At 70.1% G+C, this 56,542-nt stretch carries 50 protein-coding genes and 1 tRNA gene (1 of these 51 running past the window's edge); 33 read left to right on the forward strand and 18 right to left on the reverse strand.

Annotated features, from left to right (window positions below; all coding sequences use genetic code 11):
• Positions 1-344, forward strand: partial view of a Rid family hydrolase gene (locus V5E28_RS23365; RefSeq protein ID WP_336209163.1) — the 3' portion only. Its footprint begins 31 nt before the window's first position; 344 of the gene's 375 nt are visible here — the last part of the coding sequence; its start codon lies beyond the left edge, outside the window; its stop codon occupies positions 342-344.
• Complete coding sequence (gene hisF / locus V5E28_RS23370; protein ID WP_336209164.1) at positions 341-1,102, forward strand: imidazole glycerol phosphate synthase subunit HisF; 762 nt, start codon at positions 341-343, stop codon at positions 1,100-1,102. The genes V5E28_RS23365 and hisF overlap by 4 nt, the downstream gene beginning before the upstream one ends.
• 1 nt (position 1,103) lies before the next feature.
• Here hisF and V5E28_RS23375 read toward each other — a convergent pair whose 3' ends face one another.
• Both V5E28_RS23375 and V5E28_RS23380 read right to left on the reverse strand, forming a co-directional pair.
• On the reverse strand, positions 1,104-2,465 hold the full coding sequence (locus V5E28_RS23375) for a glutamine synthetase family protein (RefSeq protein ID WP_336209165.1): 1,362 nt from the start codon (positions 2,463-2,465) through the stop codon (positions 1,104-1,106).
• A 61-nt stretch (positions 2,466-2,526) separates the two neighbouring features.
• Positions 2,527-2,688: a hypothetical protein gene (locus tag V5E28_RS23380; protein WP_336209166.1), complete on the reverse strand. Its 162-nt coding sequence runs from the start codon at positions 2,686-2,688 to the stop codon at positions 2,527-2,529.
• A 262-nt stretch (positions 2,689-2,950) separates the two neighbouring features.
• Here V5E28_RS23380 and V5E28_RS23385 point away from each other — a divergent pair, with 262 nt between their 5' ends.
• Positions 2,951-3,577, forward strand: coding sequence for a MerR family transcriptional regulator (locus V5E28_RS23385; protein WP_336209211.1), 627 nt, complete (start codon positions 2,951-2,953; stop codon positions 3,575-3,577).
• On the opposite strand, the gene V5E28_RS23390 is transcribed toward V5E28_RS23385, so the two are convergent.
• Complete coding sequence (locus tag V5E28_RS23390) at positions 3,574-4,215, reverse strand: TIGR03085 family metal-binding protein (RefSeq protein ID WP_336209167.1); 642 nt, start codon at positions 4,213-4,215, stop codon at positions 3,574-3,576. The genes V5E28_RS23385 and V5E28_RS23390 overlap by 4 nt on opposite strands.
• Positions 4,216-4,330: 115 nt before the next feature.
• Here V5E28_RS23390 and V5E28_RS23395 point away from each other — a divergent pair, with 115 nt between their 5' ends.
• Entirely contained in the window at positions 4,331-6,127 is a 1,797-nt protein-coding gene (locus tag V5E28_RS23395; RefSeq protein WP_336209212.1) for an ABC transporter ATP-binding protein, read from the forward strand.
• Positions 6,124-7,923, forward strand: coding sequence for an ABC transporter ATP-binding protein (locus V5E28_RS23400; RefSeq protein WP_336209168.1), 1,800 nt, complete (start codon positions 6,124-6,126; stop codon positions 7,921-7,923). The genes V5E28_RS23395 and V5E28_RS23400 overlap by 4 nt, the downstream gene beginning before the upstream one ends.
• Positions 7,924-7,971: 48 nt before the next feature.
• Here the strand turns inward: V5E28_RS23400 and V5E28_RS23405 are convergent, their stop codons facing one another.
• Entirely contained in the window at positions 7,972-8,346 is a 375-nt protein-coding gene (locus V5E28_RS23405) for an ATP-binding protein (RefSeq protein ID WP_336209169.1), read from the reverse strand.
• A gap of 4 nt (positions 8,347-8,350) precedes the next feature.
• Positions 8,351-9,187, reverse strand: coding sequence for an MEDS domain-containing protein (locus V5E28_RS23410; protein ID WP_336209170.1), 837 nt, complete (start codon positions 9,185-9,187; stop codon positions 8,351-8,353).
• A gap of 151 nt (positions 9,188-9,338) precedes the next feature.
• Between V5E28_RS23410 and V5E28_RS23415 the strand changes: the two genes are divergently transcribed.
• From V5E28_RS23415 to V5E28_RS23485, 15 genes are all read left to right on the forward strand, one after another.
• Positions 9,339-9,674 (forward strand): STAS domain-containing protein, encoded by a 336-nt coding sequence (locus V5E28_RS23415; RefSeq protein WP_336209171.1) that lies wholly within the window; start codon positions 9,339-9,341, stop codon positions 9,672-9,674.
• 48 nt (positions 9,675-9,722) lie between these two features.
• Positions 9,723-10,097 carry a phosphoribosyl-AMP cyclohydrolase gene (hisI, locus tag V5E28_RS23420; RefSeq protein ID WP_336209172.1) on the forward strand — a complete coding sequence of 125 codons (375 nt, stop codon included), beginning with the start codon at positions 9,723-9,725 and terminating at the stop codon, positions 10,095-10,097.
• Positions 10,098-10,718 (forward strand): Trp biosynthesis-associated membrane protein, encoded by a 621-nt coding sequence (locus V5E28_RS23425; protein ID WP_336209173.1) that lies wholly within the window; start codon positions 10,098-10,100, stop codon positions 10,716-10,718.
• A gap of 107 nt (positions 10,719-10,825) precedes the next feature.
• Positions 10,826-11,491 (forward strand): DUF4190 domain-containing protein, encoded by a 666-nt coding sequence (locus V5E28_RS23430; protein WP_336209174.1) that lies wholly within the window; start codon positions 10,826-10,828, stop codon positions 11,489-11,491.
• 152 nt (positions 11,492-11,643) lie between these two features.
• Positions 11,644-12,195, forward strand: a complete 552-nt coding sequence (locus tag V5E28_RS23435; protein ID WP_336209175.1) for a CD225/dispanin family protein — start codon at positions 11,644-11,646, stop codon at positions 12,193-12,195.
• Positions 12,196-12,200: 5 nt separating this feature from the next.
• Complete coding sequence (locus tag V5E28_RS23440; RefSeq protein WP_336209176.1) at positions 12,201-12,632, forward strand: DUF2752 domain-containing protein; 432 nt, start codon at positions 12,201-12,203, stop codon at positions 12,630-12,632.
• Between the two features lie 121 nt (positions 12,633-12,753).
• A complete protein-coding gene (gene trpC, locus V5E28_RS23445) occupies positions 12,754-13,593 on the forward strand; it encodes an indole-3-glycerol phosphate synthase TrpC (protein WP_336209177.1) in 840 nt (279 codons plus the stop codon).
• Positions 13,594-13,631: 38 nt separating this feature from the next.
• Entirely contained in the window at positions 13,632-14,837 is a 1,206-nt protein-coding gene (gene trpB, locus V5E28_RS23450) for a tryptophan synthase subunit beta (RefSeq protein ID WP_336209213.1), read from the forward strand.
• Between the two features lie 119 nt (positions 14,838-14,956).
• Positions 14,957-15,757, forward strand: a complete 801-nt coding sequence (trpA, locus tag V5E28_RS23455) for a tryptophan synthase subunit alpha (RefSeq protein ID WP_336209178.1) — start codon at positions 14,957-14,959, stop codon at positions 15,755-15,757.
• Positions 15,758-16,335: 578 nt separating this feature from the next.
• On the forward strand, positions 16,336-16,848 hold the full coding sequence (locus V5E28_RS23460; RefSeq protein WP_336209179.1) for a MauE/DoxX family redox-associated membrane protein: 513 nt from the start codon (positions 16,336-16,338) through the stop codon (positions 16,846-16,848).
• Entirely contained in the window at positions 16,814-17,566 is a 753-nt protein-coding gene (locus V5E28_RS23465; protein ID WP_336209180.1) for a DsbA family protein, read from the forward strand. The genes V5E28_RS23460 and V5E28_RS23465 overlap by 35 nt, the downstream gene beginning before the upstream one ends.
• 26 nt (positions 17,567-17,592) lie before the next feature.
• Positions 17,593-18,687 (forward strand): prolipoprotein diacylglyceryl transferase, encoded by a 1,095-nt coding sequence (gene lgt, locus V5E28_RS23470; RefSeq protein WP_336209181.1) that lies wholly within the window; start codon positions 17,593-17,595, stop codon positions 18,685-18,687.
• Positions 18,684-19,388 (forward strand): VIT1/CCC1 transporter family protein, encoded by a 705-nt coding sequence (locus V5E28_RS23475; RefSeq protein WP_336209182.1) that lies wholly within the window; start codon positions 18,684-18,686, stop codon positions 19,386-19,388. Before lgt ends, V5E28_RS23475 begins: the two co-directional genes overlap by 4 nt.
• Positions 19,389-19,425: 37 nt before the next feature.
• Positions 19,426-20,238 carry a hypothetical protein gene (locus V5E28_RS23480; RefSeq protein ID WP_336209183.1) on the forward strand — a complete coding sequence of 271 codons (813 nt, stop codon included), beginning with the start codon at positions 19,426-19,428 and terminating at the stop codon, positions 20,236-20,238.
• Positions 20,238-20,825 carry a hypothetical protein gene (locus tag V5E28_RS23485; RefSeq protein ID WP_336209184.1) on the forward strand — a complete coding sequence of 196 codons (588 nt, stop codon included), beginning with the start codon at positions 20,238-20,240 and terminating at the stop codon, positions 20,823-20,825. Before V5E28_RS23480 ends, V5E28_RS23485 begins: the two co-directional genes overlap by 1 nt.
• A gap of 401 nt (positions 20,826-21,226) precedes the next feature.
• Here V5E28_RS23485 and V5E28_RS23490 read toward each other — a convergent pair whose 3' ends face one another.
• The 3 genes from V5E28_RS23490 to V5E28_RS23500 form a co-directional block, all read right to left on the reverse strand.
• Positions 21,227-23,929, reverse strand: coding sequence for an outer membrane protein assembly factor BamB family protein (locus V5E28_RS23490; RefSeq protein ID WP_336209185.1), 2,703 nt, complete (start codon positions 23,927-23,929; stop codon positions 21,227-21,229).
• Positions 23,923-24,693 (reverse strand): hypothetical protein, encoded by a 771-nt coding sequence (locus tag V5E28_RS23495; protein ID WP_336209186.1) that lies wholly within the window; start codon positions 24,691-24,693, stop codon positions 23,923-23,925. Before V5E28_RS23495 ends, V5E28_RS23490 begins: the two co-directional genes overlap by 7 nt.
• Positions 24,694-25,345: 652 nt before the next feature.
• Positions 25,346-26,890, reverse strand: a complete 1,545-nt coding sequence (locus V5E28_RS23500) for a bis-aminopropyl spermidine synthase family protein (RefSeq protein ID WP_336209187.1) — start codon at positions 26,888-26,890, stop codon at positions 25,346-25,348.
• Between the two features lie 257 nt (positions 26,891-27,147).
• On the opposite strand from V5E28_RS23500, the gene gltB reads away from it, so the two are divergent.
• The 5 genes from gltB (at position 27,148) to pyk (ending at position 36,748) form a co-directional block, all read left to right on the forward strand.
• Complete coding sequence (gene gltB / locus V5E28_RS23505; protein ID WP_336209188.1) at positions 27,148-31,653, forward strand: glutamate synthase large subunit; 4,506 nt, start codon at positions 27,148-27,150, stop codon at positions 31,651-31,653.
• 14 nt (positions 31,654-31,667) lie between these two features.
• Complete coding sequence (locus V5E28_RS23510) at positions 31,668-33,146, forward strand: glutamate synthase subunit beta (RefSeq protein ID WP_336209189.1); 1,479 nt, start codon at positions 31,668-31,670, stop codon at positions 33,144-33,146.
• A 181-nt stretch (positions 33,147-33,327) separates the two neighbouring features.
• Positions 33,328-34,935 carry a S8 family serine peptidase gene (locus V5E28_RS23515; protein WP_336209190.1) on the forward strand — a complete coding sequence of 536 codons (1,608 nt, stop codon included), beginning with the start codon at positions 33,328-33,330 and terminating at the stop codon, positions 34,933-34,935.
• Complete coding sequence (locus tag V5E28_RS23520) at positions 34,932-35,282, forward strand: DUF2784 domain-containing protein (RefSeq protein WP_336209191.1); 351 nt, start codon at positions 34,932-34,934, stop codon at positions 35,280-35,282. The genes V5E28_RS23515 and V5E28_RS23520 overlap by 4 nt, the downstream gene beginning before the upstream one ends.
• 35 nt (positions 35,283-35,317) lie before the next feature.
• A complete protein-coding gene (pyk, locus tag V5E28_RS23525; RefSeq protein WP_336209192.1) occupies positions 35,318-36,748 on the forward strand; it encodes a pyruvate kinase in 1,431 nt (476 codons plus the stop codon).
• A gap of 66 nt (positions 36,749-36,814) precedes the next feature.
• Here the strand turns inward: pyk and dapD are convergent, their stop codons facing one another.
• Together dapD and V5E28_RS23535 are read right to left on the reverse strand one after the other, a co-directional pair.
• Positions 36,815-37,783, reverse strand: coding sequence for a 2,3,4,5-tetrahydropyridine-2,6-dicarboxylate N-succinyltransferase (dapD, locus tag V5E28_RS23530; RefSeq protein WP_336209193.1), 969 nt, complete (start codon positions 37,781-37,783; stop codon positions 36,815-36,817).
• Between the two features lie 50 nt (positions 37,784-37,833).
• Positions 37,834-38,283 carry a pyridoxamine 5'-phosphate oxidase family protein gene (locus V5E28_RS23535; RefSeq protein ID WP_336209194.1) on the reverse strand — a complete coding sequence of 150 codons (450 nt, stop codon included), beginning with the start codon at positions 38,281-38,283 and terminating at the stop codon, positions 37,834-37,836.
• Between the two features lie 229 nt (positions 38,284-38,512).
• Between V5E28_RS23535 and V5E28_RS23540 the strand changes: the two genes are divergently transcribed.
• The gene (locus V5E28_RS23540; RefSeq protein ID WP_336209195.1) at positions 38,513-39,448 is read left to right on the forward strand and encodes an acyltransferase domain-containing protein; all 936 of its coding nucleotides are present in this window, start codon (positions 38,513-38,515) and stop codon (positions 39,446-39,448) included.
• Positions 39,449-39,464: 16 nt separating this feature from the next.
• On the opposite strand, the gene V5E28_RS23545 is transcribed toward V5E28_RS23540, so the two are convergent.
• A tRNA-Leu gene (locus V5E28_RS23545) sits at positions 39,465-39,547 on the reverse strand.
• Positions 39,548-39,652: 105 nt separating this feature from the next.
• Here V5E28_RS23545 and V5E28_RS23550 point away from each other — a divergent pair.
• Both V5E28_RS23550 and V5E28_RS23555 read left to right on the forward strand, forming a co-directional pair.
• Entirely contained in the window at positions 39,653-40,237 is a 585-nt protein-coding gene (locus V5E28_RS23550) for an ANTAR domain-containing response regulator (protein ID WP_336209196.1), read from the forward strand.
• A 150-nt stretch (positions 40,238-40,387) separates the two neighbouring features.
• Complete coding sequence (locus V5E28_RS23555; RefSeq protein WP_336209197.1) at positions 40,388-41,677, forward strand: ABC transporter substrate-binding protein; 1,290 nt, start codon at positions 40,388-40,390, stop codon at positions 41,675-41,677.
• 52 nt (positions 41,678-41,729) lie between these two features.
• Here V5E28_RS23555 and V5E28_RS23560 read toward each other — a convergent pair whose 3' ends face one another.
• Complete coding sequence (locus tag V5E28_RS23560; protein WP_336209198.1) at positions 41,730-42,581, reverse strand: hypothetical protein; 852 nt, start codon at positions 42,579-42,581, stop codon at positions 41,730-41,732.
• Positions 42,582-42,770: 189 nt separating this feature from the next.
• On the opposite strand from V5E28_RS23560, the gene V5E28_RS23565 reads away from it, so the two are divergent.
• Positions 42,771-44,066, forward strand: a complete 1,296-nt coding sequence (locus V5E28_RS23565; RefSeq protein WP_336209199.1) for an ABC transporter substrate-binding protein — start codon at positions 42,771-42,773, stop codon at positions 44,064-44,066.
• Positions 44,067-44,135: 69 nt separating this feature from the next.
• On the opposite strand, the gene V5E28_RS23570 is transcribed toward V5E28_RS23565, so the two are convergent.
• The 6 genes from V5E28_RS23570 to V5E28_RS23595 form a co-directional block, all read right to left on the reverse strand.
• Positions 44,136-44,534 carry a hypothetical protein gene (locus tag V5E28_RS23570; RefSeq protein WP_336209200.1) on the reverse strand — a complete coding sequence of 133 codons (399 nt, stop codon included), beginning with the start codon at positions 44,532-44,534 and terminating at the stop codon, positions 44,136-44,138.
• Positions 44,535-44,600: 66 nt separating this feature from the next.
• Complete coding sequence (locus V5E28_RS23575; RefSeq protein ID WP_442945856.1) at positions 44,601-45,410, reverse strand: ABC transporter ATP-binding protein; 810 nt, start codon at positions 45,408-45,410, stop codon at positions 44,601-44,603.
• Positions 45,407-46,345, reverse strand: a complete 939-nt coding sequence (locus V5E28_RS23580; protein ID WP_336209201.1) for an ABC transporter ATP-binding protein — start codon at positions 46,343-46,345, stop codon at positions 45,407-45,409. Before V5E28_RS23580 ends, V5E28_RS23575 begins: the two co-directional genes overlap by 4 nt.
• Positions 46,335-47,321 carry a branched-chain amino acid ABC transporter permease gene (locus V5E28_RS23585; protein WP_336209202.1) on the reverse strand — a complete coding sequence of 329 codons (987 nt, stop codon included), beginning with the start codon at positions 47,319-47,321 and terminating at the stop codon, positions 46,335-46,337. Before V5E28_RS23585 ends, V5E28_RS23580 begins: the two co-directional genes overlap by 11 nt.
• Before the next feature lie 11 nt (positions 47,322-47,332).
• Positions 47,333-48,484, reverse strand: coding sequence for a branched-chain amino acid ABC transporter permease (locus V5E28_RS23590; protein WP_336209203.1), 1,152 nt, complete (start codon positions 48,482-48,484; stop codon positions 47,333-47,335).
• Positions 48,485-49,006: 522 nt separating this feature from the next.
• A complete protein-coding gene (locus tag V5E28_RS23595) occupies positions 49,007-49,351 on the reverse strand; it encodes a PaaI family thioesterase (protein ID WP_336209215.1) in 345 nt (114 codons plus the stop codon).
• Between the two features lie 131 nt (positions 49,352-49,482).
• Between V5E28_RS23595 and polA the strand changes: the two genes are divergently transcribed.
• The 4 genes from polA to V5E28_RS23615 all read left to right on the forward strand — a co-directional run.
• The gene (gene polA, locus V5E28_RS23600; protein WP_336209204.1) at positions 49,483-52,170 is read left to right on the forward strand and encodes a DNA polymerase I; all 2,688 of its coding nucleotides are present in this window, start codon (positions 49,483-49,485) and stop codon (positions 52,168-52,170) included.
• A 203-nt stretch (positions 52,171-52,373) separates the two neighbouring features.
• Positions 52,374-53,432 carry a polysaccharide deacetylase family protein gene (locus V5E28_RS23605; RefSeq protein WP_336209205.1) on the forward strand — a complete coding sequence of 353 codons (1,059 nt, stop codon included), beginning with the start codon at positions 52,374-52,376 and terminating at the stop codon, positions 53,430-53,432.
• 203 nt (positions 53,433-53,635) lie between these two features.
• Positions 53,636-55,117 carry a 30S ribosomal protein S1 gene (gene rpsA, locus V5E28_RS23610; protein WP_336209206.1) on the forward strand — a complete coding sequence of 494 codons (1,482 nt, stop codon included), beginning with the start codon at positions 53,636-53,638 and terminating at the stop codon, positions 55,115-55,117.
• A 293-nt stretch (positions 55,118-55,410) separates the two neighbouring features.
• Positions 55,411-56,542 (forward strand): epoxide hydrolase family protein (locus V5E28_RS23615; RefSeq protein ID WP_336209207.1); only part of this gene is annotated, 1,132 nt, incomplete at its 3' end.

The following is a 56,542-nucleotide window of genomic DNA, read 5'->3' on the forward strand; positions in this document are numbered from 1 at the left end:
AGAAGTACGGCTATGCCCGCGCGGTGGTCGTGGGCGAGCGGGTCATCGTCTCCGGCTGCACCGCGGCCGTCGACGGCGAGGTCAGGCACGTCGGCGACGCCTACCTGCAGAGCCTGACGGCGATGGACATCGCCCTGAAAGCCGTCACGATGGGCGGGCTGACCCGCGAGGACGTCGTCATGGTCCGCTACTACGTGGTCGAGCACCGGCACTTCGACCTGGCGGGCCAGGCCATCGCCGAGGTGTTCGGCGACGTGCGGCCCGCCTGCACGGGCGTGCGGGTGGCCGGGCTGGTGGATCCGAGAATGCTGATCGAGATCGAGATCGAGGCAGTGCGAGCATGACCGTAGCCGTCAGGGTGATCCCCTGCCTGGACGTCGACGCCGGACGCGTGGTCAAGGGCGTCAACTTCGCCAACCTGCGTGACGCGGGCGACCCGGTCGAGCTGGCCAGGCGCTACGACGAGGAGGGGGCCGACGAGCTCACCTTCCTCGACATCACCGCGTCGTCCGGCGAGCGCGAGACCATGCTCGACGTGGTGCGCAGGACGGCCGAGCAGGTGTTCATCCCGCTCACCGTGGGCGGCGGCGTCCGCTCGGTGGACGACGTGAACCGGCTGCTGCGGGCGGGCGCCGACAAGGTGTCGCTCAACACGGCCGCCATCGCCAGGCCCGAGCTGCTCACCGAGGCGTCGCGGCGCTTCGGGGCGCAGTGCGTGGTGCTGTCGGTGGACGCGCGCCGGGCGCCGGGCACGCCGAGCGGTTTCGAGGTGACCACGCACGGTGGCCGCCGCGGCACCGGCATCGACGCCGTCGAATGGGCCGCCAGGGGCGAGGAGCTGGGCGCGGGCGAGATCCTGCTCAACTCGATGGACGGCGACGGCACCCTCGACGGCTACGACCTGGAGATGCTGCACGCGGTCCGGGCCGCGGTGCGGGTGCCGGTGATCGCGAGCGGCGGGGCGGGACGCCTGGAAGACTTCCCGCCCGCCGTCGCGGCCGGTGCCGACGCCGTCCTGGCGGCGAGCGTCTTCCACTTCGGCACGCTGAAGATCTCCGAGGTCAAGCGGACCCTGGCGATGGCGGGCCACCCGGTCCGCTAGGTCAGAAGACCCTCATGTGGTGGAAGAGCTCGTAAGAGGCGTCCTTGGCGGCGAACGCGGCCGCCTCGGAACGCTTCACCGCCAGATAGGCGCTGCGCCGCAGCGGGCCCAGCGCCTCCATGAGCAGCTCGTCGGCCTCCAGCGCATCGAGGGCCTCCTCCAGTGAGGACGGCAGGCGCGGATAGCGGCCTGGGCGCGTGTCGGGGTCGACGTCCACCGCCTCGCCGGGGTCGAGCTCGCGCTTGATGCCGTCCAGGCCGGCGTGGATGACCGCGCCGAGCGACAGGTAGGGGTTGGCCGAGGAGTCCGACGGCTTCAGCTCCAGGTTGGGCTCACCGCTGTCGCCCAGTGGCGAGCAGACACGCACCGCCGCCTCCCGGTTGTCCAGCCCGTGGACGGCGTAGGCGCCGGCCCAGCTCCTGGGCGTCAGCCGGCGGAAGCTGTTGACGCTGCCGCAGGTGAGGGCGGTCAGCGCGGGCAGGTGGGCGAGCAGCCCGCCGACGAACCAATCGCGTACCTCGCTGTCGCCGCCGAAGAGGTTACGGGATTCGCGCCACAGGGACAGGTGCAGGTGGGCGCCGTTGCCTGCCTGGTCGGCCAGCGGCTTGGGGGCCAATGAGGCCCACATGGACATGCGCATGGCCACGCCCCGGACGGTCTCCCGGTAGAGGACGTGGTTGTCGGCGGCGCGCAGCGCGGGCGCGTGCCGCACCGACACCTCCTGCTGGCCGGGCCCGAGCTCCGGGTGGCAGTGCTCGACCCGCAGGCCCTGGGTCTCCAGGGCGCGCATGAGCTTGATCGTGTAGTCGTGGGCGGTGTCGAAGCCGGTGCCGGCGTAGCACAGGGAGTCGTCGAGCGGCAGCAGCCGGTCAGGGCCGCCGCTCGGGTCCGGCAGGCGCCGGCCGAGCGTGAACTCCGGCTCGAACGCCGCCAGCAGTGTGTAGCCCTCGGCCGCCAGCGCGGCGATCGCGTCCTTGAGGAAGGTGCGCGAGCAGGCGGCCCAGGCGGAACCGTCGGGTAGGCGCAGATCCGAGAGCATCGCCGCGGCGCCCGGCGCGTGGGGGAGCGGGACGTAGGTGGAGGGGTCGGGAACGATGCGCACCTCGCCCACCGGACCCATGTCCTCGACCTCCTGGAGCTGGTCGAGCATGTTCATCGCCATCATGGCCACTGTGTGGCCGATGCCGGTGCCGAGCCGTTCGGCGAGCCGCGACCGGGATGCCGCCTTGCCGCGGATGACGCCTCCGTGGTCGGCGTACAGAAATCGGATCAGCTCAACCCCTTCGAGCTCGGCTCGCTCGAGGATGCGCCTGACGTTGGGGTCAGGCTGGTTGAGCTTGGTCGCGCCTGGACGATCTCTCATCCTGCCTGCGTAACATGACTTGGCAGTGCGGGGAAGCATCTGACGCAGACAGAACCACCGGTCAGGTCAGAACATTGGTAAAGAAGACAGCCAGCTGATTGGCTCCCTGGACGATTCCGTCGAACACTCCGGACACCGCGGCGGCCGCTTCGGCCGGCCGGGTGAACAGGTAGAAGACCACGAACGCGACGATCACGTACGTGATCACCTTCTTGACCTGCATGGGGGGCCTCCTGCAGTCCATTCCCAGCCGTATATACCCGGATCTGGGCGATCACTGGCATCTTCTATGAAGATGTTCATGATCCTAACCGGGGGGCTTGTTTCCTAGGCCATGGTACGGCGTGGAAACGCGCCGGGAGTGCCTTCTGGGACGGAGATTCGGCGGTCGGCCGGGGGCCTCGCGACGAGCGGTGATCGGATAGTGGATAGTTCTGCTTACTGATACCTGCCGATGGCCACCAGAGGGAGTTCCGAACGTGCGCATGGCCGACCTGAGCGCCGACGCAGGGGTGCCGGTCCCGACGATCAAGTACTACCTGCGCGAGGGACTGCTGCCCCCAGGCCGGCCGCTGAGCCGCAACCAGGCCGAATACGGTCCGGAGCACGTCAGGCGACTGAGACTGGTGCGAGCGCTCGCCGACTACGGCGGGCTCGGCATCGCCACCATCCGCGAGCTGATCCGGCACATGGAGGACCCCGGCGTCGCCAGGGGCGAGCTGCTGGGCGCGGCCCAGCAGACGGTCACGGCGCACCACGACGCGCGCCCCGGCGAGCACGTGCTGCAGGCCGGGGACCTGGTCGCCGGCCTGCTGGCCAGGAAGGGATGGGATGACCTCGCGGGCCACCCGGCCGGCCGGATCATGGTCGGCGTGGTCGCCAGTCTCCTGGAGCTGGGACTGGACGACGTCATCGAGGCGCTGGACGACTACGCCGCCGCCGCCGAGGCGGCCGCGGAGGTGGACCTGCGCGTGCTGGGCGACGCGACGGACCGGGAACGGGCCGTCGAGATCGTGGTGGTCGGCACGCTGCTCGGCGACACGCTGATGGCGGCCATGCGCCGTCTGGCACAGGCCCACACGTCGGAGAAGACCTACGAGGCGACGGGCTAGACGCCGAGCCTGGCGTTCTTCAGGCGGGCGATCGCGTCGGGGTCGCCCGCGAACTCCACCTTTGCGTGCGTCTGACGGCCGAAGCAGAACAGCAGCAGCTCGCCCGCGCCGCCGATCACCTCGACCTTGGGGCCCTCCTTGGCGCCGCCGAGCACCACGGCCCGCGATCCGCCGGCGCCGGGATGGTGCAGCACCACGCCGACCGGCGCCCGGCGCAGCATCACCTTGGCCATGGAGGACACGCGCTTCCAGATGAGCCGCTCGAAGTCGGCGGGCAGCTCGCGCGGCTCCCAGGAGGGCTGAGCGCGCCGCACGTCCTCGTGGTGGACGAAGAACTCCAGCGTGTTGACGGCCGCGTCGAGGGCCGGCAGCAGGCCGTAGACGCCGCCGGGCTTGCGGACCAGCCCGACCAGCTCGGGGAAGGGGTGCTTGGCCTTCAGGCGCCGCTGCACCGAGGCGGTGTGGCCGGCCAGCGGACGCAGCGCGATGCCCGGCATCGCGTCCGGCCTGCGCTCGCGAAGCACCAGGTGGGCGGCCAGGTCGGCGGTGTCCCAGCCCTCGCACAGGGTCGGGGCGCCGGGACCGAGCCGGTCGAACAGGTCGCACAGTGCGGCGCGTTCGCCACGAGCGTGAGTCACGTCCCAAAGCCTACCTGTGGGAATAAGCCAATGATCAGACGTGATAGGCACTATGTGAAATGTCGGGCTCTGGAAGGAAGATCAGCGAGTGGCGAATAAGGTCACCTCGGCCGTCATGCGTCAGGGGCTCGGTGTCCTTGGAGTGGCCGTTCGCACGGAGAAGGCGGTGTTCGCGCTGGCCGTCCTGGCCAGCGCGGTCTACGGAGGCATGACCGTGGCCTCCGCGTGGGCGCTCGGCTGGGCGACCGAGAACGTCATCCTGCCGGCGTTCAGCAAGGGTGAGACCGCGGCGGGCGCGCTCTGGACCGGCGTGTTACTGATCGTCGGCGCCGCGCTGCTCAAGTCCATCGGCGTGGCGGGCCGGCGGATCCTGGCCGGAGTCCTGCAGTTCCGCATGCAGGCCCGCTCCCGCCGCGACGTCACCAAGCAGTACCTGCGGCTCCCGCTGGCCTGGCACCAGCGGCACCCGACCGGGCAGCTGCTGTCGAACGCCAGCGCCGACGCCGAGGCGGCCTGGGCGCCGCTCGCGCCGCTGCCGATGGCCGTGGGCGTGATCGTCATGCTCTTCACCGCGGCGATCGCCATGCTGCTCACCGACCCGATGCTCGCCCTGGTGGGCTTCCTCATCTTCCCGGCGATCGCCGTGCTCAACCTGGTCTACCAGCGCAGGCTCAGCCCTCTCGCCACCCGAGCGCAGCAGCTGCGCGCAGAGGTCAGCGAGATCGCCCACGAGAGCTTCGACGGCGCGCTCGTCGTCAAGACGCTCGGCCGCGAGGACCTGGAGACCGAGCGCTTCCGGCGGCGCGCGCACGAGCTGCGCGACGCCAACATCGCCGTCGGCCGGGTGCGCGGCCTGTTCGACCCGATGCTGGAGGCGCTGCCCACGCTCGGCGTGCTCGCCGTCCTGGCCGTCGGGGCGCTGCGCCTGTCCACCGGCGCCATCGACTCCGGCCAGCTCGTGCAGGTCGCCTACCTGTTCACGCTGCTGTCGTTCCCGATTCGAGCGCTCGGCTGGGTGCTGGCCGAGCTGCCGCGCAGCGTCGTCGGCTGGAGCCGGGTTCAGGCCGTGCTGGATGCCGAGGGCTCCATGGTCTACGGCGAGGAGGCTCCGTCCGGCGACGAGCCCGCCGCGCTGGCGGTCTCGGGCGTTTCCTACTCCTACGGCGAGACCGAGGTGCTGCACGACGTCACCTTCGACCTGCCGGCCGGCCGCACCGTCGCCCTCGTCGGCCCCACCGGCTCCGGCAAGTCCACCCTTGTCCAGCTCCTGGTCCGGCTCGTCGATCCCGACTCCGGCCGGGTGCTGCTCGACGGCGTGGACCTGCGCGAGCTCGGCTACGGCAAGCTCGCCGCGGCCGTGTCGCTGGTGCCGCAGCAGACGTTCCTGTTCGACGACACCGTGCGCGGCAACGTCGCCCTCGACCTGCCCATGCACGACGAGCAGGTGTGGGCCGCGCTCCGGGTGGCGCAGGCCGACGGCTTCGTGAGCCGGCTCGGCTCCGCGCTGGACACCCGCGTGGGGGAGCGCGGCACCTCGCTGTCGGGCGGCCAGCGCCAGCGCCTCGCGCTGGCCCGCGCGATCGCCCGCCGCCCCCGGCTGCTGATACTCGACGACGCCACCTCCAGCGTGGACCCGCAGGTCGAGGCCAAGATCCTGTACGGCCTTCGAGACCGGGCGGAGGCGTCGACCGTGGTGGTCGTCGCCTACCGGCTGGCCACGATCGCGCTCGCCGACGAGGTCGTCTTCCTGGACAGGGGGCGGGTGAGCGATCGCGGCACCCACAAGGAACTGCTGGAGCGCTGCCCCGGCTACCGCAACCTGGTGACGGCCTACGAACGTGAGGAGGCCGAGCGCGCCGCGCTCGCCGCCGAAGCCGCTCTCGGACTGGAAGAGGAAGAGGTCGGCGCATGAGCGTGGAGACCGCACCGGAGCAGCAGGGCATCGGCGCCGGCGCCGGCGGCTCGGCCTGGGCCACCGTCCGCCGGGGCCTGTCGCTGACGCCCGAGTTCCGCAAGGGCCTGATGGTCACGCTCGCGCTGGCGGTCGTCGCCACCATCGGCAAGATCATCGTGCCGATCGCGGTGCAGCAGACGATCGACACCGGGATCAGCAACGGCACCCCCGACCTGCCGTACGTCACCCGCGCGGTGGCGCTGTGCGCCGCGGCGGTGGTCCTGACCGCGCTCGCCGGCTACCTCATGAACGTGCGCCTGTACAAGGCCACCGAGTCCTCTCTGGCCACGCTCCGGGTGCGCGGCTTCCGGCACGTGCACGACCTGTCGGTGCTGACCCAGAACACCGAGCGCCGCGGCGCCCTCGTCTCCCGGGTCACCAACGACATCGACCAGATCAGCACGTTCATGCAGTGGGGCGGGCTGATGATCATCGTGTCGTTCGGCCAGCTCATCGTGGCCAGCGTGCTGATGCTCGTCTACTCCTGGCAGCTCACACTGCTCGTCTGGGTCTGCTTCATCCCGCTCATGATCACCCTGCCGCGCTTTCAGCGCTGGCTCTCGCGGGCCTTCACCACGGTCCGCGAACGCACCGGCGACATGCTCGCCGCCGTCAGCGAGTCGGTCGTGGGCGCCGCCGTCATCAGGGCGTACGCCACCGAGCGGCGCACCGCCGAGCGCATCGACAAGGCCGTGAACGCCAACAGGGCCGCCCAGATCAAGGCGCAGACCATCATCGGGTTCGTCTTCCCGCTGACCGAGATCGTGGCCGCCGTGGCCATCGCCGGGATCGTCCTGCTCGGCGTCAGGCTGGGGCTGTCCGGCGACATCACGGCCGGGCGGCTGATCGCGTTCCTGTTCCTCATCACGCTGTTCGTCGCGCCGCTGCAGACCGCCACCGAGGTGCTGAACGAGGCCCAGAACGCGGTCGCCGGATGGCGGCGCGTCCTCGGCGTGATCGACACCCCGGCCGACGTGGCCGACCCCGGCGACGAAGGCGTGGAGCTGCCTCGCGGCCCCATCTCGGTGGCGTTCGAAGAGGTGCACTTCTCCTACCCCGGCGGCCCGCCCGTGCTGAGCGAGGTGTCGGTGGAGATCCCGCCGCGCTCGCGCATCGCGGTCGTGGGCGAGACCGGGTCGGGCAAGACCACCTTCGCCAAGCTGCTCACCCGGCTCATGGACCCGGCCGGCGGGCGGGTCACCGTCGACGGCCACGACCTGCGCGCCATCCGCTTCTCCTCGTTGCGCGAGCGCATCGTGATGGTGCCCCAGGACGGCTTCCTGTTCGACGGCACGCTGGAGGCGAACATCCGATACGGCAAGCCGGCGGCCACCCGCGAGGAGATCCTGCTCGGGCTGACCGAGCTGGGCCTGGCCGACTGGCTCGAAGGCCTGCCCGCGGGCCTCGACACCCCGGTCGGCCAGCGCGGGGAGTCGCTTTCGGCGGGTGAGCGGCAGCTCGTCGCACTGGCCCGCGCCTACCTGGCCGACCCCGACCTGCTGCTGCTGGACGAGGCCACCTCGGCGGTCGACCCGGCGACGGAGGTTCGCCTGGCCCGCGCCCTGGAGGGCGTCACGCGGGGCCGAACCGCCGTCTCCATCGCCCACCGGCTGTCCACGGCCGAGAACGCCGACGAAGTGCTGGTGTTCGACGCGGGCCGCCTCGTCCAGCGGGGGCCGCACGCCGATCTGGTCGCCGAGCCGGGCGTGTACGCCGACATGCACGCCTCCTGGGTGTCGGCCGCCCACTCCTGACGGCTCACGCGTGGTGAGCGCGGACTCCGTACACCCCGGTGTGCGCGCTCACCTCGCGGCGGCGAAGCTCACGCGGGTGCCGCCGGGGCCCGACACGATCGTGAGATGGTCGCACAGCAGGCGGGTCAGCCACAGCCCCCTGCCGCCCGCCTCGAACCCGGACGGCGGCGGGGTGGCGCTGCTCCAGCCGCGCGGCAGGCCGGGGCCGTCGTCGGCGACCTCGCACCACAGCCGGCCCTGCTGCCACCACATCCGCAGCCGCCCGCCGCCTCCGCCGTGCAGGACGGCGTTGGTGGTGATCTCGTTGACCGCGACCACGAAGTCCTCCAGGCGCCGGCCGGTCAGCCCCTCGCTGGAGGCACGCTCGCTGACGGTCCTGCGCAGCACCGTGATGCGTCCCTGCGCGAAACTCGCGCAGAGCACCTGCCTACACATCGCCCACCGGGCGGACGGTGATGACGTCGTCCGCCTTGATCAGATGGAGCAGCCTGGCCACCGGCTCGCCGCACACCAGCACCGTCCGGCCGGACGGCCTGGCGGTGGCCAGCGCCACCAGGAGCTGGGCCGAGCCCGCGTCGATGAAGTCGAGCCCGGCGGCGTCGATCACCACCTCGCCTGCCTCGGCCCGCAGTGGCGACAGGACCGAGGCGAAGGCCTGCCGGTTGGTCAGGTCGACGTCGCCCCACAGGCGCAGGCCGGCGGGGCCGCGGGTGGAGATGTAGCGGAGCACCGCCTGCTCGGGCGAGATCGGGTGCACGCCGGCGGCCCTGTCGATGGCCTCCCTGGCGAACAGCGCCCGGTCGTACTGGCAGACCGCGGCCAGCCACCGCTGCCCGAACAGCGCGTTGGTGGCAGCCTCGAACGCGATCTGCCCCGGCGGGTCGTGCACTCCCCAGGAGGCGTCGACCATCGCGTAGAGCCCGTGGCGGCCCTGCGCCCGCGCCTGCTCGCCCGCCGCGGTCAGGCCGCTCAGCGCCCGGCCGGGATCCAGGCGGCCGTCGGTGATGTGGGTCCCGGCGCTGTCGCGGATCTCGACCTGGCCCGCCGACTCGGCGCCGGCGAACCCCGGCACCAGCGGCGCCAGCCATTCGCGGGTCCGCTCGGGGGAGTCGGTGTGCGTGATGATCAGCACCTTGGCGCGCCTGCGCAGGCCGTTCAGAGTGAACAGCCTGGTCGCCGCCATCCGCTCCCGCTCGCCGTCGATCGGCAGGCAGACATGATCGCCGAGGTCGGGGTCCAGGGCGGAGCCCGCGGCAGGTGGCACGATGGCGCCCTCCTTACCATCCGTTGCCGAGAAGCTACCCTTCGGAGCATTATCACGTTACGCGTTCTGTGTAAAACGCACGGTGACAGATCGGTGAAAGGTGTAGCTTCGTTCCTGGCCCGCCTTTTGGCAGGGGCGTGAGGAGCATGGCGTGGATGTGCTGCAGATGACGCGTCGGCGGCATGGCGAGCTGGTGGTGGTCAGCCTCGCCGGGGAGGTCGACGCGGACAATGTGTCCAAGGTGCGCGAATGCCTGGACGAGGCGGTGGAGACGCACGGACCGCGTCTCGTCGTCGACCTGAGCAGGCTCACCTTCATCGACACGACCGGGCTGGGCGTGCTGGTGCGGCAGTTGGCCAGCCTGCGCGACCGCGACGGCACCATGGCGCTCGTCGCGCCCGACGGGCAGGTGCTGCGGAGGCTGCGCAGGACCAACCTCGCGCCGCTGTTCCCGATCTACGACACGCTGTCCCAGGCGCTCGCCTAGCGGCACCGCCGCTGCCGGACCGCTCGGCCGGCCTGGTTGAATGACGGCATGTCCCTAGACCCCAGGATCGCCGCGCGGCTCAAGCGCAACGGCGACGGGCTGGTGCCCGCCATCGTCCAGCAGCATGACACCGGCGAGGTGCTCATGCTCGCCTGGATGGACGACGAGGCGCTGCATCGCACCCTCACCACGGGCCGGGCCACCTACTGGTCGCGAAGCCGCGGCGAATACTGGGTGAAGGGCGACACCTCAGGAAACGTGCAGCACGTCAAGGCCGTCGCGCTCGACTGCGACGGCGACACCGTGCTGCTCAAGGTGGACCAGGTGGGCGCCGCCTGTCACACGGGCGACCGCACCTGCTTCGACGCCGACCCGCTGGCGGCGGTCCAGGGCGGCGTCACGGCCGGGCGCGCGGAGCACTAGATGGACCCGGAGGGTGGCACGGCGGTTGGCGCGGCGGTTGGCACCGCACGGCGGCGCGAGCTGTGGACCTGGCTGGCCGTAACCGCGGCAGGCTGCCTGCTCGTGCTGCTCGCCGCGGGCCGCGCCTGGGCCGCGAACGTCCGCGAGGCGGGCGCGTCCACCGGCCTGGCCGAGGTGATCCCCCCGACGGGAGGCGACCTCAGCCCCGTGCTGACGCCGCTCGCGCTGGCCGGCCTGGCCGGGGTGGTGGCGGTGCTGGCGACCGGGGGCGCCGGTCGTCGCGTCATCGGGGCCCTGCTGGCGCTGTGCGGGCTGGCCGCGGCGCTCGGCACGTGGAGCGCGACCGGCCAGGCCGGTGTGCGGACCTGGCTGCGCGAGCACAACGTGCTCGGGACCGCCGTCCTGACCTGGGACTCCGTCGTGCTCTGGCCGGTGGTGGCCGGGCTCGGCGCGGCGCTCATGCTCGCGGGCGGCGTGGCCGTGGTCGTGCGGGGCGGCAGGTGGGCGGGCATGTCGGATCGGTATGAGCGGACCCCCGGCCAGGCGCGGCCGGAGGCGGCCGACGATCGGGCCCTGTGGGATGCGCTCGACCGAGGAGACGACCCCACCGAATCGCGCTAGGTTGGCGCGTATTACGAAATTCCCACGGTCTGCACTCGTGCCGGTTCTGCAAACGTTCGATCAATAAGCTTGCCGCTGCGAGTAACGAACAATGAGGAGCCAAGCGCATGAGCTACGGGGACCAGGGCGAGAACGGCGGCTACGGAGCCCAGCCGCCTGGCGGCGGATACGGCCAGCAGCCGTCGAGCGGCGGTGGGGGTTACGGTCAGCAACCGCAGAGCGGTGGCGGCTATGGCCAGCAGCCGCCCAGCGGTGGCGGCGGGTACGGCCAGCAGCAGCCCGGAGGCTACGGCCAGCAGCCGTCATCAGGCGGCGGTTACGGGGGTTACGGTCAGCAGCCGCCCAGCAGTGGCGGGTACGGTCAGCAGCCGCCGAGCGGCGGCCCCTACAGCTACGGGCAGCAGCCGCCGAGCGGCGGCTACGGGCAGCAGCCGTACGGGCAGCAGCCGTACGGTCAGCAACCGTACGGTCAGCAGCCCTACGCGCAGTACGGTCCCCCCAGGTCGACCAACGGGCTGGCCGTGACCTCCCTGGTGCTCGGCATCGTGGGGCTGCTGTTCTGCGGCCTGACGAGCATTCCCGGCGCGATCGTGGGCCACATGGCGCAGTCCCGCATCAAGCGCACCGGCGAGGAGGGGCAGGGCATGGCGATGGCCGGCCTGGTCACCTCGTACATCACCATCGTGCTGTGGCTCGTCCTCTGGATCATCTTCGGCGGCTTCTGGCTCACCCTCATCGGGCTCAGCGGGGCCGCCTACAGCACCAGCTACTGACAACGGGCCGCATGCGCTCAACTGGAGTAACGTGCCGTTACGCAGACATGCAGGCACGTTACAAGTAGTTCGCAAGGTGAACGTTATTGCATGTCGTCAATGGTTTGTCGCTAGGCTGCCGCCTCAAACATGACGACATAGGAGTCTTACGGATGAGTTACGGAAATCAGGGCGAAGGCGGCTACGGGGCCCAGCCGTCCGGCGGTGGCTACGGTCAGCAGCCGCCGAGCGGCGGTGGGGGTTACGGCCAGCAGCCGCCCAGCGGTGGCGGAGGTTACGGCCAGCAGCCGCCGTCCGGCGGCGGCTATGGCCAGCAGCCTCCCAGCGGTGGTGGCTACGGCCAGCCGCCCGGCGGGGGCGGCTACGGGCAGCAGCCTCCCGGCTACGGCCCGCCCTCCGGCGGCTACGGAGCCCAGCCTCCCGGCGGGTACGGCCAGCAGCCCCCGGACAACCACCTGGTCGCGGCCATCCTCACGACCATTTTCTGCTGCCTGCCCCTTGGTATCGTGTCGATCGTCAAGTCGTCGCAGGTCAACCAGAAGTGGCAGGCCGGCGACTACCAGGGCGCGGTGGAAGCCTCCGAAGAGGCCAAGACCTGGTGGAAGCGCGCTCTGATCATCGGCATCATCGCCGAGGTGCTCCTCGTGGTCGGCTACTTCGTTCTCGTCGCCGTTCTCTTCTCGACGGTTCCCACGACGTACTGATGACCATGCCCGACGCTAACCTCGAACGGCGCGGCACCGACCGGTTCAGGTCGATGCTCGCGCCGCTCGGCGTCGCCGCGGCGGCGGGCGCCGTCTTCGCGGTGGTCGGCGCGATCGACCCCAACCAGCCGGGCAACTACCCCACCTGCCCGTTCCTGTGGGCCACCGGCCTGTTCTGCCCCGGCTGCGGGACCCTGCGCACCATCCACGCGCTGGCCCACCTGGACCCGGTGGCCGCGATCGGCCTGAACCCGCTCGCGCTGGCCATGGTGCCGTTCCTGCTCTTCTGGTGGGGCCGCTGGCTGATCCGCGCCTGGCAGGGCAGGCCGCGGCGCACGACGCTGGCGCATCCCGCCTACCTGTGGGCCTTCCTCGCGCTGGTGATCGTCTACTGGGTGGTGCGCAACACGCCCTTCGGCGCTTTCCTGGCTCCCTAGCCGAGCCCCTGTGACCAGAAGCCCCCGTCGGGCCGATACCATCGCAAGACAAGGCTAGGAGCGGACGCGCCGCGAACTCCTCGCCTCCACCCCCACTGTCGACCGGAGGGACCCCAAGCGCGTGAGTGAGCGGACCGAAGGACCGAGTGTCCTCGACGACATCCTTGACGGGGTGCGCGCCGACCTCGCCACACGTCAGCAGGACGTGTCGCTTGACGACCTCAAGCAGCAGGCCGACCGGGCTCCCGCGCCCAGAGACGCGCTCGCCGCGCTCGGTGGTGACAGGGTCTCGGTGATCGCCGAGGTGAAGCGCTCCAGCCCGTCCAAGGGCGCGCTCGCCGCCATCGCCGATCCCGCGGCGCTCGCCGCCGACTACGAGGCGGGTGGCGCGCACGTCATCAGCGTCCTCACCGAGCGGCGCAAGTTCGGCGGCAGCCTGGAAGACCTGGCCGCCGTGCGCGCCCGCGTCGACATCCCGATCCTGCGCAAGGACTTCATCCTCACCTCCTACCAGCTCTGGGAGGCCCGGGCCCACGGCGCCGACCTCGCTCTGCTGATGGTCGTCTGCCTGGAGCAGGAGGCGCTGGTGTCGCTGATCGAGCGGGCCGAGTCCATCGGGCTCACCCCGCTCGTCGAGGTGCACACCGACGAGGAGCTCGACCGTGCGGTCGCCGCCGGCGCCCGCGTCATCGGGATCAACGCCCGCAATCTGAAGACACTTCAGGTCGATCGCGACGTCTTCGCCAAGCTGGCGCCCAAGATCCCGGATAATGTGATCAAGATCGCCGAATCGGGCGTGCGGGGTCCGCACGACCTGCTCGCCTACGCCAGGTCAGGCGCCGACGCCGTCCTGGTGGGGGAGAGCCTGGTCACAGGCAAGGACCCGCGCAAGGCCGTGGAGGCCCTGGTGACCGCCGGCGCTCATCCGGCGACCCGCCCCGACCACGGAGCAGAGGGATAGCAGTGGCACACGAAGGCTCCATCCTCACAGCCGCCGACCTGGCGGGCAACGGCGTCCACGGCGACGACCCGGACGCGCGCGGCAAGTTCGGCATCTTCGGGGGTCGCTACGTCCCCGAGGCGCTCATCCCGGCGCTCGACGAGGTCGCCTCGGTCTACGCCAAGGCGAAGAACGACGTGCAGTTCCTGCGCGAGTTCGACCACCTGCTGCGCACCTACGCGGGCAGGCCCACCACGCTGACCGAGGTGCCGCGCTTCGCCGAGCAGGCCGGCGGCGCGCGGATCGTGCTCAAGCGCGAGGACCTCACCCACACCGGCGCCCACAAGATCAACAACGTGCTGGGCCAGGCGCTGCTGACCAAGCGGCTCGGCAAGAAGCGCGTGATCGCCGAGACCGGCGCGGGCCAGCACGGCGTGGCCACCGCCACCGCCGCGGCGCTGCTCGGTCTGGAGTGCGTCATCTACATGGGCGCCGTCGACTGCGAGCGCCAGGCGCTCAACGTGGCCAGGATGAAGCTGCTCGGTGCCAAGGTCGTGCCGGTGACCAACGGCTCCCAGACGCTGAAGGACGCCATCAACGAGGCGTTCCGCGACTGGGTCACCAACGTCGACACCACCCACTACCTCTTCGGCACCGTCGCGGGCCCCCACCCGTTCCCGGAGATCGTGCGCGACTTCGCCCGCATCATCGGCGTCGAGGCCCGCCGCCAGATGCTGGAGCTGACCGGCGCCCTGCCCACCGCGGTCTGCGCGGCGGTCGGCGGCGGCAGCAACGCGATCGGCATCTTCCACGCCTTCCTCGGCGACGAGGGCGTGCAACTCCACGGCTACGAGGCGGCGGGTCGCGGGCTGGAGAGCGGCGAGCACGCGCTGACCCTCACCTCGGGCTCGGTCGGCGTGCTGCACGGCTCGCGCACCTACGTGCTGCAGGACGAGGAGGGCCAGACCATCGAGTCGCACTCGATCTCGGCGGGCCTCGACTATCCCGGTGTCGGCCCCGAGCACGCCTGGCTCAAGGACACCGGCCGCGCCACCTACCACGGCGTCACCGACGACCAGGCCATGGCCGCCTTCTCGCTGCTGGCCAGGACCGAGGGCATCATCCCCGCCATCGAGTCGTCCCACGCCCTCGCGGGCGCGCTGGAGCTGGGCCGCGAGCTGGGCCCCGAGGCGACCCTCCTGGTCAACCTCTCCGGGCGTGGCGACAAGGACATGGGCACGGCCATGAAGTATTTCAATCTCTGACGACCCTGGCCGGGTCGCCCGCCCCGCGAGCACGCCGGCCCTTTCTCCTCCGCACCCGCGGCGGGGGGAGGGCCCCGCGTCCGGGAGGCGGCGCTCGACGACGTGAGAACGGACGACCAATGACGACTCTTCAAACGGTGTTCGCCAAGGCGAAGGCGGACAACCGGGCCGCGCTCGTCGGCTATCTGCCCGCGGGCTTCCCGTCCAAGGACGGCGCCATCGCCGCGGCGGCCGCCCTGGTCGAGGCCGGGTGCGACGTCATCGAGATCGGCCTGCCCTACTCCGACCCGCTCATGGACGGGCCGACCATCCAGGACGCGGTACACCGATCGCTGCTCAACGGCACCCGCATCGCCGACGTCATGCGCACCGTCGAAGGGGTCGCCGCCACCGGCGCGGCCACGCTCGTCATGACCTACTGGAACCCGATCGACCGCTACGGCGCCGAGCGGTTCGCCCGCGACCTGGCCAGCGCCGGGGGCGTCGGCACGATCACCCCCGACCTCACCCCGGAGGAGTCCGAGCCGTGGCGCGCGGCCTCCGCGGAGGCGGGTATCGACACCGTCTTCCTGGTGGCGCCCAGCTCGACCGAGGAGCGCATCAAGGCCGTCGTGGAGTGCTGCACCGGCTTCGTCTACGCCGCCTCGCTGATGGGCGTCACGGGCGCGCGCGAGACCGTGAACGTGGCGGCCGAAGACCTGGTCAAGCGCACCCGCGCGCACACCGACCTGCCGGTCTGCGTCGGTCTCGGAGTCGGCACGGGCGCCCAGGCGGCGCACGTGGCCGCCTACGCCGACGGGGTCATCGTGGGCTCGGCGTTCATCCGCCGGATCCTGGACGCCCCCGACGAGGCCGCGGGCAACGCCTCCATCGCCGCGCTGGCCCGTGACATGGCCCAGGGCGTCCGCTCCCGCGCCTGACGCGCCGTACGAGGGTTTGCCAAGTCTTTGGGTCGTGCGCTGGACGGCCGTCCGCATTCCCGTGCGTGAGCATTCTGCCGGGTGCCGACACGCTGGGCACCCCGTACAAGAGCGCCGCGAAGCCGCGGCGCTCTTCTTGTCTCTGTCAGGTTGACTTGTACGGACTCCGTGCGGGCAGGGCCGGAGATGGGCGACGATGGTGTCGGCCTCGACCACGTCAGACGCCTGGACTCGAGCTGCAGAGGGATCTGGAGTCTGAGACGCCGGGGCCGCCCTGAACGTCAGGTCGGCACCATGGCGTTCTCGTCGGGCACCGGGGGCCCGTCCCGTCGGGATCTCGGCGGGTCCGGAATTCGAACCGGGACCGGCGGCGCGCGGCTGGTTCCGCGTCCAGCGGAATTCGGGCTTCACCGCAGCTCCGGAGCCGAAAGCACGCCGGCTGCCGTGCCTTAGCCGTCCCTTATCCCGAGCGTGATCGGATAGGACCCGGATACTGTGCGCTTCCGGCACAGAGGAAGAGGAGATGGCCCGTGAACGCGTCGCAGGCGTCACGTAGTGCGAGATCGGCTGTACCCTGGGTGACGACCGTCGCCAGATTGATCTTGGGTGGGGTGCTGATAGCGGCCGGAGGGCTCAAAATCGGCAATCCGTCCGACTCCGTGGTGGCGGTCAGAGCGTACGAGCTGCTTCCCGAGCCGGTGGCGACGACCGCCGGCTACGGCCTGCCGATCGTGGAGGTCGTGGTCGGGGTGCTGCTGATCGTGGGTCTCATGACCAGGGTGGCGGCCGTCATCGCCGCGCTGCTCATGTTCGCCTTCGTCTTCGGCATCGCCTGGGCGTGGGCCCACGGGCTGCGCATCGACTGCGGTTGCTTCGGCGGCGGTGGGCAACTCGGCGCAGGGCAGGAGCCGACATACCTGCTCGACATCCTGCGCGACTTCGGCCTCGTGCTGCTGGGCGCCTGGATCGTGCGTTTCCCGCCGGGCCGCTTCGCGCTGGACCGGCCACTGGGGTTGGCGGGTGCGGAGCACCTGCTCGATGAAGAGGAGAACGGTGATGGGCAAGGGCGACCGGGCGAAGTCGGCGCGTGACAAGATCAGGGAGCAGCAGGCCGCCGACCGTGTGCGGGAGCAGCGCAGGCGCGTGATCACCTATGTGGCGGTCGGCGTGGTGGCGCTGGGCGCGGTCGGTGCGGGCATGTGGTACAACACGAGCAGGTCGCGCTCGGAGGAGGCGGGAGCCTCGCTGGCGCCCACCACCGTGCAGACCGACGGGACCGCGGCGATGGCCAAGGACGGCGTGACCGTGCCGGTGCTCGACATCTACGAGGACTTCCAGTGTCCCGCCTGCAAGGAGCTGGAGCGGGTCAGCGGCCCGACCTTCAAGAACCTCGCGGCCGAGGGCCTGGCCAAGGTGGTCTACCACCCGATCACGATCTTCTCCCAGGAGCCCACCAAGTCCAACTCGGTGCGGGCGGGAGCCGCCGCCCGCTGCGTGTCCGACGGGAAGCAGTGGGTGGCCTTCCACGACATCCTCTACAAGAACCAGCCCAGCGAGACCGTCGAGGGCTTCACCGTCGACCAGCTCGTGGACTGGGGCGAGGAGGCCGGCGTCACCACGCCCGGCTTCGAGAGCTGCGTCACCTCGCAGAAGCACGCGCAGGCCCAGCTCGACTACAGCAAGAAGGTCGACGACGAGCAGAAGCTCCAGGGCACTCCCACGGTGAAGCTCAACGGCCAGATCATCGACAACAACGTCGCTTTCACGCCTCGGGAACTGCGCGATGCGGTCACCGAGGCCGCCAAGTAGCCTGACGTCCGCTACCCTCACGTGACATGCCCCTAGCCTCGATTCCCAGCCCTTCCCAGGGGGTCTGGTATCTCGGATTCGTGCCGATCCGGGCCTATGCCCTGTGCATCGTGCTCGGTGTCATATTCGCCGTCTGGCTGAGCGAGCGCCGCTGGCGCGCCCGCGGCGGCCAGGCGGGCACGATCATCGACATCGCCGTGCCCGCGGTGATCTTCGGTCTGATCGGCGGCCGCCTCTACCACGTCGTCACCGACTGGCAGACCTATTTCGGCGCCCGCGCGATCAAGGAGCCCTACCAGGCCCTGTTCATCTGGGAAGGCGGGCTCGGCATCTGGGGCGCGGTCGCGCTCGGCGGCGTCGGCGTCTGGCTGGCCTGCCGCAAGCGCGGCCTGTCACTGGGCGCGGTCGCCGACACGGTCGCGCCGGGCATCGCCTTCGCACAGGCCATCGGCCGCTGGGGCAACTGGTTCAACCAGGAGCTCTACGGCGCGCCCACCACGCTGCCCTGGGGTCTGGAGATCGACCAGGCCCACGGCGGCGAGCCCGGCGTCCTCTATCACCCGACATTCCTGTACGAGTCGCTCTGGAACCTGGCGCTCGGCTTCGCCCTGCTCTTCATCGGCAAGCGGTTCTCGCTGCGCTACGGACGGCTGTTCGCCCTCTACATCGCCGGCTACACGCTGGGGCGGTTCTGGATCGAGGGGCTGCGCATCGACCCGGTCGGCGGCGTGGACCACGCGGTCGAGTTCCTCGGGCTGCGCATCAACCAGTACACCGCGATCGTCCTCTTCGTCGGCGCGCTGATCTACTTCTGGGTCACCAGGAACAGGACCGGCGAGGAGATCGTCGTCCCTGCCGGGGAGGCCGGGGAGGCTGATCCCGCCCACCCGTCGGACCTGGCGGACCCGGAGCGTGAAGTCGCGTCTCCAGCGGACTCCGACACGCAGGACGAGCGGCCCCGCGACGGGGAGACCCCCGCCCAGGCCGAGACCTCGCGAGCCGGCGAAGCAGAGGCCGGGCCCGAGACGGCGACGGGGAGCGACACCCCGAACGGCGTCAAGGCCGAAGCCGAGCCGGAGATCAGGACCGAAGCCGTGCCGGAGGAGAAGAACTCGCGATGAGCGGGCGCGCGGAGATCCACCACCAGCATCGCGACGTCACCGGCGGCTGGCTCAGGCCGTCGGTGTTCGGTGCGATGGACGGCCTGGTGTCGAACTTCGCGCTCATCGCCGGCGTCGCCGGCGGCACCTCCAACACCAGGGTCATCGCGCTCGCCGGCGTCGCCGGGCTCGCCGCCGGCGCCTTCTCCATGGCCGGCGGCGAGTACGTGTCCGTCGCCAGCCAGCGTGAGCTCGCCCAGGCCGAGATCGCCGTCGAGGCCCGCGAGCTCGACCGCAACCCCGAGGCCGAGCAGGAGGAGCTGGCCCAGGTCTTCGTCGGCCGGGGCGTCGAGCCCGCGCTGGCGGCCGAGGTGGCCAGGCAGATCTCCCGCGACCCCGAGCAGGCACTGGAGGTCCACGCCCAGAACGAGCTCGGCGTCGAGCCCGGAGACCTGCCCTCGCCCCAGCTGGCGGCCGTCTCGTCCTTCCTGTCGTTCAGCGTGGGCGCCGTGCTGCCGCTGCTGCCCTACCTGTTCGGCGTCGTCGACCTCTGGGTGTCGGCCGTGGTCTCCTGCGTGGCGCTGTTCGGCGCCGGCGCTGTCGTCTCCACCGTGACCGCACGCAGCTGGTGGTACTCCGGGCTCCGCCAGTTCGTCGTCGGAGTGGTGGCGGCCGGACTCACCTTCGGGCTCGGCAACCTGATCGGGGCATCCGGGCTGTGAACGGCACCAGACCACAACCTGATCGGGGGTCCGAACCGTGAGCGGCACCAGACCACGCAAGCGGCGCCGCACGCCCCGCTCCGACTGGCAGCTGCCGCTCCTGACCGACTGGGGCCTCAGGCCGGAGCAGCAGCGGCTCCTCGTCATCGTCGCCTCGATCGCGGGCGTCGTGGTGAGCGCCCTCGCGCTGGTCGCCGTCGTCGGCTCGCTGGGCAGCTACACGCCCGAGCGTCAAGCCAGCGCCGCCGTCATCCGGCCCGACGCCGCGCTGCCGCAGAGCTTCCAGGGCTGGGCCTCGCCCAAGCTGTTCGAGCCGGTGGCCGACCGGTCCAAGGACGCCAAACCGCTCACCGCCAAGGAGATCTTCGGCCAGAAGACCCTCACCGGCGAGAAGAAGCTCACCATGAAACTCGCCGGCAGCCGGATCGACGCCGACTGCTCGGCCACCCTGTGGGGCGCGGAGCTGATCGCGAGAGTGGCCGCCGCCCAGTGCACCCAGGCCGCCCGCGGCCTCTACACCAGCGCCGACGGCCGCTACATCGGCCAGTACACCCTGCTCAACCTGCGTGACGGCAAGGCCGCCGCCGAGCTCGTCGAATCGCTCGAAACCCTCTACCGGGGCGGCTGGACCCTCCCGCTGGAGAGCTCGAAGGTCACCTACCCGGCAGGCGGCTACACCGAGGCAGGCGGCTACGCCCTCGGCCACTACGTCGGCCTCGTCTGGGTCGGCAGGAGCGACGGCGCCGAACCCACCGCCAAAGACGACTACGTCTCGCTCGCCCTCACCCTGAGAGGCGCCGAGAAGGCCATCTACCGGAGGGTCGTCGCCATCACGGGACCGGCCTCCTGATGCCGGTGCGCCTCGTCGTCGCCCTGGTGGTGGCCGCACTCGCCGTGGCGGCCGTCGGAGCCTGGCTGTGGCCCGGCCGCGACCTGCCCCGCCCCGCGGCCCTTCGCGCCGAACCCACCTCCGCCCTGTACGCCCTCGTCGACTCCCGCCAGGCCGACGCCGCACCTCTGACGACGGCCGAGCTCTTCACCCCGGCCACGCAGACCCTCGGTGCCTTGACCAGGGACGCCGTGGAGGAGTTCACCGACTGCGACGACGCCCTGTGGGGCGCCTCCGCGCCCGGTTGCACGCAGGCTCTGCGGGCCACCTACACGGGCGCCGCCATCGCCGGCCAGTTCGTCATCTTCAACCTTCCGGACGGCCGCACCGCCGACGCCCTGGTCACCGCCCTGCGCAAGGACGGTTTCGTACGGCAGGCGGTGCCGTTCGACGCGGCGCGCAGCCGAGCGGAGGTCCGAGCCCTGGGGCACTTCGTCACGGTGAGCTGGGCCGGGAGCGTCGCCGGCGGGGCGGACCTGGTCCAGCCCCTCATCGCCCTCGACGCCCTGGGCCACGCCGTCCAGGCCCGCGTGCTCGCCGCGACCTGACCTGGGTGTCGCCTGTCAGAGGTGTGAGGCGACGCCCTGGGGGTGGCAGTGCCCGAGCTCCGCGACAAGCGAATCCGCGCTGGCAAGCCCCAACGTCATGGACGGTGCACGTCGTCCTGCACGTCGGCCATTGCGTGGGCAGGGACGCAGACATGCAGCGGGTCGCCTTGCTCGCCGCCGATGTCGTCCCAGATCTGCGCGAACACGTCGCGAGCGGCTTAACGCTGACCTCGGTGGTGACGCAGCTCTACCCCTGGCCGATCCGGGTGATCGTCGGGTCGGTGATCATTAGCGGCTCCTTCGTAGAGACCGTCTTCATGGCTGCCGGGACCCCTGAGCTCTGCGCGCGAGGGCAAGCCGGCGCCCGCCAGGCCCACACCCAACCTCGCGGGGCAAAACACCTAGCCGCCTGCCGTGGGCAGCGCGAAGAGGTTGCCGTTCGAGCTGCCGACGTACACCAGGTCGCCGGCTACAACGGGTGTGGTCTCGATGGTGCCGCCGGTCGGGAAGCTCCATCGCGGCGCGCCGGTGGCGGGGTCGAGCGCGTACAGCGTCCCGTCGTCGCCGCCGACGTAGACGGTCCCTGCGGCGACCACGGGGCCGGAATGGACGCCGTCGCCGACCGGGGAGCTCCAGCGTTCCGCCCCGGATGCCGCGTCCAGCGCGTGCACCCGGTAGTCGGGTCCACTGACGTACACGAGTCCGTCAGCCGTCGTGGCGTTCCAGTCGAAGGTGAGGTCGTCGCCCGGGGCGAGGAAGCTCCACAACCGCTTGCCGCTGGCGGCGTCCAGCGCGTAGGTGGTGCGGCCACTGACGTCGAGATAGACGGCGTCGCCAGCGCTCACCGGAGGGGAGACGATGGCCCTGTCGACCCGGGAGACCCAGCGGACCTTCCCGGTGGCCGCGTCCAGGGCGTGTACCTTGCCGCTCTCGTTCGCGGCGTACACCACCCCGCCCGCCACCGCCAGGTGGACGCGGTCCTCGCTGTCGCCGGCAGGTAAACGCCACCGCTGCTCGCCGGAGGAGGCGTCCACGCCGTACACGACGCCGTGGTCGCTGCCGAGGAGAACGACGCTGCCGGCCACCACGGGATCGGTGTTGAGCGCGGAGCCGTCGGGGCGGAACCTCCACAGCTCCTTGCCGCGGGCCGCGCCCAGTGCGACGACCTCGGAGTCCTCGTCGATCGCGTACAGCACGCCGTCCGCCACCACGGGGCCGCGGCCGGCCCTGATGGTGCGGCTCCACCGCCTGCGGCCGGAGGCGGCGTCCAGCGCGACGATCTTGCCGCCGCTCTCGGCGTACACGGCGCCCTTCACCACCGCCGGGCTTCTCATGATGCTGCCGCCCGTCCGGACGATCCATCGCGCCGCCCCGGTGCGGGCGTCGAGCGCCTGAAGCGTCCCGTCGCCGCTGCCGGCGTAGACGACGTCATCGACCACCACCGGCTCGGGATAGACCGGCCCGTCGGTGGGGTGGCTCCAGCCGCCCCTGCGCGCGGGGGCGGGTGCGCGGATACCCGGCTGATAGCGCGCCAGCAGGTTGTCCTGGAGCAGCGGGGCGACGCGCCGCAGCGCCCGCCGCGAGGTGGAGCTCAGCCGGACGATGACCGGGCCCGCGTTGACGACCGTCTCACCGAAGGCCCCGGCCGGCCCTTCCACGGTTCGAGAGAAATGCCGGCTGCTCTCGTCGGAGGGATCGAAGGTGTCGTTCGTCCTGGAATAGGTGGCCGCCCGAGTGAAGAGCTCACGCGCGTCCGCGGTCGTGGAGGATACCCAGTCGATCGAGAGGCTGAGGACGGGGGCGTCGTCCGTGGGCGGCACCCAGTCGCATGCCGCGGGGTTCGGCAGCTCGATTCCGGCCAGCTTCTTCATCGAAGGCACGGGGCGGTAGCCGTCCGCCAGAACGCGCAGGTCACGGCCGGTCAGCAGAGCGCAGGCGTCCGGCCAAGCACGCGCCGGGACACCGCCGAACACGGCGGGTCCGGTGGGGAGCCCGTGAACGAGCCGGTAGGCGAACATCCGGTCCTCGTGATGGACGAAGGCCATGCCGCGGATGGTCCCGACGAGGGATGCGGTGTACGAGGGCAGGGTGAGCGGCAGTGCGCCCATGCGGCCGGTGCCGGTGTCCAGCGAAAGCAGATAGGCGGCCAACGGCCACCGTCCGGACAGATCCAACCCCCCGTCCTCGCCGATCGCGGGGTACGCGCCGGCGAACAGCGGCCGGGTCCACCGCGTCAGACCGGTCGTCGCGACGGCGTCGCGGGCGCTGGACAGCCGTCGGCCGTCAGGCGCGAAGAAGAAGCCCTCGTTTCCCGTGAGGGCGTAGACGTATCCCTCAGGACCGGCCTGGACGTCCATCTGGGGCGGGTCTCCGACCTCAGGATCGTGCGGCAGCGAGAAGGTGGACGGCATCCGGCGCGCCCATTCCGGTCGCAGGGTGCGCGGATCCACGGAGGTGAGCTGGACGCGATTCCCGGCGCAGTAGCTGAGGAACATCAGCGACTGATCAGTCGCGGAGCCCAGCAGGTCGCAGCGTCCCGGGTGGATGGCGCGCGTCTGCGTCCTCCCGGAGCGCGGATCGAGGGAGTGTAGGTCGAACGGCTCGGCCGACCGCTCGACGATCAGGATGCCGCGCCGGGTCACCATGATTCGCGGCCCTCCGTACGTACCGACACCCGCTGTTCTGTCCTGCGTGGAAACCACGACCGTGCGCTGCCACAGATCTGCGCCCGTGGCCAGGTCGTAGCCGTACAGAGCCTGTCCGGCCACGTCGGGAACACCCTTCGACACGACGAGCGTGTCGGACGCGACCCAGACGCCGGTGATGGGAGCGGGGAAGCGGGAGGCGATGGGAATGTCCCGCAGGATCTCCCCGGTATGCGGATCGTAGACCCGTACCGTGTCCGGTCGCGTCGCCACTGCCAGAGCCTGGTCGGAGACTGCGGCAATCAGACCGACAGTGTCGACGCCGACGGGCGTCGACCAGGCAGGGCGCCACGCGACCGGCACCATCGCGAGATGTGGTCTGTCCCCGACCAGGGTGGGGCAGGCGAGCAGGATCGCCAGCAGGACGGCGCCGCCGCGAAGCCCTCGCACGTTCAGCACCCCTTCGCCTTCGGGTCCATCTCACAGACCTGGTCGCGGGAGAGCGGCTCCCAGCCGCCCAACGGGGAATCACGGTAGTAAGAACGGTAGGACTTGGCGGCCCCGGTGAGCCGGAACGGGGTTTTGTCCGGCCCGTTGATCACCATCTGCTCGGTCCGGTCCTCCACCAGCACCGTGAGCAGGAGATCGAACTCGTAATACGCCTTCTCGCCAGCGATCGTCATGTTGAGGGTGACCCGCTCGTCCCGTTTCAGGTCGATCTGCTTCTTTCTGAAGTAGGGAGTCTGCGGATCCTCGGCCATGGTGAACCGGGGAGCCTTCCGATCCAGGTCGGCGGCGAGTTCGATGGTTCCGGTCTCCCCGGCGCTGCTGGCGCTCAGTCGCGCGCCGTCCGACACGGGCCCGCGGGTGAGGATGCGCGGCTTCATGTCGACGATGCGCAGGCTGCTGCGGTTGCCGACGAGAGTCACGGTGACGTTCATCAAGTCGATCAGGGCCCTACGGTGGCGTGTCAGGACCACCTCACGTGTCGCGTCGGCGGCGCTCGCCCGCAGGGCCACCCGCCCTTCGGGATCGGTCACCGCTTCCCTCAAGGCGCTGACCCGGCCGGTGAAGTCAATGGCCACGTAGCCGACCGTGATCGGGGGGCCGCCGCCGATACGGTCCATGGTGTCCGGTCCACGTGCGCTGAACCAGGTGCTGAACACGACTCCTATCGCCGCGATGAGCACGGCACTGAGAATCCCGGCCAGCCACGTCCGCATGGCCGTCCATCCCCCGGGCCCGGCCGGCTGCTCGGCCTCCTCGGCCCGCGGTGCGGAAGCCGTTGCCACCCGAGCAGATCTGGCACGCTTTTTCTGTCGCGCTTTGGCCACGGGACTGTCCCCCCCAGTGAACGGCCGCCCCCAAGTCCTCTTCCTCGCTATATATCGGTACGACGGCCGTAACGTTGCGTTATTGCGAGGTTTGCTATGAGCGCCGAGTCCGGCCCCGGCCGGGGCTGGGCGCGGCGGGGGCCGGACGCGTGATCGCATCGGGTGGTCCCAGCTCCGCGTGGAGGTCAGCTCGCCGGCGGAGATAACGGGTGCGGGCTTGTACGTGGGCGTGCCTGACTCGCTGAATCCGATGTCGTTGACGCCTTGGAGCAGGACGACCGTGCCGACGCCTGGCTGTTCGAGAACGTCGCGCCGGAAGCGGGCCGCTCGGCCAGGTCATCCGGGTAGCGGTCGTTGGCGTCGGTGGGCCGACGACCCCGAAACCGGCCGCCGCCGTGTCCTCAGCGGCGAGTCAAGCTCTATCCATGCAGGTCAGACCCATATCCGTTGGATTTCCGCGAACGCCTGAGCCCGAGGCGGGCGTGGGACTCACGGCTGCGCGTGGCTGGGACAGCTCTCAGCCTGCCCGGTCGGGGAGGGGTCAGGTGGTGGTGGAGAGGGCGTGGACGGTGGTGGCGACCTGGGCGGGGAGGTCAGCCAGGCGGTGGAGCGACGCCTCCAGGGGGGTGATGTCCTCGGCCCAGGGCGCGGCCTGGCGGATGAGGGCGCGGGCCTCGTTCTTGGTGAGGGTGGCGCCCTGGGTGCGGGCCAGCGCGATGAGGGCCTCACGCCAGGTGTTGGCCAGTTTGGCGTGGGCGTGGTCGAGGATGCGGCGCAGCACCTGGGTCTCGGGGTCCGGCGGGTGGGGGCGGCGTACGGCGTGCAGGACGGTGCCGTCGGCGGTGCAGTCGTAGACGGCGGTCAGGGCGGCGGTCAGGGCGGCGGGGACCTCGGCGGGCTGAGCCAGGTGGAGGTGGACGCGGGAGGCGCGGGCGGCCAGCAGGAGGCGGGGGACGGCGCTTTCCAGGCCGGCGGGGACGGCGATCGCCACGCTGTCGGGGTTCGCCGCGTAGGGCTTGGACAGCCAGGTGGTGAGCTTGGCCCTGGGCTGGGGGAGGGGCTTCGGCCAGTCGCCGACGAGGAGGTCGGCCTCGGAGGGGACGGGGTCGGCCTCGGCGGGCCGGCTGGACTCGATCGACTGGGGGCCCTGGGTGTAGATGGCGGTGGTCGCGCGGTCGAGACGGGCGGCCGCAGCGGGACGGGTCTTCGTGGTGGGACGGAGGATGTAGAGATCGGCGGCGGAGCCGATGGCCTCGGCGCCGAAATATCGGTTGAAGTCGGGGTATATAGCTTCAAAGGTGAGATTCAGTGCAGAGAGGGAGTTCTGCACTTTGAGGGCCAGGGCCGGGGTGCGCTCGCTCGCGCCGTAGGCGAGCAGGACTCGGCCGTCGTCCTTCAGGCCCTCGATCGCGCGGGCGGTGAACAGGCTGATGCCCTCAGGGGTGTAAGGAGGGTCGGTGATCGCCAGATCGTGGTCACGGGCCGACGGAGGGAGGGTGAGGCGCAGGTCCGCCCAGCGGGTGCGGACGCCCAGGTCCTGCTCGTCGATGTAGGCGAGGATGCGCTCGTCGACGTCGACCACCGTGACGTCCGTCTCCGGGTGGACGAGCTTGACCGCGAGTGAGGTGAGGTCGTGGTCTCCGACGCAGAGCAGCCGCGCGCCTGGCAGCCAGAACCGGGTGCCGAGCAGCAGGGCCCTGCGCAGCACGGTGTCGGGGGTGGCCGCCACGTGGTCGAGCGTGTGCCGGGCGCGCGGGGCCTTGGCGATGAGCTCGCCCAGGCGCTCCAGCGCCGGCTCGTAGTGGGCCAGGAGGTGCGCGACCGGGTCCGCGGGAGGCGGGGCGACGGCCTCGAGGTCCTGGTAGTCGGGGGAGTGCGTGAGCGGTACCCGGAACCGGTCTCCGGAGCGCTCCAGCCGCACCTCGCGCAGCAGCTCCTCGATCGTGCGCCTGGATGTGGCGCTCTGCCTGACCAGATCGGCCAGCGTCCACCACTGGCCGTCGCACAGCAGGGTCAGGGCGTGCCTGAGCCTCCTGCTGTCGGCCCCGGCCGCGCCCAGCAGGCGCTCCACCCCGTCACGCTCCATGGGGCAACCCTATCGAGCGGCGGCGACACGGCCCCGCCCATGCCGCGGGACCTCGGGCGGGGCGAAATTTCAGCACCCGTTCCGGTGTTTGGGACGGGGGCGTTCATATACCGGGATAGCGCGAATGTTCGCAATGCGGACGTGGTGGGCACCATTCCGGCAGCGTGCGGTAACCTCTATCCACGATATGCAGCAGGGCCAACGTCGTCCCCGCCTGTAGTGCAGTTCAGACAGACGAAGACGACGGGAGGGATTCAATGCCTGCTGCCCACCTCGGATTCCCCGAGCCCCAGGGCCTCTACGACCCCGCCAACGAGCATGATGCCTGCGGTGTCGCCATGGTGGCCGACGTCGCCGGTCGCCGGGGGCACGAGATCGTGGTCAAGGCTCTGACGGCACTGTGCAATCTCGATCACCGGGGGGCCAAGGGTAGCGAGCCGGACACCGGCGACGGAGCCGGGATCCTGACGCAGATCCCCGATGCGTTCTACCGCGCGGACGTGCCGTTCGCGCTGCCCGACAGCGGCCGGTACGCCACCGGCATCGCCTTCCTGCCGATCGACGACGAGGCTCGCGCGATCGGTGTCGGCATGATCGAGGAGATCGCCGCCGAGGAGGGCCTCACCGTCCTCGGCTGGCGGGACGTGCCGGTCGACCGCACCCTGCCCGGGCCGAGCGCCCGCGCCGTGATGCCGTTCTTCAAGCAGATCTTCGTGGCCGCCCCCGGCGGCGAGGCCGGGCTGGAGCTCGACAGGCTCGCGTTCTGCCTGCGCAAGCGGGCCGAGCACGAAGTGGACGTGTACTTCCCGTCCCTGTCGGCCCGCACGGTCGTCTACAAGGGCATGCTCACCCCCGACCAGGTCGAGCCGTTCTTCCCCGACCTGTCGGACGAGCGCTACGACAGCGCGATCGCCCTGGTGCACTCGCGCTTCTCGACCAACACCTTCCCGAGCTGGCCGCTGGCCCACCCCTACCGCTACATCGCGCACAACGGCGAGATCAACACGGTCAAGGGCAACCGCAACTGGATGCGGGCCCGCGAGGCCATGCTCGAGTCGTCCGTCATCCCGGGCGACCTGGCGCGGCTCTTCCCGATCTGCGACCCCGACGCGAGCGACACCGCCTCCTTCGACGAGGTGCTGGAGCTGCTCCACATCGGCGGCCGCAGCCTGCCGCACGCCGTGCTCATGATGATCCCGGAGGCGTGGGAGAACCACACCGAGATGGATCCCGCGCGGCGCGCCTTCTACGAGTTCCACTCCTCGCTGATGGAGGCGTGGGACGGCCCGGCGTCGATCACGTTCACCGACGGCACGCTGGCCGGCGCCGTGCTCGACCGTAACGGCCTGCGCCCCGGCCGCTTCTGGGTGACCGCCGACGGGCTCGTCGTGCTGGCCTCCGAGGCGGGCGTGCTCGACTTCAAGCCCGAGGACGTCGTCCGCAAGGGCCGCCTGCAGCCGGGCCGGATGTTCCTCATCGACACCGCCCGCGGCAAGATCATCGAAGATGACGAGATCAAGGCCGAGCTCGCCGCCACGCTGCCGTACGAGGACTGGCTGCACGCCGGGCTGGTGCGCTTCGAGGAGCTGCCCGCACGCCAGCGGGAGATCCCCACGCACGAGGCGCTCGTCAAGCGGCAGCAGACCTTCGGCTACACCGAGGAAGAGCTGCGCATCATCCTGTCGCCGATGGCCAAGTCCGGCATCGAGCCGATCGGCTCGATGGGCACGGACACGCCGGTCGCGGTCCTGAGCGAGAAGCCCCGGCTGCTGTTCGACTACTTCACGCAGCTGTTCGCGCAGGTCACCAACCCGCCGCTGGACGCCATCCGCGAGGAGCTGGTCACCTCGCTGGCCAGCGTGATCGGCCCCGAGGGCAACCTGCTCGACCCGGGCCCCACCTCCTGCCGCCAGCTCGTGCTGCCGTATCCGGTGATCGACAACGACGAGCTCGCCAAGATCATCCATATCAACGACGAGCACGACCTGCCCGGCTTCCACCCGCACGTGATCTCCGGCCTCTACCCGGTGGCGGGCGGCGGCCAGGCGCTGCTGACCCGTCTGAGGGAGATCAGGACCGAGGCGTCACGGGCGATCGCCGACGGCGCCCGGATCATCGTGCTGTCCGACCGCGGTTCCTCCGAGGCGCTCGCGCCGATCCCGTCGCTGCTGCTCACCGGCGCCGTGCACCACCACCTGATCCAGGAGAAGACCCGGACGAAGATCGGCCTGGTCATCGAGACCGGCGAGGCCCGCGAGTGCCACCACATGGCGCTGCTGATCGGCTACGGCGCGGGCGCGGTCAACCCGTACCTCGCCATCGAGACCGTCGAGGACCTCGTCGACACCGGTGTGCTGCCGATCGACAAGCGCAAGGCCGTGCGCAACCTCATCAAGGCCTACGGCAAGGGCGTCATCAAGGTCATGTCCAAGATGGGCGTGTCCACGGTCGCCTCCTACACCGGCGCGCAGATCTTCGAGGCGCTCGGGCTCAGCCAGGAGGTCGTCGACTCCTGCTTCACCGGCACCACCTCCCGGCTCGGCGGCGTCGGCTTCGACGTGCTGGCCCGCGAGACGGCCGAGCGGCACCGGCACGCCTACCCGCGCGCCGAGAACGCGCATCGGCGGCTGCAGGTCGGCGGCGAGTACCAGTGGCGGCGCGAGGGCGAGCCGCACCTGTTCAACCCCGAGACCGTCTTCAAGCTGCAGCACGCCACCAGGAGCCGCCGCTACGAGATCTTCAAGGAGTACACCGGCATGGTGGACTCCCAGTCCGAGCGGCTCATGACCCTGCGCGGCCTGTTCAAGCTCCGCAAGGGCGCCTCGATCCCGATCGAGGAGGTCGAGCCCGTCTCGGAGATCGTCAAGAGGTTCTCCACGGGCGCGATGTCGTACGGCTCGATCTCGATGGAGGCGCACGAGACGCTCGCCATCGCGATGAACCGGCTGGGCGCCAAGTCCAACACCGGTGAGGGCGGCGAGGACCCCGAGCGCCTCTACGACGCCACCCGCCGCAGCGCCATCAAGCAGGTGGCCTCCGGCCGGTTCGGGGTGACCTCCGAGTATCTGGTGAACGCCTCCGACCTGCAGATCAAGATGGCGCAGGGCGCCAAGCCCGGCGAGGGCGGCCAGCTGCCCGGCCACAAGGTCTATCCGTGGATCGCCAAGACCAGGCACTCCACGCCCGGTGTCGGCCTCATCTCGCCGCCGCCGCACCACGACATCTACTCGATCGAGGACCTGGCCCAGCTCATCCACGACCTGAAGAACTCCAACCCGGAGTCGAGGGTGCACGTGAAGCTGGTCGCCGAGGTCGGCGTCGGCACGGTCGCGGCCGGGGTGTCCAAGGCGCACGCCGACGTGGTGCTGATCTCCGGCCACGACGGCGGCACCGGCGCCTCGCCGCTCACCTCGCTCAAGCACGCCGGCGCGCCCTGGGAGCTCGGCCTGGCCGAGACGCAGCAGACGCTGCTGCTCAACAACCTGCGCGACCGCATCGTGGTGCAGGTCGACGGCCAGCTCAAGACCGGCCGCGACGTGGTCATCGCCGCGCTGCTCGGGGCCGAGGAGTACGGCTTCGCCACCGCGCCGCTGGTCGTGTCCGGCTGCGTGATGATGCGCGTCTGCCACCTCGACACCTGCCCGGTGGGCGTCGCCACGCAGAACCCCGAGCTGCGCAAGCGCTTCACCGGCAAGCCGGAGTTCGTGGTCAACTTCTTCGAGTTCATCGCCGAGGAGATCCGCGAGTACCTCGCCGAGCTGGGCTTCCGCACGCTGGACGAGGCGATCGGGCACGTCGAGATGCTCGACATGACCGCGGCCGAGAACCACTGGAAGGCCGGCGGGCTCGACCTGTCACCGATCCTGCACCGGCCGGAGCTCCCCGAGAGCACCCCGCTTCGGCGCACCGTCGAGCAGGACCACGGCCTGGGGCAGGCTCTGGACAACACGCTCATCCAGCTCGCCGAGGGGGCGCTCAACGAGGGCACCCCGGTGATGCTGGAGCTGCCCATCCGCAACGTGAACCGGACCGTCGGCACCATGCTCGGCTATCAGGTCACCAAGCGGTACGGCGGCGCGGGCCTGCCGGACAACACCATCGACATCTCCTTCACCGGCTCGGCAGGCAACTCCTTCGGCGCGTTCGTGCCCCGCGGCATCACGCTGCGGCTCGCCGGCGACGCCAACGACTATCTCGGCAAGGGCCTGTCCGGCGGCCGCATCACGCTGCGCCCGCACGACGAGGCGCCGCTGGACGGCCACATCATCGCCGGCAACGTCACCCTGTACGGGGCCACGTCCGGCGAGGTGTTCATCCGCGGGGTGGTCGGCGAGCGGTTCTGCGTCCGCAACTCCGGCGCCACCGCCGTCGTCGAGGGCGTCGGCGACCACGGCTGCGAGTACATGACCGGCGGCAAGGTGGTCGTGCTCGGCCCGACCGGCCGCAACTTCGCGGCGGGCATGTCCGGCGGCATCGCCTACCTGCTCGACCTCAGGGCCGAGCGGGTCAACCGGGAGATGGTCGCCCTGGAGGCGCTCACCGAGCAGGACGCGGAGTTCCTCAAGGAGGCCGTCGAGAAGCACTTCGCCGAGACCGGCTCCCCGGTGGCCAAGCAGCTGCTGGCCGACTGGGACGGCGCGCTCGCCAGATTCAGCAAGATCATGCCGACCGATTACAAGCGGGTCATGGAGGCCGCCGAGGCCGCCCGGATCGAAGGCAGGGACATCGACGAGGCCGTCATGGCGGCCGCGGTTCAGGGATAAGGGAGGCGTAACCGATGGCTGACCCCAAGGGTTTTCTCACGCACGACCGGGAGCTGCCGGCGCGCCGCCCCGTCGACGTCCGCATCGGCGACTGGCAGGAGGTCTATCAGGACTTCCCGCAGGAGAAGCTGACCAAGCAGGCGGCCCGCTGCATGGACTGCGGCATCCCGTTCTGCCACAACGGCTGCCCGCTGGGCAACCTCATCCCCGAGTGGAACGACCTGGTCCACCGCACCGACTGGCGGGAGGCGATCGAGCGGCTGCACGCCACGAACAACTTCCCGGAGTTCACCGGCAGGCTCTGCCCGGCTCCCTGCGAGGCGGCGTGCGTGCTCGGCATCAACTCCGATCCGGTGGCGATCAAGCGGGTCGAGGTCGAGATCATCGACCGCGCGTTCGCCGAGGGCTGGGTGACACCGCAGCCGCCGGCCCGCCGGACCGGCAAGCGGGTCGCGGTCGTCGGCTCCGGCCCGGCCGGGCTGGCCGCCGCCCAGCAGCTCACCAGGGCGGGCCACGACGTGGTGGTGTTCGAACGCGCCGACCGCGTCGGCGGCCTGCTGCGGTACGGCATCCCCGAGTTCAAGATGGAGAAGCGGCACATCGAGCGCCGCATCGAGCAGATGCGGGCCGAGGGCACCGAGTTCCGCACCGGCGTGGACGTCGGCGTCGACGTCACCGCCGCCGAGCTGCGCGCCGAGTTCGACGCCGTGGTGCTGTCGGGCGGCGCCACCGCGTGGCGCGACCTGCCGGTGGCGGGCCGCGGCCTCAAGGGCGTCTACCAGGCGATGGAGTATCTCCCCCTGTCCAACAAGGTGCAGGAGGGCGACTACGACACCCCGCCGGTCTCGGCCCAGGGCAAGCACGTGGTGGTGATCGGCGGCGGTGACACCGGCGCCGACTGCATCGGCACCGCGATCAGGCAGGGTGCGGCCTCGGTCACCCAGCTGGAGATCATGCCGCAGCCACCCGCCACCAGGTCCGCGAGCCAGCCGTGGCCCACCTACCCCATCCTGTTCAAGACGGAGAGCGCCCACGAGGAGCTCGCGGAGGGCGGCGGCGATCGCGTCTACGCGGTCTCCACGACCGAGTTCGTCGCCGACGCCGACGGCAACGTCCGGGCGCTGCGCCTGGTCGAGGTCGAGGGCCCGCAGAACGGCTTCAAGCCCGTCCCCGGCAGCGAGCGGGAGATCCCCGCCGAGCTGGTCACCCTGTCCATGGGCTTCCTCGGCCCGGAGAAGGGCGCCCTGCTGCAGGACCTGGCGGCGCTGGCCGGCGACGGCTTCTATGACGCGCGGGGCAACGTCTCGCGCGACAAGACGTACATGTCCAAGGTCGACGGCGTGTTCGTCGCCGGCGACATGGGGCGCGGGCAGTCGCTGATCGTGTGGGCGATCGCCGAGGGCCGCGCCGCGGCCAGCGGCGTGGACCGGTTCCTGACCGGCGAGACGGCGCTGCCGTACCCGATCCTGCCGACTGCGCGCCCGCTCGTCTGACCCCTCGCGGCGCCCGCCTTCCGGCGGGCGCCGCGAACGTCGGGCCGGTAGCACTCTCCGCCCATGACTGCATCCTGTCGGCTTTGCCATAGCCTGTCCGGCTACGACGGCGCAAAGTTGCATCACCCGATAAGTGTCGGGAAGATGCCTCTTTTGAGGGACTGCAGAGGATGGGGGAGTAATGCGGCGAATTGTCTCCTGTCTCGCGGCCATGGTCACGGCAGCCTCGCTGGCCGCCTGCGCGCCCGCCACCGCCCGGCAGGCCGCCCAGACCGCGTATCTGGTCTTCTACGCCAGCGGGAGGCAGGCCGACGCGCTCGACCTCATCGGTGACGCGGGCGGCACCGCCGTCCGCGCCGAGCCCAAGCTCGGCTACGTGCTCGCGCACGCGAGCGGCCCGGCCTTCGTCAAGGCCGTCGGCGCCGACCCGGCGGTCGTCGGCGTCTCGACCGACCGCCGGATCGGGTACGCCTCCGCCGCCCGGACCTTCCCCGACGCGGGCTCCTTCACCAGCGGCGGCAGGAGCGACCCGCTCACCGAACGCCAGTGGGACATGAAGATGATCGGCGCCGACCGGGCGCACGCCAAGGTCCCCGGAAGCAGGCAGGTGCTCGTCGGCGTCATCGACACCGGCATCGACGGCAAGCACCCCGACATCGCCCCGAACTTCAACCGCGAGCTCAGCCGCAACTTCGTCACCGACAGGCCGAAGGACGAGAACGGCGAGACGCTCGACGGCCCGTGCGAGGTCAGCGGCTGCAAGGACCCGGTCGACCAGGACGACGACGGCCACGGCACGCACGTCGCGAGCACCATCGCCTCCCCGGCCAACGGCGTCGGCGTCGTCGGCGTGGCGCCCGGAGTGCAACTCGTCAGCATCAGGGCCGGCCAGGACTCCGGCTTCTTCTTCCTCAAGGCCAGCCTCGACGCCCTCACCTACGCCGGCGACGCCGGCATCGACGTGGTGAACATGAGCTACTACGTCGACCCGTGGCTGTTCAACTGCCGGAACAACCCCTCCGACAGCGCCGAGGAGCGGCTCGAGCAGCGCGCCATCGTCACCGGCATGCAGCGGGCCCTGGACTACGCGCGCAAGAAGGGCGTCACCCTCATCTCCGCGCTCGGCAACGGCGGCACCGACCTCGGCTCACCCAAGCTGGACAAGGTCAGCCCCGGCTATCCGCGCGGCGAGGAACGGGTCCGCAAGGTCGACAACTCCTGCCTCAACGTGCCCGCCGAGTCCAGCGGCGTCATCTCCATCTCCTCCGTCGGCCCCTCCGGCCGCAAGGCCGTCTACAGCGACTACGGCCTCGAGCAGACCGACCTGGCCGCGCCCGGCGGCGACGCGCTGGACGGCAAGGCCGCCTCGCCCGCCCGCTCGATCCTGGCCGCCGCCCCCGAGGCCGTGCTGCGCGCCAAGGGCAGGATCGACAAGTCGGGCAAGCCCAGGGGCGCCGACGTGGTCCGCGACTGCACCAGCGGCACCTGCTCCTACTACCAGTATCTCGACGGCACCTCCATGGCCGCCCCGCACGCCACCGGGGTCGCCGCCATCCTGGTCAGCCGCTTCGGCAAGCCCGGCCCCGGAGGTCTCAGCCTCCCGCCGGCCACCGTCGAGGACTACCTCTACAGGACCGCCATGCGCAAGCCCTGCCCGGCTCCGCGCGCGTACGTCTACAAGGTCTACGGCGAGAAGACGACGCACGTCTGCGAAGGCGACGCCGCCAGGAACGGCTTCTTCGGCCGGGGTATCGTCGACGCCTACAAGGCGGCTACGTTCAAGCCATGATGTACCGCCTCCTCGCCGACGCGGCGATGGTGGCGCACTTCGTGTTTCTCGCCTATCTGGCCCTGGGCGGGTTCGTCGCCTGGCGCTGGAGGCGGACGATCTGGCTGCATCTCGCCGTCGTCGGGTGGGGGCTGCTGTCGGTGTTCGTCGGCGTCGAGTGCCCGCTGACGGTGCTCGAAGACTGGGCCAGGCGCGGCGCCGACATGCGGGGCCTGCCGGCCAGCGGCTTCATCGACCACTACATCGAAGGCGTCGTCTATCCAGATCAATACACTAACTTGGCACGTCTGGCCGTCGCCGTTGCCGTGCTGTTCTCCTATGTCGGGTACGTTCTGCGGCGTCAATGACTGCCAAGTGGTCTGTACCAATTAAGGTAGGACTCGTGACTCGTCGCGCGAAAATCGTCTGCACCCTAGGCCCAGCCACGTCCTCTCCTGAACGCCTGCGCGAGCTCATCGCCGCGGGCATGGACGTAGCACGGTTCAACCTCAGCCATGGCAATCATGACATGCACAGAGAGGTCTACGACCGGGTCAGGGAGGTGGCGGCAGACCTAGGCCGCGGCGTAGGCGTGCTCGCGGACCTGCAGGGCCCCAAGATCCGTGTCGGCAAGTTCGAGGAAGGGCCGGTCCGTCTCGGCTTCGGCGACGTCTTCACCATCACCGCCGAAGACGTTCCCGGCGACCGCGAGCAGGTCTCCACCACCTACAAGGGCCTGCCGGGCGACGTGCGCCCCGGCGACACGATCCTGGTCGACGACGGCCGCCTCGTCCTGGAGGCCACCCGGATCGACGGCGACCGCGTCATCACCCGCGTCGTCATCGGCGGCATGATCTCCGACAACAAGGGCCTCAACCTGCCCGGCATCAACGTCAGCGCCCCGGCGCTCACCGACAAGGACGAGGCCGACCTGCGCTGGGCGCTGCGCACCGGCTGCGACATGATCGCCCTGTCGTTCGTCCGCCGCCCCTCCGACGCCGACGTGGTGCGCAACATCATGGAGCAGGAGGCCGTGCGCCTCCCGCTGCTCGCCAAGATCGAGAAGCCGCAGGCCGTGGAGCGCCTCCCCGAGATCATCGAGGCCTTCGACGGCATCATGGTCGCCCGCGGCGACCTCGGCGTCGAGCTGCCGCTGGAGCAGGTCCCGATCGTCCAGCGCCGCATCATCTCGCTCTGCCGCGAGAAGGCCCGCCCGGTCATCGTCGCCACCCAGATGCTCGACTCGATGATGAGCGCCCCGCGCCCCACCCGGGCCGAGGCGTCCGACGTCGCCTACGCCGTCATGGACGGCGCCGACGCCGTCATGCTGTCGGGCGAGACCTCGGTCGGCAACTACCCGATCGAGTCGGTGGCCACCATGGACCGCATCGCCTGCGCGGCCGAGAAGTCCTACCTGCAGGCCACCCACACCCTCGAGCGCATGCCGGAGACCACGGGCGGCGCCATCGCCCGGGCGGCCGCCGAGGTCGGCGCCATCGTGGGCGCCAAGGCGCTGGTGGCGTTCACCATGTCCGGAGAGACGGCCCGCCGCCTGGCCCGCTACCGCTCGCCGATCCCGCTGCTGGCCTTCACCTCCTCCCCGCACGTGCGCGGCCAACTGTCGCTGACGTGGGGTGTGGAGACGTTCCAGGTGCCGTTCGTGCACCACACGGACGACATGGTCAGGCAGGTGGAGGCGTCGCTGCTGTCGCTCGGCCGCCTGGAGAAGGGGGACAAGGTGGTCATCGTCGCGGGCTCGCCTCCCGGCACCCACGGCTCCACCAACGCCCTGCGCGTCCACACCATCGGCTCCGCGGTGTCCCACGCGAACTGATCCGGGTGGAAGAAGGGCCGCACTCCGGGTGCGGCCCTCTCCGCTTCCGGCGCCTCTGTCAGAGGGTCAGTTCGCGTGCAGGGCCGAGTTGAGCTCGACGCCGCCGCCGTTGCGGGGAACGGCCTCGACCGCGCCGGTCTGGGAGTTGCGGCGCAGCAGAATCCCGTTCGAGCCCGACAGCTGCTTGGCCTTGACGACGCTCCCGTCGGGCAGGGCCACCTTGGTGCCCGCCGTGACGTAGAGCCCCGCCTCCACCACGCAGTCGTCGCCCAGGGAGATGCCGACGCCGGCGTTCGCGCCCACCAGGCAGCGCTCGCCGATCGAGATGACCTGCGTGCCGCCGCCCGACAGCGTGCCCATGATGGAGGCGCCGCCGCCCACGTCGGAGCCCTCGCCGACGACCACGCCGGCCGAGATCCTGCCCTCGACCATGGACGCGCCGAGCGTGCCGGCGTTGAAGTTGACGAAGCCCTCGTGCATGACCGTGGTGCCGCCGGCCAGGTGGGCGCCGAGCCGCACCCGGTCGGCGTCGGCGATGCGCACGCCCGTGGGCATCACGTAGTCGACCATCCGCGGGAACTTGTCCACGCCGTACACCGCGACCGCGCCCTCGCCGCGCAACCGCAGGCGCATCCGCGTCTGCTCGAAGCCGTCGACGGGGCACGGCCCGTAGCTGGTCCACACCACGTTGGCGAGCTTGCCGAAGATGCCGTCGAGGCTCAGTCCGTGTGGCTTCACCAGGCGGGTGGAGAGCAGGTGCAGCCGGAGGTAGGCGTCGTGGGCGTCGAGCGGCGCCTCGGAGAGCTTGGCGATGCCGGTGCGCACCGCCACCACCTCGACGCCCCTGGCCGGGTCGGGGCCGACCAGGGCGGCCAGTTCCCCGGCCTCCTCGGCGGCCAGCCGCTCGGTGCCGGTGACGGGCGGGTCGCCCAGCTCCGGCGCGGGAAACCAGGTGTCGAGTACGGTGCCGTCGGCGGCGATGGTGGCGAGCCCGACGCCGTAGGCGCCGGTCACGGTGGGATCGATAGCAGTCACGTGCCTCAAAATACCGCGATCCGCTCGCCGGCGTCCGAAGCCGCTGCTGGTCAGAGCACCCCGAGATCGGCCGACAGCCACCGCTGCGGCCGCATCCGAAACGTGACGAGCGCGTTGAGGTCCGACCCCTCCACGTATCCCGGCACCGCCTCGACCGGAAGGTAGCGCGAGGCGATCCGGGTCAGCTCCGCCAGCAGGGTGGGACCGGATCCGGTCACCGGCCCTTCGACCGAAACGTAACGGTAAGTCGGGCTTGTCCGCTGGACCAGCAGCGTGAGCCGTCCCGCCTTGGCGATCAGCCTGGCCTTCACCGAGTCCGCGCCCGTCAGGAACCGCACCTCGCCGCCGGGCTCGTAGTCGTACCAGATGGGCACGCTCAGCGGCGCCCGCTCCGGCCCGGCGTCCACGGCCACCGCGGCGATGTGCGGCTCGGCCAGGAACTTCGCCCGCTCTTCCGCGCTCAACCCCATCACGCCCACCTCCGAAGATCGCACCGTCATCGTGTACATCACCCGAGATCGGACGGCTACTCCACGCCGGGCCCGAACCGGTCGCCGTGAAGCGCACGGCTTACGCATTCTTCGCCCCGGCATGACCCGGTGCCTACCCGGGCGGCGGCGCTTCGACAGCGTACGGCGTGGCCTCACCTTGGTCCGGTATATGGGATTTTCGTGCTGGTTCGGGGGCCGCTCTGTACGGCGTCACCGGCCGGCTCTAACGTTCGGGCACATGAGAGATCTTCTGCCCTCCGCCTGGCTCGAACACCTGGAGAGGATCGGCCCTCAGGAGGTCGTCCTGCCGCCGGATCTCGCCGGAGAGCTCCTGCGCCTGACCGTGCCGCACGAGGACGTGGGCGGCGTCCTGGCGGGCGTGCCCAGGCCCGGTAGCGAGGCGTGGTGGCTGCTGGAGCGCTGCGTCGGCTCCCTCGTCTCCACCATGGGCGAGCTGGACGACCCGCCGCCGTTCCCGCCGCTGCCTGCGTCCGCCGATCCTTACTTCTACGTGTACGTGTTCCTCGCCGCCGCGCCGCACGTGCGGGCCTACCATCGCCGCCTGGGCGTCGCGGACGAGGTGTCCCGGCGCACCCTGGCCGATCTCGGCCGCAACATGGCCGTGCACCGCAGGAAGCACGGCACCGGAGGGGTGGACGCTCCGGTCTGGCTCACGCTGCACTTCCGCGGCCTGAACTACGACCTCGGGCGGTTGCAGTTCCAGCGTGCCCGGATCGGCACGCGTACCCACGAGGCGGTCACCGCCGCGGGCGTGAGCTGCGAGCCCGGCGACCCGGTGCTCTCCGTGCACATCCCGGACTTCCTCGGCCCCCTGACCCCCGCCGCCTGCGACGCGGCCTTCGCCCGTGCCAGGGAGTTCTTCCCCCGCCACTTCCCGCGAGAGGATCCGCGCGTCGCGGTCTGCCACTCCTGGCTGCTGGACGACCAACTGGCCGAGTATCTGCCGGAGGATTCGAACATCATCCGGTTTCAGCGCAGGTTCCGGCAGATCTACAAGGCAGAGGGCGACGGCGGCGTCATCTCGTTCGTCTTCGGGGCCGAGCGCGCCGAGCTGCCTCGCGGGACCACGCTGGAGCGTGCGATCGGTGATCACCTTCGTGCCGGCCGGTCCTGGCACGGCACGGCAGGCTGGCTGCTCCTGCGGGAGTCGTGACGACGTCCAGGGGGAGTGCCGGAAGCGGGATTCGAACCCGCACGCCCTTTCGAGCAGACGCTTTTGAGGCGTCAGTGTCTGCCATTCCACCATTCCGGCAATTTCCAGACTTGTCCGGAAATGCGCCGTACCTCGCCTCTGAAGTGAACCAGCGGAGGGCACCGGCGTGGATCTAATCTACCGGACATCGGTACTCTTGCGCTCGTGAGTACGCAGCGGCGAGTGGTGATCGCGGAAGACGAGGCACTGATCCGCCTCGACCTCAAGGAGATGCTCCAGGAAGACGGCTACATCGTCGTGGGGGAGGCGGGTGACGGCGAGACGGCGATCCGGCTCGCCACGGAGCTGCGGCCCGACCTCGTCATCCTCGACGTCAAGATGCCGATCCTCGACGGCATCTCGGCCGCCGAGCGGATCGTGTCAGAGCGGATCGCGCCGTGCCTGATCCTCACCGCGTTCTCCCAGCGTGACCTGGTCGAACGGGCCAGGGACGCGGGGGCGATGGCCTATCTGGTCAAGCCGTTCACCAAGGCCGATCTGGTGCCCGCGATCGAGATGGCGGTGAGCAGGCACGAGGAGATGGTGGCGCTCGCCTCCGAGGTGTCGAGCCTGTCGGAGCGGCTGGAGACGCGCAAGCTGGTCGAGCGGGCCAAGGGGCAGCTGATGTCCAAGCACGGGTGGAGCGAGCCCCAGGCCTTCCGGTGGATCCAAAAGGCGTCGATGGATCGCCGGTTGAGCATGCGCGAGGTTGCCCAGATCGTTATAGACGACGTAGCCGACCACGGCTAAACGGGCTTATATCAGCAAATTTCGCGTCATGGGTTGTGGTGCGGTCACGACTGGGCATCCAACCGGCTTCGGTGTCTTTCGCCAGAGGCGTCCCGGCAGATCCTGATGGGCGGACGGAAGGTCCGCTCATCACGAACGGAGACGCTTTCGATGATCCGCAATTCTCGTGTGCTGGCCGCCGCCACCGCGGCGTGCCTGGCGCTGGCGGCCTGTGGCGGCGGAGGCACGACCACCGCGCCGAGCGCCACGGGCTCCGCGTCCGCCCCGGCCACCGCGCAGGCGGCCAAGGGGGACGGCACGCTGACCATCGGCACGGTGCTGCCGCAGACGGGTTCGCTGGCCTACCTGGGGCCGCCGGAGTTCGCCGGAGTCGATCTGGCGATCAAGGAGATCAACGAGGCCGGCGGGGTGCTCGGCAAACCGGTGACCACGATCCACACCGATTCCGGTGACACGACCACGAACATCGCCTCGCAGTCGGTGGACAAGCTGCTGGCACAGAAGGCCGACGCGATCATAGGGGCCGCGTCGTCCTCGGTGTCGGAGTCGATCATCGACAAGGTGACCCGCGCGGGAGTCATCCAGTTCTCGCCCGCGAACACCTCCGACGAGTTCACCACCATCAAGGACGACGGGCTCTACTTCCGTACGGCTCCGCCGGACAAGTTGCAGGGGCGGGTCCTCGGCGACCTGGTGGTGGCCGACGGCAACGACACGGTCGGCATCCTGGCCATGCAGGACTCCTACGGGTCGGGCCTGGCCGACCAGCTAACGCAGACGGCCGAGGAGGGGGGCGCCGAGGTGGTCGAGCGGGTGGACTACGACCCGAAGGCGGCCGACTTCTCGGCGGACGTGGCGAAGATCAAGGCGGCGAACCCGAAGGGGATCGTGCTGATCGGCTTCGAGGAGACGTCCAAGGTGGTGCAGGAGCTGGTCAAGCAGGGGGTGTCGGCGGCCAAGCACAAGTGGTACATGGTCGACGGGAACATGTCGAACACCAACTTCCGGCAGGTTCCGAAGGGCACCCTGAAAGGGGTCAAGGGTACGATCCCGGGCGCCTCGGCGCCGGAGGCCTTCCAGAAGCGGCTGCTGGGCGTCGATCCGGAGCTGGAGGAGTACACCTACGCGGCGGAGGCGTACGACGCGGCGATGCTGATCGCGCTGGCCGCCGAGGCGGCGAAGGACGACGCGGGCGTGCCGGTGGCGGCCAAGCTGGGCGAGGTCAGCAAGGGCGGCGAGAAGTGCGAGGACTTCCAGGGGTGCGCCGAGTTGCTGAAGGCGGGCAAGGACATCGACTACGACGGCGTCAGCGGCCCGGTGGACTTCAACGACGCGGGTGACCCGTCGGTGGCGACGATCGGGGTCTACCAGTACGGCGCGGACAACACCTTCGACGCGGGGAAGGCGCTGGAGTACCGCAAGGGCAACATCGCCGGCTGAGCTATCGACGTCCGAAAGGCCTCGATCTGGGGCCTTTCGGACATCCGCGCCGTCAGCCGCCCAGGCCGCACGCGTCCAGCGCGTAGTCGATGAGGCGGTCCTGCACCGGCTTGGGCGGCGCGACGATGACCACGCGTTCCACGCCCCCGTCGACGCTGGCCCGGACGGGGAACTGGAACGCCTTCTTGGCCTCGGCGAAGGCGTGCGGGTCACAGCGGCCGGGGGTGAGCTCGATCGGCGCCTCCGCCCGCGACGCCTGCGCGCCCAGCTCCACCAGCGGGTTCGCCTTGCCCACCGGCGCGGCGATGTAGTGGGTGGTGCCGCCGATGGAGTGCACGGCGACGGTGCCCGGTCCGCGGCGGGTCAGCGTGAGGGTGCCGCGCATCGCCTCGCCCTCGCGCCGCCATCCGGGACCGAAGGAGATGTCGGCCGCCTGCTTGATCAGATATTCGGAGCACTCGTCGCGCACCAGCCTGGCCAGCAGCGGGTCCGGGTGCGGCACCTTGAACACGACCCGGCGCAGCGCCTGCTCGGAGCCGGTGCGCAGGTGGGCCACCACGGTGGCGGGCCGCACCTCCGGCAGGCCCTCGGGCGAGCAGACGGCCTTGCCGTAGGGGATGGGAAGGTCCGTCCTGTCGGTGCGCTGGATGGTCGTGTCGGCCTTCTGCGCCGGCAGTGTCTCGAACGACGGAGTGACGAGCTGGACGTCGGCGAAGTACACCGGTGTCCCGCTCGTGTTCCGGACGGCCACCTGCATCCCGTGGACGGGCTCGTCGGAGCGCCACTGGGCCAGGGAGACGGACAGGCCGGCCGGTGGATCACTCGACGGAGTGGCCTGCGGCGACGGGCCGCCGCAGCCGGACAGGAACCCTGCGAGGATGAGGTAGACCGAAACACGGCTCACCCGACGCACCATAGGCATGATCCGGCCGCCCTCGTAAGTTGAGGACTGGTTACGACTCAGCATCACAGTGCCGACAGTTCACCTGCATGACTGGCATGTACGTACAGGCATTTTGTACGTTTCCGTCATTCGATCGGGAACGCTCGGCGGTGCTGACGGATCCCGGCCTGGAATGAAGGAGATTACTTCATGATCCGCATTGCTCCCATGGGGCGGGCGCTAGCTGTCGTGGCTGTCACCGGCCTCGCCCTGACAGCTTGCGGTGGTGGCAGCGACACCGCCGCACCACCCTCGCCCTCGACCGCGTCATCTTCCGCGGCGGCCCCCGCGGCGGAGGGCGACGGCGTCCTCACCCTCGGCACGCTGCTGCCGCAGACCGGGTCGCTGGCTTTCCTCGGCCCGCCCGAGTTCGCCGGTGTGGACCTGGCGGTCAAGGAGATCAACGAGGCCGGCGGCGTGCTCGGCAAGCCGGTGGCGAAGATCCACACCGACTCGGGCGACACCACCACGAACATCGCCTCGCAGTCGGTGGACAAGCTGCTGGCGCAGAAGGCCGACGCCATCATCGGCGCGGCGTCCTCGTCGGTGTCCGAGTCCGTGATCGACAAGATCACGGGTGCCGGCGTGGTGCACTTCTCGCCCGCCAACACCTCCGACAAGTTCACCACCATCGCGGACAAGGGCCTCTACTTCCGCACCTCGCCCCCGGACAAGCTGCAGGGCCGGGTGCTCGGTGACCTGATCGTGGCCGACGGCAGCGACACGGTCGGCATCCTGGCCATGCAGGACTCCTACGGCACCGGCCTGGCCGACCAGGTCGCCAAGACCGTCCAGGACAGTGGCGGCGAAGTGGTCGAGCGCATCGACTACGACCCGAAGGCGGCCGACTTCTCCGCCGACGTGGCCAAGCTCAAGGCCAAGAGCCCCAAGGCCATCGTGCTCATCGGCTTCGAGGAGACCGCCAAGATCATCCAGGAGCTCGTCAAGCAGGGCCTGCCTGCTGACAAGCACAAATGGTACATGGTCGACGGCAACACCTCCAACACCAACTACGTCAAGATGCCCAAGGGCACCCTGAAGGGCGTCAAGGGCACCATCCCCGGCGCCGCCGCTCCGGAGGAGTTCCAGCAGAAGCTGCTCGGCATCGACCCCAAGCTCGAGGACTTCAGCTACGCCCCCGAGTCCTACGACGCCGCCAACCTGCTCGCGCTGGCCACCGAGGCCGCCAAGACCGACAACGGCACCGCGGTCGCGGCCAAGCTGGCCGAGGTCAGCAAGGGCGGCGAGAAGTGCAAGGACTTCAAGACCTGCGCCGAGCTGCTGAAGGCCGGCAAGGACATCGACTACGACGGCGTGAGCGGTCCGGTCGAGTTCAACGAGGCCGGTGACCCGGCGGTCGCCACCATCGGCATCTACCAGTACGGCGACGACAACAAGTACGCCACCAAGGCGCTCGAGTACCGCACCGGCAACATCGCCGGCTAGTCGCTCGTGAGCTGAACACCCGCGAAGGGCCCGGTCCTCCCCCCTGGGACCGGGCCCTTCGCATGCCCGCTACGCGCAGCCTGCCGTAATCTGCCCCGCCGCGGCCCTGTAGCGCCTGAGGAGGGCCACCTGGTCCTGCCTGGGCACATCGGCCCGGGACAGCTCCTCGGTGGCTGTCTGGACCGTACGGACGGCCGTGGACAGGGAGGCCGGCAGGCGGGAGCCGAACTGGAGCGTGATGCCGCGCACCTCGGCCAGCCGGCCGAGGACCGCGTCCTCGAAGTTCTGCCGCTCCTCGCGCCCCTCGGGCTCGAGCAGCAGGCCGGCGTAGCCGATGGCCGACACCACGCGCGCGCACGGGTCGTCGGCCGGGTCGCCGCCGGTGCTGTACGTGGCGTCGGCGGCGGGAGCCTGCTGGCAGGCGGTGAGGGCGGACAGCATGAGCGCGATTGCCACGAAGCGTTTCACATCGCTCATTAAAAAACGGAGAAGGGGCCCGCGGGGAGCCCCTTCTCCGTTTCTTGCGGGTACCGGTCAGGCCTTGGCCAGGGTGCCGAGGTAGAGCTCGATGACCTTGGGGTCCTGAGCGAGCTCGCTGCCGGTGCCGGTGTAGGCGTTGCGGCCCTGGTCGAGCACGTAACCCCGGTGGCAGATCTGCAGGCAGCGCCTGGCGTTCTGCTCCACCATGATCACGGTCACGCCGGCCTTGTTGATCTGCTGAGCCTGGATGAACACCAGGTCCTGCAGCTTCGGCGACAGACCCGCCGACGGCTCGTCCAGCAGCAGCACCGATGGCTCGGTCATGAGCGCCCTCGCCATCGCCACCATCTGCCGCTCGCCGCCCGACAGGGAGCCCGCGCGCTGCTTGCGCCGCTCCTTGAGGGCCGGGAACAGCTCGGCGACGAACTCGAAGCGCTCCTTGAACTTGCCGGGCACCTGGAAGGCGCCCATCTCGAGGTTCTCCTCGATGGTGAGGCTGGGGAAGACGTTGTTGGTCTGCGGGACGTAACCGACCCCCCGCGAGACCAGCTCGTGCGCCTTCATGTTCGTGATGTCCTCGCCCTTCAGCAGCACCGTGCCGCTGCGGATGTTGACCAGCCCGAACATGGCCTTGAGCAGGGTCGACTTACCGGCTCCGTTGGGGCCGATGATGCCGATCAGCTCACCGTCGCCCACGTAGAGGTCGGAGCCGTTGAGGATGTTCACGCCCGGCAGGTAGCCGGCGATCAGCTCGTCGCAGCGCAGGACGGCGTTCTCGGCGCCGGCCAGGTGCGCGCTGCGGTCGGTGACGGCCGCCTGGGATTCGGGCGTGGATTCAGGCGTGGATTCGGGGACGGCGTTCACTTCTGCGTCTCCTCCTCGATCTCGGCTTCGAGCGCCTGCTCGGCCTCCTGGAGCTGCTCCACGAGCTCACTCTCCGAGAGGGGCGCGTCGTGGTGGGCGCCCAGGTAGGCGTCGATGACCCGCTCGTCGGACATGATCGTGGCGGGCGGTCCCTCGGCGATCACATTGCCCTGGGCCATGACGATCACCCAGTCGCTGATGTCGCGCACCATGTCCATGTCGTGCTCGACGAACAGCACGGTCATGCCCTGCTCGCGCAGGTCCTTGACGTGGCCGAGCAGCGACTGGGTGAGGGCCGGGTTGACGCCGGCCATCGGCTCGTCGAGCATGACCAGCTCGGGCCGGACCATGAGCGCGCGGGCCATCTCCAGCAGCTTGCGCTGGCCGCCGGACAGCGATCCGGCGAAGTCCTCGCGCTTGGCGTCGAGCTTGAACCGGGCCAGCAACTCGTCGGCCCGCTCGGTGATCTCGTCCTCCTGGCCGCGCCACAGGCCGGGCACCAGAGCCCGCCAGAAGTTCTCGCCCTTCTGCGCCTGCGCGCCCAGCCGCATGTTCTCCAGCACCGTGAGCTTGGACAGCGCCTTGGTGAGCTGGAACGTGCGCACCATGCCCGCGCGGGCCACCTTGTGCGCCGGCACGCCGTTCATGGCGCGGCCGTTGAACGTCCACTGGCCGGAGTCGGCGGTGTCGAAGCCGGTCAGCTGGTTGAAGAAGGTGGTCTTGCCCGCCCCGTTGGGGCCGATCAGCGCGGTGATGGAGCCGCGCTGGACCTCGATGTGCCCGACCTCGACCGCGGTGAGGCCGCCGAAGCGGCGCACCACGTTGTCGACCACCAGGATCGGGTCGGGCTTGGGCACGCCGGGGTCGCGCGCGAGATCCTTGAACGCGGCCAGTGCGGCCGCTTTCTGATCCTTGACAGTGCTTTCAGCGTGCATCGAGTGCTATCTCCCTCTTGTCCCCGAAGATGCCCTGTGGTCGGTAGACGAGCAAGAGGATCAGTCCGAGCCCGACCAGCAGGAAGCGGAACGGGCCGACCTGGGTGGAGTCCATGAACGTGATGAGCCCGGACTCGACCGCCCCGCTGAGCACGCCGTTGACCAGCACCAGCAACACCCAGAAGATCATCGAACCGACGACGGGGCCGAACACCCGGGCGGCGCCGCCGAGGATCACGATCGTGTAGGCGAAGAAGGTCGTCTCGGTGCCGAAGATGTCGGGCTGGACCGAGGCGAAGGCCAGCCCGTAGATGAAGCCGCCGAGGCTGCCGATGACGCCGCCGAGGATCAGCGACTGCATCTTGTAGGAGAAGACGTTCTTGCCCAGGCTGCGCACCGCGTCCTCGTCCTCGCGGATCGCCTTGAGCACGCGGCCCCACGGGCTCTTCATGAGCAGGTAGACGATCAGGCAGGAGATGCCGACCAGGATCCAGCCGACGACGAGCACCCAGAGCAGCCGCTCGTTGAAGGTGAACCAGCCGAAGCCGTACGTCCCTGGCGGGAAGGGGTTCATCTCGTAGAAGCCGTCGGAGAAGCCGCGCCGGCCGTCGGAGCCGCCGAAGATGTCCTTGAACGCCACCGAGCGGAAGACGAGTCTGACGATCTCGGCCGCCGCGATGGTGACGATGGCCAGATAGTCGGCTCTCAGACGCAGTGTGGGAATGCCCAGCACGACGGCCAGCAGCACCGCGGCGGCCAGGCCGACCCCGATGCCGATCCAGAACGGCAGCCCGAGCACCGTGACGGTGACGGCCAGGCCGTAGCCGGCGACCGCGAGGAACGCCGACTGCCCGAAGTTGAGCAGACCGGTGTAACCGAAGTGGATGTTGATGCCGATCGCGGCGAGCGCGTACCAGACCGTCTCGACGCCGATGGCGGCCTTGACGGTGGTGGAGATGATTGTGGTCCAGTCCATGGTTCCCCCCGTCAGCCGATCCGCTCGCGGCGGCCCAGGATGCCCTGTGGCCGGAAGAGGAGCACGATGATGAGTACGGCCAGCGCGCCGACGCTCTTGAGCTCCGGCGGCACCCAGAGGGTGGACACCTGGATGAACAGGCCGACGATGATGGAGCCGACGAGCGCGCCGAACGCGGTGCCGAGCCCGCCGAGCGTGACGCCGGCGAAGATGAGCAGCAGGATGTCCTGGCCCATGGTGAACTTCAGGTTCTGCGACAGGCCGAGCATGATGCCGGCCAGCGCCGCGATGGCGCCGCCCATGGTCCAGATGATCCGGATGACCCGGTCGACGTTGATGCCGGAGGAGGCCGCGAGCGCCGGGTTGTCGGCGACCGCGCGGGCCGCCTTTCCGGTGCGGGTCCGCAGCAGCGCGATGCCGACCACGATCAGGACCAGCAGCTCGATGCCCATGGCGACGAAGTTCTTGGGCGCCGCGGAGATCGGGCCGACCTGGATGCCGGGCTGGGCGTTGTACTGGGCGAAGGACTCGCTCTGGCCGCCGAACAGGATGAGGAACAGATAGCGCAGGAACAGCGCCACGCCGATCGAGACGATCATCATGGCGATGATGCCGGTGCCCCGCCTGCGGAGCTGCCCCCAGAAGAACCTGTCCTGCGCGTAGCCCAGCCCGCCGGCCGCGATGACCGCGAGACAGGCCGCCGGGATGAGATGCAGCCCGATGCCGGTGTTGAAGCCGTAGGCGAGCAGCGCGCCGAGCGTGACGAGCTCGCCGTGGGCGAAGTTGGTCAGCCCGGTGGTGCCGTAGATGAGGGACAGACCGAGCGCGGCGAGCGCGATGATCAGCCCCAGATTCAGTCCCTCGAAGGTCAGCTGGGCCGCTCGCTGCCAGAACGCGCTCTGCGTGCCGCCGTCGTCCTGCGGCTGACCCGCCGCGGACTTGGCCTGCAGGGCGAACAGCACGGTGGCGGGGTTGCCCTCGTACACGGTGGGCGTGCGGACGTTGTTGCCCCCGCGGATCTCGACATCCTTGGGGAGGCTGCTGACATCCAGTGTGACCTTGTACGAGCCCGGCTTGTCGACCGGGACCTCCCAGGTGCCCTGGGCGTTACTGGTGACCTCTTGAACGGGTTGTCCGCTCTCGGTGGTCACGACGATTTTCACGCCGTTCACTGGCTGGCCTTGGAGTTTGAGTGAACCCCTCAAGCTCTGTTCCGGATCGGCCGCATGGGCCGGAGCGGCGAGCAAGAGTATGAGTCCACTCATGAAGGCCGTGAACGCGATCACGGCTCTGCGCAATGGTGCTCCCTCAGATAGGTCAAGGCGGGGTTGTGCCCCTCCATCTCGACACGCGGGCATCGCAGGCACAACTGGGATGCTGTGGCGGGAGCTTATTGTGGCCGCGCCCGGTTCAGGATCGTTCGTCACCAATTAGTGACATGTGTGTGTCACTGATGTGAGCAAACAAACACCAGGTCAGGGGCTAAGTGAGGGGTCACGCCTGGCGCCATGATTTAACTGAGTTCTTACAAGCGGGTGCTTGATCGTAACGAGCCCGCGGGGAGGCCTTTGGGACCATGTGAGGCCCGTGTCGCCTCACCGTTATCTACTCGGCCTCCCCGCGGGCTCTGCTGACCTACAACCGTAGCGAGCCATGGGCACCCTGTGCAAAGGGTGAGCGCCGGTTCAGCGGTCGCGCAGCATGCAGGTGAGGCGGGAGGTGCAGACGCGCCGCCCCTCCTCGTCGGTGATCTCGATCTCGTAGCTGGCCAGCGAGCGGCCGCCGTGCAACCGGGTGGCCACGCCCGTGACGTAACCCGACGTCGCCGAGCGGTGGTGGGTGGCGTTGATCTCGATGCCGACGGCGATCCGCTCGGGCCCCGCGTGGATCGCGGCGCCGGTCGAACCCAGCGTCTCGGCCAGCACGACCGACGCTCCACCGTGCAGCAGGCCGTACGGCTGCGTGTTGCCCGCCACCGGCATCCGGCCGACGACGCGCTCCGCGCCGGCCTCGAGGAACTCGATTCCCATCCGCTCGGCCAGCGTGCCCTCGTGCGCGGCCGCGAACTCGGCGGCGCCTGCGGGATTCAACTGCGTCAAGGGGACGCCTCCAGTCATTCGAGCTCGGGTTTTCTGTCGCAGTTGGAGACTAGGCTGCTCGTGTGCCGAAGAGTGAAGTGACCCCCAGCCGTCCGTGCCTGCTGCTGCTTGACGGACATTCCCTGGCTTACCGCGCCTTCTACGCGCTCAAGGACGCCAACCTCATGACCACCGACGGTCAGCACACCGAGGCGGTCTACGGGTTCACCTCGATGCTGACCAACATCCTGCGCGACGAGCGGCCGACCCATGTGGCGGTCGCCTTCGACCGCTCGGAGCCGACGTTCCGGCACGAGGAATACGCCGAGTACAAGGCCAACAGGAGCGAGACGCCCGAGGACTTCCGCGGCCAGATGCAGCTCATCTTCGAGCTGCTCGACACGCTGCGGGTGCCGCGGCTGTCCAAGGCGGGCTTCGAGGCCGACGACCTGATCGCCACCCTCGCCACCCGCGCCGACGCCGAGGGCATGAGCGTGCTCATCGTGACCGGCGACCGCGACGCGCTGCAGCTGGTCAACGACAACGTCACGGTCCTGATGACGCGGCGCGGCATCAGCGACATGACCCGGTTCACGCCCGATGCGGTCCAGGAGAAGTACGGCCTGACCCCGGAGCAGTATCCCGACTTCGCGGCGCTGCGCGGCGACCCGAGCGACAACCTGCTCAGCATCCCCAGCGTGGGGGAGAAGACCGCCGCCAAGTGGGTGCGCGAGTTCGGCTCGCTGACCGCGCTGGTCGACCGGGTGGACGAGGTCAAGGGCAAGGTCGGCGACAAGCTCCGCGAGCATGTCGCCCAGGTGCTGATGAACCGGCGCCTGACCGAGCTGCTGCGCGACGTGCCGCTGGAGGCCGACCTGGCCGAGCTCCAGCAGGGCGTCTGGGAGCGCGAAGAGGTCAACAAGCTGTTCGACACCCTGCAGATCCGCGGCGAGCTGCGCGAGCGGGTGTTCAAGGTGCTCGGCACCGGCGAGCAGGAGCCCGACCAGGGCTTCGAGGTCGAGACCGTCATCCTCGGCCCCGACCGGGTGGCCGGCTGGCTGGCCGCGCTGCCCGCGGGCCGCGCGGGGGTGGCCTTCAAGGGCGTCTACGGCAGCGGCACCGGCCGCATCGACTCCATCGCCATCGCCTCCGGCGGCACGGCGGCCCACATCGACCCGGTCAAGCTGACCGAGGCCGACGAGGCGGCCCTGCGCGCCTGGCTGGCAGACGAGTCCAAGCCGAAGGCCGTGCACGACGCCAAGGGGCCGATCCTGGCGCTGTGGGCGCAGGGCATGGAGCTGCGCGGCCTGACCTGCGACACCGCCCTGGCCGCCTATCTGGCGATGCCGGGCCAGCGCACGTTCACGCTGGAGGACCTCGCCCGGCGCTACCTCAACCGCGACCTGCGGGCCGAGGCCGAGCCTGACGGGCAGGCCACGCTGTTCGGCGACGACGAGGACGCCCCCGCCAAGGATCTGGCGCTGCGCGCCCACGCCGTGCGCGAGCTGGCCGAGGCCCTGGAGAGCTTCCTGGCCGGCCGGGGCGGCACCCAGCTCGTCGACGACCTGGAGCTGCCGCTGATCACCGTGCTGGCCGAGATGGAGCGCGCGGGCATCGCGGTCGACAGCGAATACTTCACCGGCCTGGAGGCCGAGTTCGGCGCGGCCGTCAAGCACGCGGTCGAGGAGGCGCACCGGTCGGTCGGCGAGCAGTTCAACCTCGGCTCTCCCAAGCAGCTGCAGGAGGTCCTGTTCGTCAAGCTCGGCCTGCCCAAGACGAAGAAGATCAAGACCGGCTACAGCACGGACGCCGACCAGCTCGCCTGGCTCGCCACCCAGAGCGAGCACGAGCTGCCGACGATCATGCTCCGCCACCGTGACCAGACCAAGTTGCGCACCACGGTCGAAGGCCTGATCAAGGAGATCGCCGACGACGGGCGCATCCACACCACCTTCAACCAGATCATCGCCGCGACGGGCCGCCTGTCGTCGGAGAAGCCCAACCTGCAGAACATCCCGATCCGCACCGCCGAGGGCCGCCGCATCCGGCAGGGCTTCGTCGTCGGCGAGGGCTACGAGACGCTGCTGACGGCCGACTACAGCCAGATCGAGCTGCGCATCATGGCCCACCTGTCGGGTGACGAGTCGCTGATCGAGGCCTTCGAGTCGGGTCACGACTTCCACCAGGCGACCGCGGCCCGGGTCTTCGACCTGCCGCCCGAGCAGATCGACGGCGAGCTGCGGGCCCGCATCAAGGCCATGAACTACGGCCTCGCCTACGGCCTGTCCGACTTCGGGCTGTCCGGCCAGCTCAACATCCCGGTGGCGGAGGCGCGGGCGCTCAAGGAGGAATACTTCACCGAGTTCGGCGGCGTCCGCGACTTCCTGCAGGAGATCGTGCGGCAGGCGCGCACCAACGGCTACACCGAGACCATGATGGGCCGCCGCCGCTACCTGCCGGACCTGACCAGCGACAACCGCCAGCGGCGCGAGATGGCCGAGCGGATGGCCCTCAACGCCCCCATCCAGGGCTCGGCCGCCGACATCATCAAGGTCGCGATGCTCCACGTGCGGCAGGCGCTGCGCGAGGAGGGGCTGGGCTCGCGGATGCTGTTGCAGGTCCACGACGAGCTGGTCTTCGAGGTGGCGCCCGGCGAGCTGGAGCAGCTACGGCAGCTCGTGACCGACCAGATGAACGCCGCCTACCACCTGCGGGTGCCGCTGGAGGTGTCCGTCGGCGTCGGCCGCACGTGGGAGGACGCCGGTCACTGAGCCCGTGCCGCCCCGCCATACCGCGCGTTTCGTCCGTGTACGGCGGGGCATAGCCACTTTTTCATGATCGGCCTGGTCTGTGGTGGGCACGCCGATGACGGGGTGGTTCTGCACTACCCTGTGGAGGAATTTTCCCCGAGTGGCACGGGAGTTTTGTGCGGTCGTCAGCGTCCCTCACGCGGATCATCGGCATAGCGAACGTCGTGGTCGTGCTCGTAGCGATCATCGGGCTCATGCTCGTGCCGTCCGCCGGTCCTGCGGCCGCCCCGCCGGGGGCCTCCGCCAGGGAACGATCCACCACCCAGCCGGCCCGGCCGACCCTGCGGCCCGACGAGGTGGGGCAGCCGCCGGGGGTCGTGGCCACGCCCGAGTTCGCCAAGCAGGTCAAGGCCAACGAGCTCGGCCTGGTCCCGGTGCTGATGTACCACCGCATCGCCAAGAAGCGGCGTGCCTCGATCGACCGCACGCCCGCGCAGCTGCGGCAGGAGTTCGAGAAGCTCGCCAAGCAGGGGTACGTGCCCATCAGCGCCAGGGAGTTCGCCACCGGCGACATCCGGGTGCCGGCGGGCCGGTTCCCTGTCGTGCTGACCTTCGACGACGGGCATCCCAGCCACTTCGCCCTCGACGCCGCAGGCAATCCCGCGCCCGGCACGGCCGTGGCGATCCTGTTACAGGTGGCCGCGAAGTATCCGGGCTTCCGGCCCGTCGCCACGTTCTGGGTCAACCACACCCCGTTCGGCCTGCAGACCGAGCAGGAGCAGGCGGCGGCCGTGCGGTGGCTGGTCGGCAACGGGTTCGAGGTGGCCAACCACACCTGGTCGCATCCCAACCTGAGGACGCTGCCGACGAAGAAGGTGCGCAAGCAGATCGCCAAGGTCGAGCGGCTCCTGCGCAAGCTGGGGGCCGGCTCGTCCGCGACCATGGCGCTGCCCTACGGGTCGATGCCGCGCTCGAAGAAGGCGGCACGCAGCGGCACCTGGGAAGGCGTGGATTACGATTTCGCGGGAGTTTTCCTCGCAGGGGCGGAGCCCTCGCTCTCGCCGTACGCCAGAAAGTTCGATCGCGGGGCGATCCAGCGGATCCAGAGCAACGGCAAGAAGGGCGAGTGCCGCAGATGGTGCTCGCAGTACTGGCTGGAGTGGCTGAACAAGCACCCTGGTGAGCGCTACGTCTCCGACGGTGACCCGGACCGGATCTCCGTCCCGGGCAGGCTCAGGGGTAATATCCAGGCCAAGCGCAAACCGCTGCTCAACGCCTACTAGGCGCGGCGGATGTGCCGGTCGGATTGACCCCGGGCCGATGGTCTCATATGCTGATCGCTGCGCTGTGGGCTCGCGCGCGCCTCAGACGGAGCGGGCTCGCGCTCGGTCACGTCGACGTCGTCATTCATCGGCTTGATGCGGAAGAGGGCCTGCCGCGCATCCGCCACATCGACATCCTGTCCGCGTTCGGAGCAATTCCACACATGACGTCCAGCACTGAGGCCACCTCGAGCACCCCGCAGGTAGCGGTCAACGACATCGGGTCCGAGGAAGCCTTCCTCGCAGCGATCGACGAGACCATCAAGTACTTCAACGACGGCGACATCGTCGAGGGCACCGTCGTCAAGGTCGATCGAGACGAGGTCCTTCTCGATATCGGCTACAAGACCGAGGGAGTCATTCCCTCGCGTGAGCTTTCGATCAAGCACGATGTCGACCCCGCGGACGTCGTGGAAGTCGGCGAGCACGTCGAAGCCCTGGTTCTCCAGAAGGAGGACAAGGAAGGGCGCTTGATCCTGTCCAAGAAGCGTGCTCAGTACGAGCGCGCCTGGGGCACGATCGAGAAGATCAAGGACGAGGACGGCATCGTCACCGGCACCGTCATCGAGGTCGTCAAGGGTGGACTCATCCTCGACATCGGCCTCCGTGGCTTCCTGCCGGCGTCCCTGGTCGAGATGCGCCGTGTCCGCGACCTGCAGCCGTACGTCGGCCGCGAGCTCGAGGCGAAGATCATCGAGCTCGACAAGAACCGCAACAACGTGGTTCTGTCGCGCCGCGCCTGGCTCGAGCAGACGCAGTCCGAGGTTCGCCAGACGTTCCTCAACACCCTGCAGAAGGGTCAGGTCCGCAAGGGCGTCGTCTCCTCGATCGTCAACTTCGGCGCCTTCGTGGACCTCGGCGGCGTCGACGGCCTGGTCCACGTGTCCGAGCTGTCCTGGAAGCACATCGATCACCCCTCCGAGGTCGTCGAAGTCGGCCAGGAGGTCACGGTCGAGGTCCTCGACGTGGACATGGAGCGCGAGCGCGTCTCCCTGTCGCTCAAGGCCACCCAGGAAGACCCGTGGCAGCAGTTCGCCCGCACCCACCAGATCGGCCAGGTCGTTCCGGGCCGCGTCACCAAGCTGGTGCCGTTCGGCGCGTTCGTCCGGGTCGAGGAGGGCATCGAGGGCCTGGTCCACATCTCCGAGCTGGCCGAGCGCCACGTGGAGATCCCGGAGCAGGTCGTCCAGGTCGGCGACGAGATCTTCGTGAAGATCATCGACATCGACCTCGACCGTCGCCGCATCAGCCTCTCGCTGAAGCAGGCCAACGAGGGTGTCGGCACCGAGGTCGAGTTCGACCCGACCCTCTACGGCATGGCTGCGACCTACGACGACCAGGGCAACTACATCTACCCGGAGGGCTTCGACCCGGAGACCGGGGAGTGGCTCGAGGGCTTCGACAAGCAGCGTGAGGAGTGGGAGCGGCAGTACGCCGAGGCTCAGACCCGCTTCGACGCTCACCGCAAGCAGATCGAGGAGGCGCGCAAGGCCGAGGCCGAAGCGGGCGAGGCGGCTCCTTCGACCTACAGCGGCGAGACGCAGGCTCCGTCCAGCAGCTCCTCGTCGGCTCCGGCCGCTGGTGCGCTGGCCTCGGACGAGGCTCTCGCGGCTCTGCGTGAGAAGCTCGCGGGCGGCCAGAGCTGACGCTCTGGTAGCCGGATCGTAGAAAGGCCCCGCACGGGTTCGTGCGGGGCCTTTCGCGTCCCCGCCGGCCAGTACGGACCGCGCCCGCGATCTGCCTGCCACGGCGGACTCGGTCCGGTCCGCCGGGTGAACGCGGAGAGGAAACCGGTCCGCGCGGTGGACACGGATCCGGTTCGGTCCGCGCGGTGAACGCGGAGAGGACTTCGGTTCGCGCGGCGGATGGTGGAGAAACTCCCATCAGCCTGAACCAATGCGGAAAGAAGTCTTCCGCATTGGCCGGCATGGTGGTCCACATGAAGCCCTTCAGCATCGACATCCCGCAGGCCGACCTCGACGATCTCCGCGACCGTATCCACCGCACCCGGTGGGCACGGCAGCTGCCGGGGGCGGGCTGGCAGCGCGGGGTGCCGGTGGCCTACCTGCGCGAGCTGGCCACATACTGGGCCGACGAGTTCGACTGGCGGGCACAGGAAGCGAAGCTGAACTCCTTCCCGCAGCTCACCACCGAGATCGACGGCCAGCGCATCCACTTCCTGCACGCGCGGTCGCCGGAGCCGCACGCCCTGCCGTTGATCATGACGCACAGCTGGCCGAACTCCGTCGCCGAGTTCCTCGACGTCATCGGGCCGCTCACCGACCCGCGGGCGCACGGCCTCGACCCGGCCACCGCCTTCCACGTGGTGGCTCCCTCCCTGCCCGGCTTCGGCTTCTCGCCGTTCCCCGAGCCCGCCGACGAGCGGCCGTGGAGCGTCTCCCGGGTGGCCGGCACCTGGGCGGAGCTGATGAGCAGGCTCGGCTACACCCGCTACGGCGCGCACGGCAACGACGCGGGCGCCCTGGTCACGCCCCAGCTGGCCGCGCTCGACAGCGACCACGTGATCGGCGCGCACATCACCGGAGGCCTCGGCATCCCCACCGGCGACCCCGCCGAGCTGGACGGCGCCACCGGCGAGGAGCTGGCGGAACTCGAGGAGGCGAGCGCGTGGATGACGGGCGGCAGCGGCTACGGCCCCTACCTCGCCGCCCGCCCGCAGACGCTCGGCCACGGTTTCACCGACTCGCCCGTCGCCCAGCTCGCCTACCTGGTCGAGCGGTTCCACGAGTTCGACGGCTGGCCCGGTGAGAAGCCGAAGCCGGCCGAGCCCATCTCCCGCGACCTGCTGCTCACCAACGCCTCCCTCTACTGGCTGACCGCCACCGGCGCCTCCTCCTCGTGGACCTACTACGAGGGCGCCGCCGGCATGCCCATCGACCAGGACGCCGTACCCACCGGGGTGTCGCACGGCGGGCCGGGGATCTTCCGCCGGATCGCCGAGCGCCGTAATCGCCTCGTGCACTGGGGCGGCCACTCCAGCCCCAGCCACATGGTGGCCATGGCCGCGCCGGACAGCCTGGTCACCGACCTCCGCGCGTTCTTCGCCCTGC

The organism is Nonomuraea sp. LPB2021202275-12-8, from assembly GCF_037044575.1.
GTDB lineage: Bacteria > Actinomycetota > Actinomycetes > Streptosporangiales > Streptosporangiaceae > Nonomuraea.

Coding starts and splice junctions, on each gene's coding strand:
- V5E28_RS23500 (WP_336209187.1), bottom strand. CDS start 26,890: ATGGAGCGTGACGGGGTGGAGCGCCTGCTGGGCGCGGCCGGGGCCGAC.
- V5E28_RS23430 (WP_336209174.1), top strand. CDS start 10,826: ATGAGCTACGGGGACCAGGGCGAGAACGGCGGCTACGGAGCCCAGCCG.
- V5E28_RS23595 (WP_336209215.1), bottom strand. CDS start 49,351: ATGGGAATCGAGTTCCTCGAGGCCGGCGCGGAGCGCGTCGTCGGCCGG.
- V5E28_RS23565 (WP_336209199.1), top strand. CDS start 42,771: ATGATCCGCATTGCTCCCATGGGGCGGGCGCTAGCTGTCGTGGCTGTC.
- V5E28_RS23380 (WP_336209166.1), bottom strand. CDS start 2,688: ATGCAGGTCAAGAAGGTGATCACGTACGTGATCGTCGCGTTCGTGGTC.
- V5E28_RS23515 (WP_336209190.1), top strand. CDS start 33,328: ATGCGGCGAATTGTCTCCTGTCTCGCGGCCATGGTCACGGCAGCCTCG.
- trpA (WP_336209178.1), top strand. CDS start 14,957: ATGACGACTCTTCAAACGGTGTTCGCCAAGGCGAAGGCGGACAACCGG.
- V5E28_RS23465 (WP_336209180.1), top strand. CDS start 16,814: ATGGGCAAGGGCGACCGGGCGAAGTCGGCGCGTGACAAGATCAGGGAG.
- V5E28_RS23385 (WP_336209211.1), top strand. CDS start 2,951: ATGGCCGACCTGAGCGCCGACGCAGGGGTGCCGGTCCCGACGATCAAG.
- V5E28_RS23400 (WP_336209168.1), top strand. CDS start 6,124: ATGAGCGTGGAGACCGCACCGGAGCAGCAGGGCATCGGCGCCGGCGCC.
- V5E28_RS23520 (WP_336209191.1), top strand. CDS start 34,932: ATGATGTACCGCCTCCTCGCCGACGCGGCGATGGTGGCGCACTTCGTG.
- V5E28_RS23555 (WP_336209197.1), top strand. CDS start 40,388: ATGATCCGCAATTCTCGTGTGCTGGCCGCCGCCACCGCGGCGTGCCTG.
- V5E28_RS23580 (WP_336209201.1), bottom strand. CDS start 46,345: ATGCACGCTGAAAGCACTGTCAAGGATCAGAAAGCGGCCGCACTGGCC.
- V5E28_RS23395 (WP_336209212.1), top strand. CDS start 4,331: ATGCGTCAGGGGCTCGGTGTCCTTGGAGTGGCCGTTCGCACGGAGAAG.
- V5E28_RS23435 (WP_336209175.1), top strand. CDS start 11,644: ATGAGTTACGGAAATCAGGGCGAAGGCGGCTACGGGGCCCAGCCGTCC.
- V5E28_RS23425 (WP_336209173.1), top strand. CDS start 10,098: ATGGACCCGGAGGGTGGCACGGCGGTTGGCGCGGCGGTTGGCACCGCA.
- V5E28_RS23475 (WP_336209182.1), top strand. CDS start 18,684: ATGAGCGGGCGCGCGGAGATCCACCACCAGCATCGCGACGTCACCGGC.
- hisI (WP_336209172.1), top strand. CDS start 9,723: ATGTCCCTAGACCCCAGGATCGCCGCGCGGCTCAAGCGCAACGGCGAC.
- V5E28_RS23535 (WP_336209194.1), bottom strand. CDS start 38,283: ATGACGGTGCGATCTTCGGAGGTGGGCGTGATGGGGTTGAGCGCGGAA.
- V5E28_RS23540 (WP_336209195.1), top strand. CDS start 38,513: ATGAGAGATCTTCTGCCCTCCGCCTGGCTCGAACACCTGGAGAGGATC.
- V5E28_RS23495 (WP_336209186.1), bottom strand. CDS start 24,693: ATGCGGACGTGGCTGGCCGGGATTCTCAGTGCCGTGCTCATCGCGGCG.
- V5E28_RS23440 (WP_336209176.1), top strand. CDS start 12,201: ATGCCCGACGCTAACCTCGAACGGCGCGGCACCGACCGGTTCAGGTCG.
- lgt (WP_336209181.1), top strand. CDS start 17,593: ATGCCCCTAGCCTCGATTCCCAGCCCTTCCCAGGGGGTCTGGTATCTC.
- V5E28_RS23510 (WP_336209189.1), top strand. CDS start 31,668: ATGGCTGACCCCAAGGGTTTTCTCACGCACGACCGGGAGCTGCCGGCG.
- rpsA (WP_336209206.1), top strand. CDS start 53,636: ATGACGTCCAGCACTGAGGCCACCTCGAGCACCCCGCAGGTAGCGGTC.
- hisF (WP_336209164.1), top strand. CDS start 341: ATGACCGTAGCCGTCAGGGTGATCCCCTGCCTGGACGTCGACGCCGGA.
- V5E28_RS23375 (WP_336209165.1), bottom strand. CDS start 2,465: ATGAGAGATCGTCCAGGCGCGACCAAGCTCAACCAGCCTGACCCCAAC.
- gltB (WP_336209188.1), top strand. CDS start 27,148: ATGCCTGCTGCCCACCTCGGATTCCCCGAGCCCCAGGGCCTCTACGAC.
- V5E28_RS23485 (WP_336209184.1), top strand. CDS start 20,238: ATGCCGGTGCGCCTCGTCGTCGCCCTGGTGGTGGCCGCACTCGCCGTG.
- V5E28_RS23585 (WP_336209202.1), bottom strand. CDS start 47,321: ATGGACTGGACCACAATCATCTCCACCACCGTCAAGGCCGCCATCGGC.